Source organism: Enterococcus mundtii (genome assembly GCF_003957375.1).
Taxonomy (GTDB): domain Bacteria; phylum Bacillota; class Bacilli; order Lactobacillales; family Enterococcaceae; genus Enterococcus_B; species Enterococcus_B spodopteracolus.
Genome location: NZ_CP025473.1, coordinates 938187 through 995857, shown reverse-complemented (window position 1 = coordinate 995857; position 57671 = coordinate 938187). Strand labels below are relative to the sequence as shown.

Genomic DNA, 57671 nt, shown 5'->3' with positions numbered 1-57671 from the left:
TGATTTTCCTAATCAGCCAAAAGGAACGAAAGGAACGGACACGATCGCGCGCACTTCTTTTCGTGTTCCATCCGATACAGCATTAGACTATTGGTTGGCTCGCTTTGAAAAATACCAGATCACTCATTCTGAGATCAAAGAACGTTTTGGTAAGAAATATCTTGAATTTGAAGATTTCGATGAACAAGCGTATCAATTGATTTCGGATGAAAAAAATAGCGGCGTTCCTGCGGGTATTCCTTGGAAAAACAGTAGTATACCGACAGATGTGGCAATCACTGGACTTGGTCCGGTCATCGTACGTGTGAGTGATCTTGAGCCGATCCGAACAGTATTGCTTGCTTTACTCGGTTTTAAAGAAATCGAACAAGTGGATGATTTTTATTTATTTGAAGTCGGTGCTGGTGGGAACGGCGCTAGTATCATCGTCGAACATCGTGCCGATCTACCAAAAGCCATTGAAGGGTACGGCAATGTCCATCACCTTGCTTTACGCGTCGCTGATCATGAAGCACTACAGTTTTGGATCAATAAAATTAGTCAAACGTCCCTACCTAGCTCTGGATTTGTTGATCGCTTTTACTTTGAATCTGAGTACTTCTTAGCTTCTACTCATGTCTTATTTGAATTAGCCACCGATGGCCCTGGATTCTTTGGAGATGAACCCGCTGAAACAGCTGGAGAGATCCTTGCTTTGCCACCATTATTGGAAGCAAAAAGAAAAGAAATCGAAGCATATGTTCGACCTTTTGACACGCGTGATGCGAACCAAAGACGGGTAGATTAATGACAGGAGTGAGTCATTTGAAGTATCTTTATAGACAAGGAAAAGCAACACAAAAAAAATTGATTCTACTTCATGGAACTGGTGGCGATGAGCACTCACTTTTGGAAATTGCAGCGTTTCTTGCACCTGAGAGTACGCTTTTATCCTTTAGAGGAAATATCAACGAGCAAGGGTTGAATCGTTTTTTCAAAAGAAACGGCTTGAACCAATTCGACTATGAGAGTTTAGCTGAAGAATCTACAAATCTGTATAATGAAATCAAGGAAATCAGTCACTTACAGGATATCCCATTAACTGATTGGATCGTTGTCGGTTTTTCAAACGGGGCAAATATTGCCGCTCATATCATGTTGGCTCAACAGACAGAACTAAAAAAAGGGCTCTTCTTTCACCCGATGTCCTTAGATGACTATCAGGAAAATTCAGAACTCCCTGACACTTCTGTCTGGTTATCCTTTGGCGAAGGAGATCCAATCGTTTCTAATACTTCCTTTAGCCAATTGGTTCGCGAATTTGATTCACGAGGCGCTAAAGTAACAACACAAATCACAGATCAAGGACATCAATTGACAATGGATGAGTTGACCCATGCCAAGCAATGGCTTGATACTATAGACTAATGCATAGCGTGTTTTTTGAAACGAAATCCATCATCCAACATCGAAAAAGAAGTTGGGAAAACAAATCGTTTTCTCAAGTTCTTTTTTACATTTTAACTCCACTTATTGGACAAGGTAGCTTGCGGTTCGGATAAATCAATTATAAAAAGAAACACAGAGTGAACAGCCCGCCAAACTAACACTGATTATTCTCATGATAACACTGATTTATTCAAACACTTTCAATTCTTTTTCTTGTTCATCGAATACTTCTATTACCTTTTTGGCAAATCTTCCTTTTAAAGAATTTTCTAACTGATCACGACTACTAGAAAATGAATTTTCCGCTTCCTTTACCGCATCCTTATGGGTTTTATCCGTCGTTTTCTTTTCTGCCACTAAATTTCCCTGCATGGCAATTCCCACAGTTTGGACATTCCATCGCTCTAAAGTTTTTCTTAATTCATTTAACAAATCTTCTAATTCATCCATGACTTCCCGTTGCCAAAAATCTATAATTAGTTCCTCAAGATAAAGTTATCTAACATCTAATTTATAGAGATTATATATTTTGACAAGCTAGTTTCCTCCTTATCTACCTCTTATTTTTGAGAGACTTTACGCTATAACCAACGAAAGCGCTCCTCAATCATTCTTAAATTCCTCTTCTGATTGATACATTTTTATAGACTAATCTATATGAGACAATTGCCAAATATAGAAAATTCGAATTTCAAAATTCCACTTTCATTGAGTAAAGCAGAATTAACTTTTAGTATAATTTCTCCTCAACCACAAGATACACATTATTGAGCCATTTAAAATGACATGTGGGTATGTTTTTATGTAATGATTGCTCTTTTATCACTGATTGAACTTTCGATAAGCCGCTTGATACTCTCGTTCTAAATCATCAAATCGTTGATGTAACTGACGTCGTTCTGAATTTAATGCTGTCTTATATTGCTCTTCTGCAATTTGATATTGTTTCCTTGCTCTCATCAACGGTTCGTTATCAAGGGCTAAACCATTTAGACTTCGCCTTAACAGTTGTTCAGATTGTTCAACTACTTCTTCTCCTTTTCGGTTGAAATATCGCAACAAGTCTTCCTCTTCTTCTAGTTTGATTCGTTTTCTCTGATAGTCTGCTTGCAACTCTTCAATCGTCATTTTCTTCCTTCACTCCTTTAGTTGATTGGCTAATTCATGATCTCGTGCCACTAAATCATCGATTTTATTTGTGATTTCTTTCGCCAATTCGTCATAACGTTCGCCTTTTCGTCTGGCTTTTTGGATTCGTTGTTGACATTTTTCCTTTGGCGTCATTACGTGTGTTTCCCATGTCAAACCAACCGATGCATTGTTTCTTTTACTTCCCAGGCACTTAAAGAAGGTGCAGCATGTTCCGCTTTCGTACTTCTTCAGCCCAATTCATTTCGATTCGTTCAATACTACTCTGATTGATTCGAATGACTTCCTCCATCGCATTTTTAGTCTTTCGCCCCATTGTCTCTACAACTAACTTTGTTTGACTATGATTCAAATAAATTCGGTCATTCGCTGATAAACTTCCTCCACTCGCAGTAAACTTCTCACACCATTTTTTCAACGTACCCAAATGACTTGAGAAATCACTCATTGCTTTATATTTTTCCTGTTGTATACTTGCTTTCGTATTATAGTCGTTCTCTGGAATGATCAGATTTCCGTATTTATCAAACCTCCAAATATCTAAACCATGATAATCAAACGGATTCATCCCCCCATTTCCATGCTTATTTTTATTTCTGCACCTGTTCCATCTCCCATGAGATTGCCAAGCAATTCATCCCCACGATTACGATAATTCGTCAACATCCCCGGATTTTCCTTTATCCATTTTTTTGCTTCTGGAGATAATAGTTCGTAAGGATCTGGTCCATTGAACCCAACATTTTTCCATTGGTTTTCAGCTGCGACATACAAGGCTAGATATTGTCCTAATGAATGTCCCGTTGTAGAAATTTCGGCATCTTTATACTCATTCTTTACCTCTTTCGCAAACTCAGTAGCTGACGTCAATTGCCCTGAAACACGTGTTTGACTAGGTGTCATAGAAAAACCCGGACTAACTGTTTTATCAAAAAAACCACCGATCGTTCGTATATCTGTTTCTATATCCTTAAAATTTGATGTATTTGTTCCTGCATAAGAAATCACTACTTGGGAAGTATCAACATTCCCTTTTTCATCCAGTGGACCGACTGCCATAGCTTGGGTGCCATCTGTTTTAGAGTTTTCTTTGAGTTTTAGTATTTTGAATTCAGCCCCACCGAAATTGCGAAATGATCCTTCTTTTAAATCAGAATTATGTTCAGGGTGGTTAGGATCTATTCGATAAACCTTATTACTTATACTATTATAATTTTTATCCGTAATTGTCATACATAATCCTCCTCACCATTTGAATAAATCACTTTTATTTTATTTTTCGTAATTCCTTTCGTTTGTATACTTCTATCCTCTATTCCGTAATCAAGAATCTCACGGCTATGTTTTCCAAAACCGTATGAAAAATACACTGATTCTTGTTTGGTATTTGTCATAGTAACAAACATGTCATAAGAACCTGTCATGCTGAAGTACCCTGAATGCTCAATTTTCACCTCTAAAATATTCGCAAATGTATTTTTCAAAGCTTGCACCGATTGTTTCTCTACCGCTAACAATTCTTGTGCTCTTCTTTCTTCTCTCTTATCCATATATACTTTCCCTCCAATTACGATTATTACCAAACTGAGCATGACTGTTATACCTATTAACAGTTGTTTATTCATTCGTTTTTTCATAATCCCTCTCGCTTCTTATCGATATCGTTAATACACCAATCTGCCTATTTCACTAGGATCAAACATCTTCCTCCCCGTTGGAATAAGTTACTTTTACTTTGGTATTAGTTACCCCTTCAATTTGTATATGGCTATCTATAATTCCATAATCACCAATTTCTTGACTATGTTTTCCAAATCCATACGAAAAATAAACTGATTGGTCTTTAATATTCTTCATAGTAACAAACATTCTATATAAACCTGTCATATTGTTATAAGCTGTATCCTCAATTTTCACTTCTACAATATCCACAGATATATTCTTCAAAGCTTAGACCGATTCTTTTTCTGCGATTAACAATTCTTGGGCTTTTCTTTCTTCTCTCTTATCCATATATACTTTCCCGCCGATTCCAATCATTACCAAACTGATCAGCACTGCCATGCCTATTACAAGTTGTTTATTTGTTCGGTTTCTCATCTACGCCTCTTTTCCTTTCAAAAACAAAGTTTCGCTTCTCTATTTAATAGATACGTCAAAGACAATCAAAAAACGAAAAACATGAAAACATCCTCTAAATAATTTACCAACTATTCCAATATAAAAATAAATAGTTATTTAATAGTCGTTCACTTTCCAGCAAATCCAAAATTTCAGCTATTGATTACTCTTTATATTCAAGGATTTAATTTCATTACTACAACTTATAATAATGTATTATGTAAATCATCATACCACTTTTATATCGTTATTTATTACATTTCTAATAAAAGATCTTTTTAGATTCATAACCGTTTACATGTTTATCTATAGACTAGTTGCGGATCACATATAAATCGTTTCAAAAAAAATTCTTCCTGTTTGTTCTTTACAAATTTTTTTAGATATGATAAATTCGTGACAGCAATTAGGACACATTCTCCGAAAAACCCTTTTGGGCATATAAATTGTTAAGCACATGATTTATATCAAAAGGGAGAGAATACAAATGTCAAAAACTATTTATGATGAAAAGAATTGGAAAACGAACATAGCATACTTACTAACATCGCAAGCCATCTCAATGATCGGAACGATGTTGGTACAGTATGCTATTATTTGGCATGTCACATTATCAACCCAATCAGGAACGATGGTTGGGTTGATGAACGTTATTGGCATCTTACCAATGGTGCTGGTCATGCCTTTTGCAGGAGCACTTTCTGATCATTACGACCGAAAAAAAATCGCTATTTTATCTGATAGCTGCGTTGCACTTGCTTCTTTGGTCATGGCCATCCTATTGATTATGGATAAAGAAATGGCGCATAATCTTTTCTTATTATTAGGTCTGATATTCATTCGCTCTGTAGGCCAAGGATTTCAAACGCCTGCTGTCTCTTCGCTCATTCCGCAAATTACCACAGAAAAGCACTTAGTACGAGTCAACGGTATTGATCAAGCGATCCAAGCTGTAATAATGCTTGCAAGTCCTGCATTAGCAGCGACATTACTGACAGTTTTACCTTTAGAGATGATATTGATGATCGACTTTGTGACAGCGGTTATCGGTGTGACTATGCTGTTTTTCCGAGTAACAGTTCCCCAAATGAAATCTCAAGAAACAAATAAAATAAACGTGTTATCCGAAATAAACTCAGGTGTCAAATACCTACGTATTCATAAAATCCTGCTCGCACTGATCCTTGTTGGTTTTATGGGCAGCATATTTTCTACACCCGCTGCAAACTTAGCGCCTTTACAAATCACTCGTAATTTTCATGAGGGACTATGGCAGCTATCGGCCACTGAGATTGGGTTTGCTTCTGGGATGTTAGTTGGAGGATCTGTGATGAGTACTTGGGGAGGGTTCAAAAATAAAATCAAAACGATTGCTTTAGGTTATTCATTATTGATCCTTCCTTTTATTATGTTAGGTATCACATCAAGTTTTTGGTTGTATTTTGCCATGATGGTAGCAATTGGTTTTGTTGTGCCCATCTCACGAACTGCTATGGTTTCATTCTTTCAGGCAAAAACAGATCAAAGCCATATGGGGCGTGTCATGAGTTTAGTAACAATGGCAATCAGTATTGCTTCACCGGCTACGATGTTGATTTTAGGTCCATTGACAGATGTCATTTCAATTGATTGGATCATGATTGCAAGCGGACTGATCCTGATACCCCTTGTCCTATGGCTATTGGTCGGAAAAAGCTTTCGTTTCTAGTCTCTATTGACCTTCTCCCGATGTCTTCGAGTCAATGACCATTGTTCAAAATGATTAGCCCCAAAAGATAGATTTTTGTTCTAACCTTTGGGGGCCTATTCGTTTTTCATTTTTTTGTTAACAGCTACTGATTTTTATTTAGATAGCGATACGTCTGCTTGCAATTCAAATAAATCAAACCTAAAAATAAGCAGGGTGTAACCAAGAAACCAAATTGGGGCTTAACGACCATCACGATCAACAAAAGAAACACCAAAATAGTATTCAATAAACTAATGTACCACTTTTTCAATACATAATAGAAAGAGACATGGTAGATTTCTCGTATGGAGATTTCTGGATTTTTCACTTGGAAATAAAAATTATTGATCATCAGATTAATGGCTAAGATAATAAATATAAAAAATAAAGGAATGAGCCATATTCCGATTGGCTGGTCCTTGAAAAACAGGATATCGACAAAAGAGATCGCGATTACAAGATATCCTGAACCACCTAAGTACATACTTTTTTTCCATACCCAGCGATACAGTTGAAAAAAAGTTTTGACTGGGGCTTCGTTTTCTTGGATTCCCTCGACAAACCAGACAAAAGTTGTCATGATGGCAGGTAAGAAAAAAAACAGACTTCCTAAGAAAAAGAGGCTATTCCTTATATCGATCGCAGTAGTTACTACGACTAAAAAAAATGGGAGATTCACAAGTAATAAGCATAGATTCCCCGCCAGAAAACTATATGCTAAACGAAACAGCTTCATGTAAACATTCGTTTCAAATGTTTGCTTTTTAAACATAGCCTTTCCTTTCTATCCTTTGACCCCAGAAGAAGCAATACCTTCAACAAAATATTTTTGCATGGCTAAAAAGACAATCGCAACTGGTAAAACAGACAACACAGATGCTGCCATAATCAAGGCATATTCCGTATCATACAACCCAACGAACATTTTTAATCCTAATTGGATCGTTTTATTTTCTGTAGATGACAGATAAATAAAAGGTCCCATGTAGTCATTCCATGTATTGACAAAAGTGATGATCGTCAAACTAGCCAAAGCTGGTTTAGTCAATGGTAAGATGATCCTGCGATAAATGCCCCATTCGGATAATCCATCAATTCTTGCACTTTCGCAAAGTGAATCGGGAATACTACTATAGTATTGTTTCAATAAAAATACGCCAAATGCACTAAATGCTTGTAACAAAATCAAAGAAAGTAACGTATCAGATAATCCTAATTGCCGCATCATGATAAATTGTGGGATCATATAGGATTGCCATGGAACAGCGATCGTACCAATATATGCAAGAAAAAGAAGATTTCTTCCTTTAAAATGCATTTTAGAGAAACCATAAGCAGCAAAACTGGATGTAAATAACTGGATCAACGTGATCACGATACTTAAAATGGCTGTATTTTTGAAAAAGGTCAATAATGGAATGCGTGTCCAAATGACCGAATAGTTTTCTGGATGCCAGGTTTTTGGTATCCACTGGATCGGAACCGAAAAGACATCATTGTTCGCTTTGAATGATGCAGAGATCATCCAGATAAAAGGGATCAAGGTGAGCAGTGAAAAAATTAGAAGTAACGTAAATACTAAAATTTTATGAAATGATTTTTTTTCTGATCGATTAATCATCCGTTCTCCTCCCTTACACTTTCTCTCGGATCTGATTCCATTTAAACTGGATGACTGTAATCACAAGGACGATAACAAACAAGACCATAGCAATCGCTGAAGCATAGCCGAAATTGAATTTTACGAACGCTTCACTATAAACTTGATAAACTAACACATTGGTTGCACGCCCCGGTCCTCCATCAGTCATCACTTGAACAAGGTCAAAAATCTTGAAGCAGTTGATAACCAACATGATTGTCACAAAAAAGGTTGTTGGGCGCAATTCAGGCACGGTGATGTGGCTGAATTGTTTCCATTTATTCGCACCATCCATTGCAGCTGCTTCGTACAATTCTTTCGAGATCCCTTGTAAGCCAGCTAAGTATAAGATCATGTAATACCCCATTCCTCGCCAGACACTAACGATAATGATCGCTGTCAATGCCCAATCTGAACTAGACAACCAACCAGGGGGATTTTCGATAACCACACGTAAAAATTGGTTGATCGGTCCCATGGTTGGATGGAACAACATACTCCACACCACTGCGATTGCTACTAATGATGTGACATATGGAAAGAAAAAAGCTGTCCGAAAAAATTTGACTCCTTTGATTTTCTGATTCAATAAAATGGCCAAGCCCAATGAACATATCAATGTCAACGGAACCACACTGATCGTATACAAAAAGGTATTTTTAAGAGAGATCCAAAATGTATCATCCGATAACATGCGAGTGAAATTTTGCAGACCAACAAATTCAGGTGTACTAAAGGAATCCCATTTCATAAAGGCTAAAATCAATGAAAAAACAACAGGTACTAAAGTAAAAATCAAAAATCCAATAAAATTTGGCGCAATAAATGACCAAGCAATCAACGTATTTTTACGTTTTAGTTTAAGTGAAGCTGACTTCGTTACTTCCATAGCTTGATGTCAAAAAAACCAATTGGTTCTTTTAACGCTCCCCCTTTCATTAAAGGCAATAACAGGTATTCGTGTTAGCTATACACTGAAGGCGCAGAAACAGCCCCTTCAGCATATAGTTGACAAGATAGCGGAGGAAAATCATTTATCCCCCTTATTTATTTGATATGAAAATGAAAGAAATCTTACACCTTCAAGACAAAATCGCCACACACCTTTTTATTCACTTTCTTGTTTTACTCGTTTTTCCATATTACCAATTGCTTCTTTTGGTGTTTCGTCTCCTACTAAAATCAGTTCATGTTCTTCTTGTAAACTCTTATCGATAGCTGGTCCGTTTTCATCCACTGGAAACTCAATAGCGATCTTCTCCGGCTTGAAAGCTGTTTGTGAGACTTCGTCATTTGGCATTCCGTTGCGGCTAAAGTACAACTCATTGATCGCATCTGTTCGATAAGAAGGTACTACACCTACTTCTGCTAACACTTTAGCTCCCGCTTCACCCGAACAAAAATCAAGGAATTTTTGCGCTAGTTCTTGTTCTTTCGAGTTCTTATTGATTGCAAAGGCTGTTGGTGACCCAAATGTTTGGATTTCCTTTCCTTTTTCATTTTGTGGCATTTGAGAAATCCCCCACTCCACATCAGTTGTTCCAGCATCGATATTAGTCAACAAAGCGCCCATGTACCAAGAGCCCATATACATCATGGCTGCTTTGGAGTTTTCAAATTGAGATTGATAGGTCACATTCGTCGACTTGACCGTACCAAAATCCATCTGCGCTTGGTCTTCTTGCATCCGCAATACACGGTCATAGTACTCACCTAAAAAGCCATAATCTGGTTCAACCAGATTTTTATTATTTTGCGCAGCAGCAATCGCTTGGACGGTCGAGCGCCAAGTATGCTGGTAAGCACCGTATACTTGCTCTTCTGGTTTTGAAAGTTCTTTCGCCAACTCTTCGTATTCTTCCCAAGTCAGATTATCTGGATAAGGCAATCCTGCCTCATCAAATAACTTTTTATTATAATAAAGCACCCAAAAGTCTGTACGATACGGTTGCGCATAGGTTTTCCCATCAATATCATACATCTCGTAGCTTTCCATGGCAGGGTCTGTGTCTAAATCTTTGATGTGCGAAGATCGATCGACTAATTGATCTCTTAATGCATAGTTTGAATACGACAATAGATTTTTCATCGTCAACACGTCTGTCGAATCTCCGCTTGCTAACATCGTGGTCAATTTCGTATCATAATCATCAGAAGCAATATCTACTGGGTTCACTGTTACCCCAGGATTTTCCTTTTCAAATGCCCGAAAAAGTTTGTCAAATTCTGGCGTAGTATCATAATTCCATGTACTGACTGTCAACACCGTTCCGTCCGTTTGATCTTGTGCTTGGTTTTCATTTCCGCATGCCCCCAACCATAGCCCTCCACTAACAAGTAATCCAGCAACTAAACTTTTTTTCCAAAACTTCATATTCCAATTCCCTCCATTTCTTTCATCTTAGTTTTTTACCAGTAACTGTACCAAACTTTTTTCAGTCTTATCAGGGCTTCTACATAGTAATAATCTCCCCAGATCATACACTCCTTCACTCCTTTATTTGATTTTTTGTCATAGACTCCTTCAAGTAACAAGCTGTTCGATTGTGGTGAATCCACACTTGTATAATCAGTTGATAACGTTTTCATAATTGTGATAGCAACAGTTTGATAATATTCTTTTTTCGGATCGCTTAATGGCAGTTGCTTCGCCAGTTCCAATAAACCACACACCGCGATTGCCGCAGCGGAAGTGTCTCTTTCTTCACCACTGCCATCATGAAATACTAAATCCCAATAACAGATAGTGTCTTCTGGTAAGCAGTCAATAAAATAGTCAGCTAGTCCTTTGGCTGTTTCTAAAAACGTGTAATCACCTGTATGATTATAACTCAGTGTAAAACCATAGATTCCCCATGCTTGCCCACGCGCCCAACAAGAATCATCTGAAAACCCTTGTTGTGTGTTACCACCGATTGCTTTGCCAGTTTTCGGATCAAAATAATACGTATGGTATGTCGTAAAATTATCACGAACGATGTAACGTTGTGTTTGTTTGGCATGGGCATAGGCAGCTTCTTTATAACTGCTCTCTCCCGTCATATTAGATGCAAAATACAGAAGCGGTAAGTTCATCAGACAATCGATGATCATACGACCACGTTGGTGCTCATCCTTTAAATCTCCCCAAGCTTGAATAATCTGTGTATTAACGTCATAACGCTTCATCAGCCGATCCGCTGCTTGAATAGCTAATTCTTTTGAAGATTCCCGCCGGTTCACTTGATAATCAGCTACTGCTGAGAGTGTGTACAAAAAACCGATATCATGCGTTTCAAGCGCAATGTCATTTTCAAGGCGTTGGCGAAAAGATGCCAATTGTTTTTCGATCGTTGCATCAACCGCTTGGTCATTCGTCAGTTCTTTTACTAGGAAGAGCATCCCTATCCAAAAACTAGCTGTCCAATCCGTGTTTTCCTCTGGAACGTAGACAAGGTCTACGCTCGCAGCAGGTGGTACGGTATCTTGAAAAAGTGGCAGATTTTTTTTGACTTTATTAGTTACAAAATCAATTTCATGTGTCAACCAATCAAATTGTGTCATTCCTACCTCCATTATCTAATCGTTAGTTCGATTGTTTGATTCTTTTGTTGGATCAGTAATTTTTGTCCTCTTTGCTCAATAACTGGCTGAATCACTGTTTCATCAGGTAAAGTCCCAGAAACAAGAGACACAAGCAAATGTTTGCCTGAGGAGATCTCAGCTGAGACAAAAGGTAACATCGTACGTGGGTAAAAGAGATTCGTATTTGGTTCTGTTCGCACAACATCCGCTTTTTCGTACCCGATGATACCCTCAATCTTTGAGGTTCCGATACTTGTTTTTGCTTCGATACTTAACGCGTCTGCTTTTGGCAAAGTCTGTTCGAGAGGGACACTAAAACCTCCGTCATACGCATGTATAGAATCTGTTGTTTCAATTTCATGGACTCTGACGTGACAGTTTTCCAGTGGAACGATCGTGGAATGGATTTTGACGTCTTCCCACGGAGACCATTCATGGATGATACGATCAGGTAGAACAGAAAAATCTAGATCTAACCCTTTCGGACGGAAATAATGACCATCTTTTTCCAAAGCTAACGTACTGTCGTAGGCACCTTCGTAATACCAATAATCAGATTTTGGGACACTGAAACCGAAGCGTGTCGAATAGACGAACTTACTATATTTGGCATGTGGGAAGCTTTGCTGATTGACAAACTGCCCAGCTGGAAAAGCTTGAAGATGAGTTAATGACTGATTGTATTGGTAAAAATTTTTACTTTCCGGCAGTGCTCGTGTCTTTTCTTCAATTTGTAGTGGACATATTTCTGCTTGCCAATACGGATGATCATCAGGTACAGCCAATAAGAGAAAACTCTTCATTGCCCAATAGGGAGAACCCGGTCCGTTATACCCTTCTCCAAACACTAGATTTTGATAATGATATCCAATAGTTAAAAGCCCATCTGTCGAGAAAATCTCTTTATCCATCCAGTTTTCTAAATGACGACTAAGCAACCCTTTGATTTCACCCCAAGGGAGTGCTTCTACATCCGCGAACACCAAGGCACTGAAAAAGCTCGCTTGGGCAAAGCGGTATGTCAAGCTACGACCAAAAGGTAATGCTTCGCCATTGGCATCAAACCAATATTTAAATGTTTGAGCAAAAAGAACGGCCCGCTCTTTGATTCGCTTTGTGCGGACTGGATCTTCCTCTGCCATAAAATGGGCATATACTAAGCTGTAATAATGGATCGCAAATGAGACGTAGTAATCATATTGCGTATCTGACCCATCAAAATACCAACCATTGTCATTGTAAAAATGCTCGATCGCTTCAAAATCTTGATCGATTTGTTGCTGTGAGTAGGATTTGCCACATTTTTTCAATGCGATATTCACCAATATACGGAAAAAATACCAATTATTTTTAGGTATCTTACGCAAATTCACTGTGAATAACCATTCTGCCAGGTTCGTCTGTTCTATCGAAGTTAAACGTCCCCAGATTTTTTCAGGATTCAAAAGTAACGTCGTACTTATTGAAGCCATCTCGACAATCAACTGGTCATAGTCTGTTACCGTGCCCCAATACTCATCACTCTTTGGATCAGTCCCTGCAATGATTCCTTTCAGATAATCAGATGCTAATTCAGCGTCCTCTTCGTCGACCAGATAAGGACCAAATCCCCAGAGTGGCCGTAAAAATGCTTCAACTTCTCTTGTTGCCTCTGAATAGACGGTCCCATGTGTTCCTAGTTTTAATTTACCCGGTTGATTTTTGTAATAAGGACGTAACGGTGCCATTAGCTGGCGAAAATTTTCTTGCCATTGTTTTTTTGTACGAAATTGTTGCATGTATATTCTCCCTTTCAATAAAAAATCCTTTGATAAACCCATAATATTCTCCGTAAACGAGCACTTCATCGCCCACATTGATTGTTGTTGCTTGTTCATTGAATACTTGGTAATCACTTGAACCACTTCTCAGAATAAAGCGATCGCCTTTTGCTATTTGTTCTTGACCATCTGATCGTATAATTTTTCCTTCGATTTTTACCCACTGATGCAATGGAACCTCTGCTGACTGATATTCTTTTTCAGTAAAAACATGCGCCTTTTGCTGGATTTCTTCTTTGATTTGATTTTCAAAAGCCTTCTCTTGTTGTCGGCTATTTGTTTGACATCCTGTACAAAAAATAACGATAGTAATAAATTGTAATCCGAAGAGAAATCGTTTAATTTGGCTCCCCTCCCGATGAAATCGTTTTCTTTTACTAAATTTTACCTAAAATCAGTAAAAAGTCAACGCTTTTTTGGTAAAAAAATAAATATTTTTACTTTCTTTTTTTACTGAAATTACCTATACTATAATTAATAAAGTCTATTATCCGGAGGTAGCTTATGGCGACGATCACCGACATCGCAAAGGAAGCAGGCGTATCGATCTCTACTGTTTCACGCGTATTAAATTATGATGATACACTCTCAGCAACAGAAGAAACCAAACGTAAAGTTTTCGAAATTGCAGAAAAGCTGAACTACACTAAATATAAAAAGAAGACAAAAAAAAATGGCAATTCCCACTCAGCAAATGAACTGTTGAAAAAAAAAGGTGTCCTTGGTTTGATTACTTGGCGCACGAGTGACGAAGAACTAGAAGATATTTATTACATGTCCATTCGTTTAGCTGCCGAGAAACGTGCGGTGGAACTTGGCTATCACGTCATTAACTTTTCCCAACACGAACAACATCAAATCCAAGCAGTCGATGGCATCTTAGCAATCGGTAAATTCACGCAAGAAAAAATCGACGAATTAAATACTACTGCGCCAAATCTATGCGTCGTCGGATCAAATTTTCCTTTTCATGATTATGACTGTGTCAATACTGATTTTGGTCAAGCCACTGAAGTCGCACTTACTCATCTCTTAGATTTAGGACATAAAAAGATTGCCTATATCGGTGCAGAAGAAAGTGCTAATCTCTATGGATATCGAACCTACAAAACACCAACGACAAATACGTATATCGATATGATGAAACATCATCAGCTATTTGACGAAAACTATTTTTTCGTCAAAGAAAATAGTTCTCTCGACGTCAAAACGAGTGAATCACTGACAGAAAAAGCCTTGGCACAATGGCAAGACGATCTACCAACTGCCATTTTAGCCGCAAATGATGCTTTCGCTATCGGTATCATCCATACATTGAATGCTCATCATATCCAAGTACCAAAACACATCAGCGTGATGGGCATCAATGATTTATCGATTTCTCGCTACATCACGCCACCCCTTTCAACGGTTAGAGCTTATACGAAAGAAATGGGCGAAACAGGTATCAATCTTTTACACGAACGTATCCACTCCCCTGGTATTGCGAAACGAATCCTATTAGATACAGAATTAATCGTCCGTGGCTCAACTACCTCACCAAATAAAAAGAACTCATGATAGATAGATGAACTTCCGATAAATAAGCTAGAAAACCCTAATTTTTCAAAATTTTGGGTTTTCTAGCTTATCTATGAAGGAATTGCTTCTGAAACACCATTTATTCGGTTTCGAGGATATGTGTGTCACATTCAATAAAAAAGTCGCACGCTTACCGCTGATAATCACGTGCCCTCACTTACTTTTGACCGCAATCTTGATCTGGATTGTTTCTTCTTTCAGCAACTGATAAGACGCTTGGATCAGCGTAGCTTCATTTTTTTGGCCATAGTGATCGTAATAACTTTCTCTGATCAACTGCACAGGTTTTGAAAAATACATCTCACACTTTTCTTTTTCTCCTGTGATACATACCGTTTTCCCTATAACTTCCACTGGATTCGTCGTTATAAAATTTTCAATAACTAACTGATTTTCTTTTTCGAATGTAAAAGCATCACTCAAAACAAGCTGTCGTTTCGAACGATCCACTTCTATTGTCCGATCCATCTGGCGTAGTCCTATCTGCGAAGGATACGTGGAAGCCAATTCTGTCTTGAAGACTCCACCAGTTCTCGTTGATGGAAAACTCGTATGTTCTGCCGCAACAGCTCCAGGTAATTGGTAACTGTTCGCAACGATAGGAATACTATGCCCAAGTGCGCTGTTCACTAAGAAAAGATAACGTGTTTTTTCATCAAAGTAATCTTTTGTATATTCTCCTGCTCCAAGATCGGTAAGAAATAAGTCTTCTCTCGTACCAAATACGAAATGACCAATATCTATATGATTATGGCTTTCATCATTTCGTCCTCCTTTTGCTGCAAACACCAAATTTTCTTTCGAAGATTGAAGAACGCCCCATGCTACATCCTCAAAATAATGAAGGACTTCTTTTTGATCATTCACAATATGTCTTTTTGACCAGAGTAAATTACGTAATAAATGGGCAAAACGATAACAATGATCAAAATCTAAGTCATTGATTCTCACAACTTCGGGAATTGCGACATGAAACCTTTCCTGACAGAAACTCAATAATCCACTTGGTAACTCCGCTGGGTGGTAGTCGGAAAACAGTATAGCCTCTGTTTCAGCGAGCATCACATCATTAGGGAAAGCCGCGATTTTTTTCACTTTATCACCCAACAGATAGCGGTCATCATCATAAACTTGTTGGTACTTTTCTGCAAAATAAATATAATAACCAAATCCATATGCCCAATAACTGACGCCTTCCTCACATGCGCCATCCATCCCAAAACTTCGTAAATAAGAGGCCATACAACGATCTACCTTCCTCACTATCTCCGCTTGTGATTCACCGTCTTTTTCTTGTATATCCAAGGCAGCCATACCAATCGAACCACCTACAACCGCACTCCAATTGTTTTCAAATGATTCAAACGGCCATGTGTTTGTTACAAAAGGAACAAAGAGTCGTCGATCGACTTCCGACCGGATTCGAAACGTCAATAGTTCAGATAATTCTTTCTCAAACCACTTGACTATCTCTGCTAACATTTGTCCTGTCTCAGCTGCAAATAAATCGATCCATATCGGTGCATCCACACGAAAGTGATTCGCTTCAATTGGTAAATGAGCTGGTAAACTCCAACTATACTCATTGCAGATCGCCCACAAAACTTGTTCTAACCCTTCAACTACTTCGGCTTCTTTTTTTTGCAATAAGGACAACGCCAAGACAGTAGCATGTTTACGTCTTGCAAAGTAAGCCTTCTCAAAAACCAATCGCTCTCCAGTCATCAAAAACTCTCTATACCCCGAGACTGGCAACTCAGGAACTACTTTATTCGTAAGATACTCTTTTTTGGCTTCTGACAGTTGCTTCAAAAAGTATTTTTTCATTGCTCATCCTTTCATCGGCTGATTATTCATCCCCCACAGTTCAATTTGCGTCAATGCAGGAAACGGCGATGGGTCATTCGCTTGAATAAGATCACAAAAGCGAATAGCTTTGGTCTTTCTTGCACTAAATGAAAAATATTGTGGTTGAGCTGTTTTTTCGGTCGCAAACGTTTCACTAGTTCCATCGTCAAACTGAATCGTCACATTCGTCCAGTAACTATCATGGGGAAAGTCTGCTCGCCATGTAAAGCCAACTTTATCCAATTGGACCTCTCGGCCAAAATCAATCGTCAAAACTGCATCAGCCTGCTGATTGATGCCCCAAGATTGAAAGGGGTATGAACCATGAGAATGATTCGCGTATACGCCATCGATCGCATTACACGCAAAGAAAGTGGCATCATTCCGCGTTTCCACATTTGCACTCGCATGTGGATACGCACCAGTCTCTTCTTTTTGATCATGCGGATTCAACGCTAAATTACGATACATTTTCACTTCCTCTTCAGAAGCACAACGAACACTTATATAATGACGTCCCCCAGAAAAACGAGTCTCCGGTCTAGCTTTGATACGACTGGAATGAAATGAAACTTCATAGGTCCATTTATTTCCCGGTAGATAGATCAGTGAACTTTCTAAAGTTTCATCTAGTTTGACCCATAGGTACCTCCCAGACTCGTCCATTTCAACAACGATTTGATCTCCTTCTTGGTACTCAAATTTTCTCATAGACAAATGTACAAAATTTTCTGCTGTCACCACCAAATCTTTTTCTATTTCTTCTTCTCCTTGAAAACTTTTTCTTGGAACTCTTTCTTTATCATAAATCGCTAATGTTAACTTCGTCATTTCACTACCCCCTAGTGATCATTTTTATCTATTATAACGTGACTGGCAAGAAAAGAAAACGATTTATTTTACTAAATATTTAGTAATTAAATTTTCGTTATTTAGTTAGAAATACTGTTTCCATTTCTAATAAATTCAGATTCAAACTTGCTACTACTGCTAAAACTCAGTTTTACCAACTGAACATCTCACTACATATTTATATCCATAAAATAAGTTTTTTATTTAGAATTAGTATAGATTAAGAAAATAAATCACTTTATATCACTAACTAAAATTACATAAAATCAATTATATTCATTATTAAATTTAATTCCAATAATATTCAACATAACGTTTTGTCTATTTAAAATAGTATTTCTTCTAATTTTACAAATGAGTTTTACCGTTTAAAAATAAGTAGTATCAAAAAAAAACACTAAAAAGAGCTAACTAAATCATCGCTCATCGACAATAGTTGAATAACCATGTGGAAGTAATGAAGAAAATGATTAAATTTTAAATAACTAATACACTATTAGTAATAACTATATTTTCATCTTCTAAAGTGTACTTATTTTCAAATTCTATATTTGTCTTAAAGAAAGGTTTCTCTTATGAATAATTTACCTATGACATTACAATTAAATAATCAATTCAAACGACAGTATAACTTACTACAATTTATACGTACGCACCAGAGTAAAAACTTAATCCTTAGAAAAGTTAGGACCATCAAAACCAACTTTACGAAAAGATATCGATATTATCAATCATTCCTTATCTACGATTGATTTTCAGATTATTAAAAATGAACAAGGATTCTTACAAATAGATCCACAAAAAAATCTCTGTCGATTCAGTCATTACTATACTAGCTAAAGATACAATCATTTATCGTATGATGGCCCTATTGCTTCACAACAAAACGTATAGTACAGAACAATTATCGGACCACTTGATAATCTCTCGTAGTTCAATTTTCAATATCATTCGTTATATGAATGAAGTACTGAAAGAGTATCGCATATCGAAAGCAACCAATCCGCTCACTTTGATTGGCAATGAAGAAGATAGTCGTTTTTTTACTCTTTTCTTTTTATTCAACCTTTGGTGATAGTCAAATCATCGATTCTGATAGAAATCATCATATGCAATCAATTATCGCTCATGGTCGAAAAAGTAGGATAACTTTTCTACATTTTAGCCATTTTCGTTTTTCACTTTGGTTATCGATTGGTAAAGTTAGAGGACAGTCTAAAAATGTTTGTTACTTTAACAATAGCACCTTTGCTTTAGTCAAAAAAAATCGAGCCGATCAGCTGATTGAACAGCTGATTGCCTCCTATTATTCTTCACTCTTCAAGCTAACGATGCCTGAATCAGAATCACTATGGCTGTATCTTTTTTCTTACATTGTGTCTCTATTCGAATTGGCAAGGATTTGATGAAGAACGAACCTACGCCTTCCGTTGTCTAGAAGGTATAGGGGTGATCGAAGCCGTCCAACGTTTTTTATTACAGGTTTTTCAAAAAAAGATGCTGGATAGTGGTGCTTTAAATAAAATCGAAGCCTTCTTGATTAATACGAGATTGATCTCAAAGATGAGTCCACCATATGAAATGACTTCTGTTGCTTTGATTGATTTAATGAAAGAAAAAATACCCAGGGCTTTTTCACTTTTGGCTTCAGCATTTAGAGCGATTAAAAGTACATCCGATATTTGAGTTCCACATCTTGATCATTTAGCAGCTAGTCTAATCACGTTCCATGCAACGATTTTAAAGATCAAATCACAAAAACCTCTGTGGGTAAAAAGTTGCCTCTCGATGGACGATTATATTATTCAAGAAGCAGAATTACCCTTCTTGCGACAAAGCTCAGTCAAATTTTTGATTGAACAACCAGTGACAAAAAAAAGAAATCGATGATCATCAAGCCATCTGATCATTTACGACTATGATCCACATGTAAACGAGGAACTCCCTTGTCCGATTCACCATTTGCCTAATATTCCTACACAAGAGGATTGGACGCTTCTAATGGATAGAATCACTCATTTAAATTCAGCTACTTCCACAACAAATTATACAGGCTATTTCAATCACTTGATATTTATTTATAAAAAATACCCATTGAATTATTTTAAATCTCAAAATAATTCAATGGGTATTTTCCTGGCGTATATGATCCGTTCGTATATGTGTCTCAGTGTCGACAACGTCTAACAAAGAAAAAAGCACCAACGTATAGACTACGTTAGTGCCAAAATACCGGCGGCCGGGGTCGAACCGGCACGATCGTGAGATCACTGGATTTTGAGTCCAGCGCGTCTGCCAATTCCGCCACGCCGGCAAATAAATAGCTAAAAACTGGGGTAGCTGGATTCGAACCAACGCATGAGGGAGTCAAAGTCCCTTGCCTTACCGCTTGGCTATACCCCAATAATAAAGGGCGAATGATGGGAATCGAACCCACGAGTGTCGGAGCCACAATCCGATGCGTTAACCACTTCGCCACATCCGCCATATTAAAATAATTTGTTATTTAATTTCCGAATAAAAAACTAAGATGTGGTCATCTTAGTTAATACCGGCGGCCGGGGTCGAACCGGCACGCCCTCAACGGGCACTGGATTTTGAGTCCAGCGCGTCTGCCAATTCCGCCACGCCGGCAATGTAATTAGTACTAAGGCGGTAACCGGATTTGAACCGGTGATGAAGGTTTTGCAGACCTCTGCCTTACCACTTGGCTATACCGCCATTATACTATTTTAAGCTATAAATTAATATTTATAGGACTGGGGTAGCTGGATTCGAACCAACGCATGAGGGAGTCAAAGTCCCTTGCCTTACCGCTTGGCTATACCCCAATAAAAAAAGGCGAATGATGGGAATCGAACCCACGAATGTCGGAGCCACAATCCGATGCGTTAACCACTTCGCCACATCCGCCATGGCAGGGGCAGCAGGAATTGAACCCACACTAACGGTTTTGGAGACCGCTGTTCTACCTTTAAACTATGCCCCTATAAAATGGAGGAGAGTGGATTCGAACCACTGAACCCTAAGGAACGGATTTACAGTCCGTCGCGTTTAGCCACTTCGCTACTCCTCCATGGTGGCGCGGGACAGAATCGAACTGCCGACACACGGAGCTTCAATCCGTTGCTCTACCAACTGAGCTACCGCGCCATAAAGAATAAATTATTTATTTTTGTTAATTGAATAGAAATGACGGTCCCGACGGGAATCGAACCCGCGATCTCCTGCGTGACAGGCAGGCATGTTAACCCCTACACCACGGAACCAAATCATTATGGAGGTTAACGGGATCGAACCGCTGACCCTCTGCTTGTAAGGCAGATGCTCTCCCAGCTGAGCTAAACCTCCAATGTATCCAATTAAATGACCCGTACGGGATTCGAACCCGTGTTACCGCCGTGAAAGGGCGGTGTCTTAACCGCTTGACCAACGGGCCAGTAAAACATCAATTACGGAGAGTAAGGGATTCGAACCCTTGAGACAGCTTGCACCATCTACATGATTTCCAATCATGCTCCTTCGGCCTCTCGGACAACTCTCCAGAGTGAAAGAAGCTCATTACTCTTCTCATAAATGAGAACTCCGGCAGTAGGACTCGAACCTACGACATCATGATTAACAGTCATGCGCTACTACCAACTGAGCTATGCCGGAATAATAATACCAGCGTGGCGGCGTCCTACTCTCACAAGGGGCAACCCCTCACTACAATCGGCGCTAAGAAGCTTAACTTCTGTGTTCGGCATGGTTACAGGTGTATCCTTCTCGCCATCGCCACCACACTTGGTGTTATCTATCTTTGAGTAAATCTTGTTCACTCAAAACTGGATTTGAAGTATCAGTAAGAAACTCTCCGAGTTTTTCATTTTATTTTGGTTAAGTCCTCGATCGATTAGTATCAGTCCGCTCCATACATCACTGTACTTCCACTCCTGACCTATCTACCTGATCATCTCTCAGGGATCTTACTTTCTTAAAGAAATGGGAAATCTCATCTTGAGGTGGGCTTCACACTTAGATGCTTTCAGCGTTTATCCCTTCCCTACATAGCTACCCAGCAATGCCCTTGGCAGAACAACTGGTACACCAGCGGTAAGTCCATCCCGGTCCTCTCGTACTAAGGACAGCTCCTCTCAAATTTCCAACGCCCGCGACGGATAGGGACCGAACTGTCTCACGACGTTCTGAACCCAGCTCGCGTGCCGCTTTAATGGGCGAACAGCCCAACCCTTGGGACCGACTACAGCCCCAGGATGCGACGAGCCGACATCGAGGTGCCAAACCTCCCCGTCGATGTGGACTCTTGGGGAGATAAGCCTGTTATCCCCAGGGTAGCTTTTATCCGTTGAGCGATGGCCCTTCCATGCGGAACCACCGGATCACTAAGCCCGACTTTCGTCCCTGCTCGACTTGTAGGTCTCGCAGTCAAGCTCCCTTCTGCCTTTACACTCTTCGAATGATTTCCAACCATTCTGAGGGAACCTTTGGGCGCCTCCGTTACTCTTTAGGAGGCGACCGCCCCAGTCAAACTGCCCATCTGACACTGTCTCCCACCACGATTAGTGGTGCGGGTTAGAGTGGCCATAACGCAGGGGTAGTATCCCACCAGCGCCTCCATCGAAACTAGCGTTCCGACTTCTACGGCTCCTACCTATCCTGTACATGCGGTACAGACACTCAATATCAAACTACAGTAAAGCTCCATGGGGTCTTTCCGTCCTGTCGCGGGTAACCTGCATCTTCACAGGTACTAAAATTTCACCGAGTCTCTCGTTGAGACAGTGCCCAAATCGTTACGCCTTTCGTGCGGGTCGGAACTTACCCGACAAGGAATTTCGCTACCTTAGGACCGTTATAGTTACGGCCGCCGTTTACTGGGGCTTCAATTCGTACCTTCGCTTACGCTAAGCACTCCTCTTAACCTTCCAGCACCGGGCAGGCGTCAGCCCCTATACTTCATCTTACGATTTTGCAGAGACCTGTGTTTTTGATAAACAGTCGCTTGGGCCTATTCACTGCGGCTGATCTGACGATCAGCACCCCTTCTCCCGAAGTTACGGGGTCATTTTGCCGAGTTCCTTAACGAGAGTTCTCTCGCTCACCTTAGGATTCTCTCCTCGACTACCTGTGTCGGTTTGCGGTACGGGTCGTTGTTTTCTCACTAGAAGCTTTTCTCGGCAGTGTGACGTCAGGAACTTCGGTACTATTATTTCCCTCCCCATCACAGCTTGTCCTTAAAGTTAGAAGCATTTGACTCCTATCAAGACTTACTGCTTGGACAGACATTTCCGATCGTCTGCATTCCTTAGCCTCCTGCGTCCCTCCATTGCTCAAACAAAAACAACGAGTACAGGAATATCAACCTGTTGTCCATCGCCTACGCCTGTCGGCCTCGGCTTAGGTCCCGACTAACCCTGGGCGGACGAGCCTTCCCCAGGAAACCTTAGTCATTCGGTGGACAGGATTCTCACCTGTCTTTCGCTACTCATACCGGCATTCTCACTTCTAAGCGCTCCAGCAGTCCTCACGATCTACCTTCAACGCCCTTAGAACGCTCTCCTACCAATACACCTAAAGGTGTACTCCACAGCTTCGGTAATATGTTTAGCCCCGGTACATTTTCGGCGCAGGGTCACTCGACTAGTGAGCTATTACGCACTCTTTAAATGGTGGCTGCTTCTAAGCCAACATCCTAGTTGTCTGTGCAACCCCACATCCTTTTCCACTTAACATATATTTTGGGACCTTAGCTGGTGGTCTGGGCTGTTTCCCTTTCGACTATGGATCTTATCACTCACAGTCTGACTCCCGGATATGAATGAATGGCATTCGGAGTTTATCTGAATTCGGTAACCCGAGATGGGCCCCTAGTCCAAACAGTGCTCTACCTCCATCATTCTCAATTCCGAGGCTAGCCCTAAAGCTATTTCGGAGAGAACCAGCTATCTCCAAGTTCGTTTGGAATTTCTCCGCTACCCACACCTCATCCCCGCACTTTTCAACGTACGTGGGTTCGGTCCTCCAGTGCGTTTTACCGCACCTTCAACCTGGACATGGGTAGATCACATGGTTTCGGGTCTACGACTACATACTCAAACGCCCTATTCAGACTCGCTTTCGCTGCGGCTCCGTCTCTTCAACTTAACCTCGCATGCAATCGTAACTCGCCGGTTCATTCTACAAAAGGCACGCCATCACCCATTAACGGGCTTTGACTTGTTGTAGGCACACGGTTTCAGGTTCTATTTCACTCCCCTTCCGGGGTGCTTTTCACCTTTCCCTCACGGTACTGGTTCACTATCGGTCACTAGGGAGTATTTAGCCTTGGGAGATGGTCCTCCCGGATTCCGACGGAATTCCTCGTGTTCCGCCGTACTCAGGATCCTCCTAGGTGCCTTCCAAATTTCATCTACGGGGCTTTCACCCTCTCTGACTGACTTTTCCAAGTCATTCGACTATCTGAAAGAACTACCATATCGGAGTCCTACAACCCCAATGAGCAAGCTCATTGGTTTGGGCTTTTCCCGTTTCGCTCGCCGCTACTCAGGGAATCGAATTTTCTTTCTCTTCCTGCAGGTACTTAGATGTTTCAGTTCTCTGCGTCTACCTCATATACGCTATGTATTCACGTATACGTAACATCCTATAAAAGATGCTGGGTTCCCCCATTCGGAAATCTCTGGATCATAGCTTACGTACAGCTCCCCAAAGCATATCGGTGTTAGTCCCGTCCTTCATCGGCTCCTAGTGCCAAGGCATCCACCGTGCGCCCTTATTCACTTAACCTTATCAACCTTACGGTTGGGTTTTGATCTTTCTTCTAGCGATAGAAGTCCAATCAAGAAAAATAAGCAATTGAACTTATTAAAAAACTCATTCAACGCGGTGTTCTCGGTTTGTATTACTTACATTTTTACTTCAATATCCAGTTTTCAATGAACAAAATTTTGAGAGTAGACCTCTCAAAACTGAACAAAGTATCGACAAACGTGTGTAGTCTCCGTAATATTCCTTAGAAAGGAGGTGATCCAGCCGCACCTTCCGATACGGCTACCTTGTTACGACTTCACCCCAATCATCTATCCCACCTTAGGCGGCTGGCTCCAAAAAGGTTACCTCACCGACTTCGGGTGTTACAAACTCTCGTGGTGTGACGGGCGGTGTGTACAAGGCCCGGGAACGTATTCACCGCGGCGTGCTGATCCGCGATTACTAGCGATTCCGGCTTCATGTAGGCGAGTTGCAGCCTACAATCCGAACTGAGAGAAGCTTTAAGAGATTAGCTTAGCCTCGCGACTTCGCGACTCGTTGTACTTCCCATTGTAGCACGTGTGTAGCCCAGGTCATAAGGGGCATGATGATTTGACGTCATCCCCACCTTCCTCCGGTTTGTCACCGGCAGTCTTGCTAGAGTGCCCAACTAAATGATGGCAACTAACAATAAGGGTTGCGCTCGTTGCGGGACTTAACCCAACATCTCACGACACGAGCTGACGACAACCATGCACCACCTGTCACTTTGCCCCCGAAGGGGAAGCTCTATCTCTAGAGTGGTCAAAGGATGTCAAGACCTGGTAAGGTTCTTCGCGTTGCTTCGAATTAAACCACATGCTCCACCGCTTGTGCGGGCCCCCGTCAATTCCTTTGAGTTTCAACCTTGCGGTCGTACTCCCCAGGCGGAGTGCTTAATGCGTTAGCTGCAGCACTGAAGGGCGGAAACCCTCCAACACTTAGCACTCATCGTTTACGGCGTGGACTACCAGGGTATCTAATCCTGTTTGCTCCCCACGCTTTCGAGCCTCAGCGTCAGTTACAGACCAGAGAGCCGCCTTCGCCACTGGTGTTCCTCCATATATCTACGCATTTCACCGCTACACATGGAATTCCACTCTCCTCTTCTGCACTCAAGTCTCCCAGTTTCCAATGACCCTCCCCGGTTGAGCCGGGGGCTTTCACATCAGACTTAAGAAACCGCCTGCGCTCGCTTTACGCCCAATAAATCCGGACAACGCTTGCCACCTACGTATTACCGCGGCTGCTGGCACGTAGTTAGCCGTGGCTTTCTGGTTAGATACCGTCAAGGGGTGAACAGTTACTCTCACCCTTGTTCTTCTCTAACAACAGAGTTTTACGATCCGAAAACCTTCTTCACTCACGCGGCGTTGCTCGGTCAGACTTTCGTCCATTGCCGAAGATTCCCTACTGCTGCCTCCCGTAGGAGTTTGGGCCGTGTCTCAGTCCCAATGTGGCCGATCACCCTCTCAGGTCGGCTATGCATCGTGGCCTTGGTGAGCCGTTACCTCACCAACTAGCTAATGCACCGCGGGTCCATCCATCAGCGGCACCGTAAAGCGCCTTTCAAAACGAAACCATGCGGTTTCGATTGTTATACGGTATTAGCACCTGTTTCCAAGTGTTATCCCCTTCTGATGGGCAGGTTACCCACGTGTTACTCACCCGTTCGCCACTCCTCTTTTCCCGGTGGAGCAAGCTCCGGTGGGAAAAGAAGCGTTCGACTTGCATGTATTAGGCACGCCGCCAGCGTTCGTCCTGAGCCAGGATCAAACTCTCATAATAAAAGTTAGAACAATCTTGCGATTGTTAAGCTCAATTTGTTTGCTAGCATATTGCTTGCTTGTTAAAAATGTTTGTTGTCTTGAATTGAATCAAGACGCCCTACACATTTGGTTTGTCTTACTTTGTTCAGTTTTCAAAGGTCTATTCTTTCTTATTTAACAACTTTTATATCCTAACATTTATTTAAGAAGTTGTCAATAAGTTTTTCTTTCTTAACTTAGAAAGTTGATTGTCGTTGTTTCTTAGCGACTTCATTAATATATCACCTCAGTCGTTATTTGTCAACAACCTTTTTCGTTGGTATATTAAGGTTTTTTGTCACCTTGTTTTTAACGACTTTGTTATTATAACATAGCATTAAAACCTCGTCAACATTTAATTTCAATAATTTATCATGACGTTTCTTACTGCTTTGTCAGAACAAATAATAATATATCAAGGACTTAAAAAAATTGCAATAGAAAAAATGCTTTTTTCAACGATTATTTTCAAAGCCGAATATTCGTATAAGATGTTTAAATATCAACAGTTTTTTGATGTTATTTAATTGTATTATTCTAGTATTTCACAATTAAAGTTCGTATCTTTCCAGGGGAAAGGCTATGGAAAAACTCCTTAGAAATCAATAGCCTAGTGAAGTTTGTCGATAAATTCATAAAAAAAACAAGCAAAGTCATCACTTTACTTGTCTTCTGTTCGTACAATTGGTACAAAAATTCTAAAAATCGTCCCTTGCCCTACTACACTCTCTGCTATTATTCTTCCTTTATAGCTTTCTACAAGTTGTTTGGCAATCGACAATCCTAAGCCATTTCCACCTTTTGTTCGTGCTCTTGCTTTATCTACACGATAAAAACGATTAAATATTTTCTTCAAGTCCTCTTCAGGTATTCCCTCACCAAAATCTTGGATCGCGATCTCAAATTCGCTAAGCGTCGATGAAATAGAGATATGGACTTCTTTTCTTGTCGTTGAATACTTTACCGCATTATCTAAAATGATGATAATCAATTGTTCAAAATGATTTCTAAAAATTTGTAGTGTTACTTCTTTAGGTAAGTCATCATCCAGTGTAATAACATAATCAGGATAAAGTAATTTAAAATTATTGAATACTTGGTAAGTCACTTCTTTTGCATTCGTCGTTTCGTTGGCATAATAAACATCTACTTGCTCTGCACGTGATAGATCTAGCATTTCTTGTACTAAGCTTTTCATCCGACTGATTTCTTGCATACTTGCAGTTAGGGATTCTTCTAAAATTTCGGGATCATCTTTCCCCCAGCGATTCAATAAGTTGAGATGCCCTTCAATAATCGCTACAGGTGTTCTTAATTCATGTGATACATCTTCCACAAATTGTTCTTGTTGTTCGATATACAGACGCATACGATCTAGCATTTCATTGAAGATCTCAGCAAGGTCTGCTAACTCATCATCTGTATCAATCTCTGGCATATGGATATCTGATTGTGGATCTTTACGGATCGTATCCATCGTATCTCGTAATACTTTTAACGGTTTTAAGAAGTAGGAAGATAGGAAGAAACCTAAGATACTACTTAGTATCAAGGAGACAATCTCTAGCACGATCAAAGTCAATAAAAGGTTATTTCTTATATCATAGAAAGATGAAAGTTCATAAAATGTTTGAGTATAGCCAATTTTTTCTCTTGTTTGTTTAGAATAAATAGGTTGGATCGATAAAAAGCCAGTTTTCCCGTCTAAAGTAACGATCGTTGGGATCTTCCTGGTCGTTTGGATCAATGAACGACTTTTTTCGTGTGTTTTAAAAATCAATTTTTCATCCAGATCGTAAACATATAGATCCATCGATGCTTGACCAAGTTCGGAAATAAAGGAGTCGATTTTCATCAAGTTCCCTTCAATGACAGCAGTATCATCTCCAGTGCCACCGGCTTGGTCAGCGTTCGTTAAGTTTCGATAGGCATTGATCAACGTCAACTCCTCATCTGAATTTGATAAACGAGAAGCCGCTTCAGAAATGGTATGTTCGACATTTGCTCTTTCCTTAGCTACTATTAGATTGATCGATGATTTATAGGTGATCACTGCAAAAATCGTAAAGACGACAAATATGAAGAAAGAACTTGCAAAGGCCCACTTGATCGTCAAGGATGGACCTTTAAGTTCTCTTTTTTCGGTTTGATTGTAATGGCTCACGAGCGCATCACGTAACCAGTCCCACGTACTGTTTGAATATAGCTTTCCTCACCAGGAACGTCGATCTTATTACGGAGATAACGAATATACACATCCACTACGTTTGTTTCCACTTCGGTTTCGTAGCCCCAAACCTTGTTTAATAAAACATCGCGTGCAAGTACCACGTTGACATTTTCCATCAAAGTAAGTAATAGTTCATATTCACGCTTTGTTAATTCAATGACTTCATTACCACGACGTACGACTCTATTTTCTTTTTCGATCGTTAAGTCACGATAAGTGATCGTTGTTTGTTTTGCCACATTTTTGTCTCCTTCGATGTCGATGCGGCGTAATAAAGCACGTAGACGCGCTAACAATTCTTCGATTGCAAATGGTTTGACGATGTAATCATCTGCACCATGATCTAAACCAGAAACTCTATCAATGACAGAATCTCTCGCAGTCATCATGATAATTGGTGTATTTTTCGCTTGGCGTACACGACGACAAACTTCAAGTCCGTTCAATTCAGGTAACATCAAATCTAATAAAATTGCATCCCACTCATTATTCAAAGCAGCATCTAGACCTGTTCGTCCGTTGTAATGTACTTCAGCATTATACCCTTCATGTTTTAATTCTAACTCGACAAATCGGGCTAAGTTTTTCTCATCTTCAATGATTAGAATATTACTCATTCAATTTTGTCCTTTCTCTCCTAGGCTTCTAAACTCTATTATTATACCAATAGTTAATTTAAAATCTATAATCATTTTATCATGGAATACTATTTTAAAAAAGAACTGAAGTCGCCCTCTATAAATGACCTCAGCTCTTTCATTTATTACTTATTTGTTTACCATGTTGAAGAATAAAGAAGCTGATTAATCTTCGTTATACCATGAGTAATGGAAGATTCCTTCTTTGTCAACACGTTCATACGTGTGCGCGCCAAAATAATCACGTTGTGCTTGGATGATATTTGCAGGCAAACGTTCGGCTCTGTATGAATCAAAGTAAGCAATCGCTGAAGAGAATGTTGGTACCGGTACGCCTGCTTGGACAGCTAACGCAACAACTTCTCGCACGGCTTGTTGGTATTTCTTAGTGATCTCAACAAAGTAGTCATCCAATAATAAATTTTCAATGTCAGGATTGTTTTCGTAGGCATCAGTGATTTTTTGTAAAAAACGAGCACGGATGATACAGCCGGCACGCCAGATTTTTGCAATTTCACCGAATGGTAAATCCCAGCCATAGTCTTTCGATGCGACACGTAGCTGTGCAAACCCTTGTGCATAGCTCATGATTTTGCTGAAGTATAACGCTTCACGAATTTTTTCGATAAATTCTTTTTTATCACCGTTGAATTCAAAATCATTCGTATGTGTCAAGATTTTGCTTGCTTGTACACGTTCATCTTTGTATGCAGAGATATAACGGGCAAATACAGACTCTGTGATCAACGGAAGTGGCACACCAAGGTCTAAAGCACTTTGACTTGTCCATTTCCCTGTTCCTTTATTTCCTGCAGCATCAAGGATCACGTCTACGATCGGTTGTCCTGTACCTTCATCGTCTTTACGTGTCAAAATGTCCGCAGTGATTTCGATCAAGTAGCTATCTAATTCACCTTCGTTCCATTCTTTGAAGATATCAGCCATCTCATCGACAGATAAACCTAAAATATTTTTCATCAGGTCATAAGATTCGGCAATCAGTTGCATATCACCATATTCGATCCCATTGTGGACCATTTTAACATAATGGCCTGCACCATTTGGACCAATGTAAGTTACACAAGGCGTGCCGTCTTCTGCTTTTGCAGAAATTTGTTCAAGGATCGGTGCAACTAATTCATACGCTTCTTTTTGTCCACCAGGCATGATCGAAGGTCCCTTCAACGCACCTTCTTCTCCACCTGAAACCCCAGTCCCGATAAAATTGATACCCGAGTTGGCTAATTCTTCATTTCGACGAATCGTATCTTGGAAGAAGGTATTCCCGCCATCGATCAAAATATCACCTTTGTCTAAATGTGGTAATAATTCTTGGATCGTTGCATCTGTTGCTGGTCCTGCTTTGACCATCAAAAGGATACGGCGTGGTTTTTCGATTGAATCAACAAATTCCTCGATCGTGTATGTTGCTTTGAAGTTTTTGTCTGGATGTTCTTCTACCACATCTGTTGTTTTTGCTCCTGTACGATTGAATAGTGCAACAGAGTAACCGCGGCTCTCAATGTTAAGGGCTAGATTTTTACCCATGACGGCCATTCCGACAACGCCGATTTGTTGTTTTGACATATAAACTCCTCCTACATATGGGATATTCTCCCTAATCTCTCTCATTATAGCTTAACATAGCTTACTTGCAAACCAAATAAGTATGAATCGATGATGATTCTTACTTATTATCATTCCGAATACAATCGTTATTTCAGAAACCAAAAAAATAAACCTCAAGGCTCCATGGTTAGCCTTGAGGTTTTACATTTTCTAAATAAAATGTATTAAGCTTCTTTAGACATTACGTCCTTACCATCGTAGTAACCACAACTTGCACATACGTGATGGCTTTTTTTCATTTCACCACAGTTTGGACATTCGTTCAATCCTTTGATTGTCAATTTGTAATGAGTACGACGTTTTGCTTTTTTAGCTTTCGATGTTCTTCTAGCTGGTACTGCCATTTTGCTACACCTCCTTGTAAAGTCTTGTATCAATATTTGATACAATATATTCCAATCTTACGCGTTATCATCTTCTTCTGATGCTGAATCAAAAAATTCTGATAGTTTTGTAAGACGAGGATCTACTTTTGTCTCAGCTTCTTCCGTTTTGCGTTTTTCGTACTCTTCTTCAGATAGCACTTCCCAATCGTTCCCTTTCGGTAATTCAGTGGCATGCTCTTCTTCTTCTGTGAGTACACGCATCGGAATCGCCAATAAAATGTTGTCTTCGATCGACTCTGTCACATCTAGATGCGTTCCTTCGATTAAGAGGATTTCTTCTGAAGGTAACTGAGCATCTCTACGTTGGTATTGTTCCATCGTCATAAACAATTCATCCACAGACAGCTTGATTGGTAATTCAACTGGTGTCAATGAACGAGTGGACGGAACAGTCAGTGTCGTCTGCGCAGTGTAATGAACGAGATAGCCTTTGTTATCTACTGAGACTAGACCTTCGACTTCCACAGGCGCAACATCTAAAATTGAATCGTCTCGCTTCATAAGAGCCTTTTTTACGTCAAGGGTCTCATGAAAAGTTAACGGTGTCTCTTGGTATTTTCTCAATTCCAATAAAGACCATTTCATAGTTTCATCACTCCTAAGCAACAAAAGCTATTATACAGGGCAAAAAGTCGGTTGTCAATGAAATTTTCTTGACACCTTACACTTCATAAAAAAACACAGAGCGTTTTTCTCATCTATGTGAGATTTATTCGCTCTGCGTTTACTTTGTCGCTAACTACCACCGTTTGATCAGATATCAAATGTATTGGATCAATTGCATTAAAATAGGTACAACGAACACAAATAGTAGGGTACTCGTCGTGACAAGATTCGTTGCATACTTCACATCACCGTGGGCTTCATTTGCAAGGATTGGTAAGACAGCTAGCATAGGTGTAGCTGACTGTACGATCAACGTTTGTTTCAGTAGAGGAGCTAATTCCGCACCAAAGGCATATTTACCAATTACCATCAGTCCAATCAATATAGCTGGTGCTAAGATAAATCGACAGATCAAAGCCACGATCGTATCCCGATCAAATCGAATACTTTTCAACCCTGCATCGTATAATACAATTCCGATATAGATCAATGATAATGGCGTCACGATTCCGCCTACATAGTTTAGTGTAGAATTTACAAAATCAGGTACAGGAATCTCTAACACTAAGAAGAAAAGCGCAAGGATAAAACCTAATAAAGGCGCTGGCAAAAGCTTTTTCCAATTCAGCTTCGTTTTCTTTTCTGTTTGATCTTTTGTCGGGTCATCATTAGCGATCAAAAAAACACCAAACGCCCAGGTCGATACGGTATTTGTCACATAATAAATTAAAAAGTAAGGTAAAGAGGCTTCGCCAAAAAGAGCAATATTGAGTGGCAAGCCAATAAATATCGTATTGGCATTCACTACTGCATTCATAAAAACCCCCCGTCTACCTGGTTGTATCTTAAGTAATTTTGTTAGCACATAAGCAATCAGGTAAGAAATGATTACTGCAGCGATCGGATATATCAAACTTCCAGATAATTCGATCAAACTGCTTTTAGTTAAATTCTTCATAACTGAAACAAAAATCGAGGCGGGTAAAGCTACTTTAGTGATCAAGGAAGAGATACTTCCCCCAAACTGTTCATCAAACCACCCCAAGCTTTTTAGTACGTAGCCTAATCCAATCATCAAGATTATACTGATCACACTTTCAATTGATTGAAAAAATACCATTTCTTCCATCTCCTCAGTAACCATTTATTGAAGCAATCTCTTTGTAGATATGAGCCAACACTGCTCAATCATGTTGCTTCTTCTATTTTCTGTTTTAATCTAAAAGACGATTCGTGTGCCACTAGCCTAGTAGATTACTTATTTCTTTTTTAAGTGTAGTCTTTTAGGTTTGTTATAGTCAAAATTATCGATTACAATAAACATTATTTATATGTCAAGGGGGAGAATCGATTCATGAATACGAGAGATCTTGAATACTATGTTCAAATCGTCAAACAAAAAAACTTTACTAAGGTGGCTAAGTTTTTTGACGTCAGTCAACCGACGATCACTTATGCCTTACAACGTCTGGAAAAAGAAATTGGTGCCACACTGATTACAAGAGATCGTTCCCATCATGAATTGATCATCACTCCTGCTGGTAAGCAATTGTTGATCCATGCACAATCCGTCTTACAAGAAATTACACTTGCTAAGGCAGAGATTGCTCAGCTACAAAAGAAAAAATTGCGCTTTGGTATGCCACCTATCATCGGCAATGAATATTTTCCAAAATTATCGAGCTATTTTATCAAGCATCAATTAATGAATCAAATCGATATCATCGACGGAGGTTCTCGTGATCTATATGGTATGATTCATCAAGGGCGGATTGATCTTGCGATTCTTGGATCAACACAACCGATCGTCGATCAAAAACTAGCAATCGAGCCTTTGTTGGATAAACGCTTCATGATCGTTGTGTCCCCTTCACACCCTCTAGCAGATCGTACAAGCGTTTCTTTTAAAGAGCTAGTCAACGATCAGTTTGTTTTGTTAAATGAACACTACGTCCATCCTGCTGCGTTTACAAAGCTTTCTAAGCAAACGCATATCGTACCTAAGATCGTTTATCAGAGTAATGACTTAACTATTTTGAAAAGCATGATCCGAGAAAATATCGGGATTGGCTTTCTCACCGAGATCGCAATTCATCCTGAAGATAATCTCGTAGCTATTCCGTTAGAAGATACTGCTCAACCACGGTTTTTGATTTCATTAGCCACTCGCGCACAGCAGTTACCAACGGTTTTACATGAAAACGTGATCGAAGTCATCCATGAATTTATGAAAACCCAAAAATGACTTGCTCAACTCATACACAGAATAAAAAAAAGAGTGCTGAGATTTCTCTCAACACTCTTTTTGATTTTGATTTCGATTAGATAGCTGTTGTTTCTCCGCGATAAACGATACCACGACGAGCGTCAACAGTGATCAATTCACCATCTTTGATTGTTGAAGTTGCATCTTTCGCACCAACGATGACAGGAATATCTTGTGCAATTCCCACAACTGCTGCGTGAGAAGTCAAACCGCCTTCTTCAACAACTACTGCTGCTGCTTTTTCGATTGCAGGCATGAATTCTTTATCAGTTGAAGGAACAACTAATACCATACCATCTTTTGCTTTTTTGATTGCTTCTGCTGCTGATGAAGCAACTACAGCATTGGCTACAACAGATTGTTGACCAATTCCTTGTGCTTCAAGCAATTTTGAACCAATCATTTGAATCTTCATTACGTTTGTTGTTCCACGTTCACCTACTGGTACACCAGCAGTGATCAAAATCAAGTCACCTTCTGAAGCGAAACCTAATTCGACTGCTTTTTTCGCAGCTAATTCAAACATTTCGTCTGTTGTTGTTGGTTTTTCAGCAACTGTTGGATACACACCCCAGTTAAGCATCAAACCGCGTTTTGTGCGTTCGTCAAATGTGACAGCTAAGATATCAGCATCTGGACGGTATTTAGAGATCATTTTTGCTGTATAACCAGATTCAGTTGCAGCAACGATTGTTTTTACGCCTAAGTTTTTCGCAGCACGTGCCACTGATAGACCGATTGTTTCTGTTACATCAGTTTTGTCAAATTCATTTAATTGGAATGAACCTAATTCTGCTAATGCTAGTTCAGCTTGTTGGTCGATACGAGCCATTGTTGCAACAGCTTCAACAGGATAGTCACCATTTGCTGATTCACCTGATAACATTGTTGCGTCTGTTCCGTCAAATACTGCATTGGCAACGTCAGATGCTTCCGCACGTGTTGGACGTGGGTTTTCTTGCATTGATTCTAACATTTGTGTTGCAGTGATTACTGGGATACCCGCAGCGTTACATTTTTTGATGATACGTTTTTGAACCATTGGTACTAATTCAGCAGGGATCTCAACACCCATGTCTCCACGAGCAATCATGATACCATCAGAAACTTTGATGATTTCATCAATGTTGTCGATACCTTCTTGAGATTCGATTTTAGGGAAGATTTGAACATGTGTCATGTCTTTTTCTTCTAAAATTTCACGAATATCTAACACGTCTTGTGCCTTACGAACAAAACTTGCAGCGATAAAGTCGATGTCGTTATCTAGTCCGAAGCGGATATCGTCTGCATCTTTTGGTGTAATACCTGGTAAGCTGATTGAAACGCCTGGTGCGTTAACACCTTTACGTGACCCTAGCATACCTGCATTTTTCACTTCTACTACTAATTCACGCGTTGCTTCATCTTTTTCAATGATTTCCATGTCGATCAAACCATCATCGAATAAGATATGTCCACCTACATGAACGTCTTCAAAAAGACCTGGATAAGTCACTGCGATTTTTTCTTTTGAACCTACATGTTCAGGGTCCATTGAGATGCGTGTTTTGTCGCCAACTTCAAATTTGATGTAGCCTGCACGGCCAAAATCTTCTTCAGTTGTGCCTTGAACTGTTGTACGGATTTCTGCACCTTTTGTATCTAAAAGGATGCCGACATCTTTACCAGTTTTCTTCACTGCTTCGCGAACCATTACCATACGTGATAATTGTTCTTCATGGTCACCATGTGAAAAGTTGAAGCGGAAGACATTTGCTCCAGATTCAATCAATTTAGAAATTGTTTCTACTGAATTACTGGCTGGTCCTAATGTACTAACGATTTTCGTTTTTTTCATTTTACAAAACTCTCCCATTCAAATTGTTTATTTAAAGCCATTCAAAGCTTAAATATCTGTTAGATATTGGGAAGACCTGCTTCCCACTCCCATATATATCTATTGATTTACCTGACTACTTTTCTTTAGTTAGAAAGAAAGTGAATTATTCAAGTCATATAATGATAAATCTGGTTGGTGTTTGCTATTTTCTAGTGTGTCGATGATATCAGCCTCAACGATATCGTTGTCGCGAATACCGATACACAAACCACCTTTTCCTTGTTGCAATAATTCAACAGCATGTGCGCCAAATTTACTTGCTAATACACGGTCGCGTGCAGTTGGTGAACCACCACGTACAACGTGTCCTAAGATCGATACACGTGTATGGTAATCGCCATATTCTGACAATTTTTCTGCAAATTCGTTTCCGCCCATTACGCCTTCTGCCAAAATGATCAAGCAATGTTTTTTGCCACGATCGCGGCCATCTTGGATTTTTTTGGCAACAACTGCCATATCAAAATCATGCTCAGGGATGATGATCTCATCTGCTCCACCAGCAACACCTGACCATAAAGCGATATCTCCAGCATTACGTCCCATTACTTCGATCACGAACGTACGAACGTGTGAAGTTGCTGTATCACGGATACGGTCGATTGATTCTAATACTGTGTTGATTGCTGTATCAAAACCGATCGTAAAATCAGTCCCTGGAATATCGTTATCGATCGTACCTGGTACACCGACTGCTGGGAAACCACGTTTAGTCAAAGCCATCGCGCCATGGTAAGAACCATCGCCACCGATCACGACAAGACCTTCGATACCGAATTTTTTCAATTGTTCGATTCCTTTTAATTGTCCTTCTTCTGTTGCAAATTCAGGATAACGTGCAGAGTATAAGAATGTACCCCCGCGTTGGATCTTATCACCGACATCTGCAACATCTAATCGACGGATATCTCCGGCAACTAATCCAGCAAAACCATAATTGATCCCGTAAACTTCCAATCCTTCATATATACCTTTACGAACGACTGCACGAACTGCTGCATTCATCCCAGGAGCATCTCCACCACTAGTCAAAATTCCGATGCGTTTCATATTCATCTTCACCTCATTAAATTACTTTATCCTAAGCAAGACCTAGGTTTATAACCTTCTTTGTATTAACCACGACTAACATTCTAACATTATTTTGCTCACTTGTCTTGATTTCCTGATAAAAAAATGAAAAAAAATGAAAGCAAATAGTATCTTTTACCGTAAGTTATTTGAAAACAACATTTTCTTCTTTTAAAAGGTAAGCTAATTGCTTCTTAAGACTGTCTGAACCATCGAGCCAAAAGGCTTCAGATAACACAACTTTTCGTTGGTCTTTTTCATAATACATCACAACAGGAATATATCCTGGGAATTTTTTGAACAATTCTTGCAGCTGCTTCATCGTATCTGACTGATCTGCCTCTTCCCTGATTCTCAAATAACACGTTTGTTCTGGATACTGCTGTTGCAATTCTTCAGGATCAGCGACTACTTCTGCAATCAGCTGCAATTCTTGATTGTATTTACTGATTTCTGAACGTCCTTGCACGAAAATCACTTGATTTTCTTTGAATAATGGACGCGCTTGGCGGTACAGCTCTGGAAAAACGGTAATAGCTATTTCTCCACTACTATCTGTCCCGCTGACAAAAGCCATCAACGCGCCTTTTTTCGTACGGATCTCTCTTACCTCTTTGACCATCACTAAAACATTTGCGGCTTGTTTAGGTACGATTTCTGTGACTAAATGTACTTTTTTTGCTAATTTAAGTCGCTCATACCCTTCTGTCGGATGACCAGATAAATAGACACCTAAATGCTCTTCTTCCAATTGAAGCTTCTCTTCAAGGCTATAATCTACGACCTCTTCCTCTTTTAAAGCCATGATATCTAAAAGGTCTAAACTACCACCACTATATAAGATGTTTTGGATCTTACCTTCCAGATCCAACATCAACTGTCTGCGATTTCTTACTAATTCATCAAAAACACCTGATGCAACTAATGTTTGTAGCAACTCTAATTTGAGCCAACGTTTATTGATACGAATCAGAAACTGATCAACAGAACGGAATGGACCATCCTCTTTTCGTTCACGAATGATCTCTTCAACAAAATCTCGACGAACACCTTTGATCGCTGTCAATCCAAAACGGATCGTTCTTTCATCCGTCAACTCGAAGCCGTAAAAGCTTTGATTGATGGATGGAGGGATCAGCTTTATTTTATACTTTTTTGCCTCAGCAATATACTCTTTTAACTTTGCCGTGTTGTGACGGACGGAATTCATCAAACTCATAAAAAATGCACCAGGGTGATGAACTTTGAGATAGGCCATTTGAAAGCCAACAAAGGAGTAAGCAAACGCGTGGGAACGATTGAACCCATAGTTAGCAAAGCGTTCGATATATTCGTACACTTCATTAGCCTTTTCCTTACTGTACCCTTGTTGGTTGGCACCTTGAACAAAATGATCTCTTTCTTGATCAATCACTTCTTTTTTCTTTTTACTAATTGCTCGCCTTAAAATATCCGCTTGGCCAAGAGAAAATCCAGCCATGGTTGAAGCGATCTGCATGATCTGTTCCTGATAGACAATGACACCATACGTATTGTTTAAAATCGGCTCCAATGAATCATCGAGATAATAGATTCTTTCCTTCCCTTTTTTACGAGCGATAAATGTATCGATATTTTGCATTGGTCCAGGACGATATAAGGCGTTGACTGCGGCAATATCTTCGATGTTTTCTGGCCCTAATCTCCGTAAGACGTTCCGAATCCCCGCAGATTCAAATTGAAAAACCCCCGTTGTTTCGCCTTGTTGAAAAAGCTGTAGCGTTTTAGAATCATCTAATGGGATTTCTTTGAGTTGGATAACTTTGTTTTCGACACGTTTGATTGCTTTCACTGTGTAATCGATAATGGACAGATTTCTTAATCCAAGAAAATCCATTTTTAACAGCCCGATAGCTTCGACATCGTTCATTGTATACTGAGTCAAATATGCTTCATCGGATCCTTTTTGTAAAGGAACTAACTCTAGTAGATTCTTATCACTTAAAACGACTCCGGCTGCATGGGTGGAAACGTGTCGTGGCAAACCTTCAAGTATTTTTGCTGTTTGGAATAATAATTGATTTTTCTCACTCGCCTGGACTAGCTCAACCAGCTTGTTCGAAGTCCGATACGCCTCATTCAATGTCATTTTCAATTGGTTGGGAATCGCTTTGGACCAACGATTAGCTTCGCTTTGCGATAATCCAAAGACTCGAGCCACATCTCTAAGTACCATTTTAGCTGCCATAGTTCCGAATGTTGCGATTTGGGCCATATGATATTGCCCGTATTTCTCACGGACATAGATCAGTACTTCTTCTCTTCGGTTATCGGGTATGTCTAGATCGATATCTGGCATCGTATATCGTTCTGGATTCAAAAAACGTTCAAATAACAAGTCATACTCCAATGGATCGACATCCGTGATCTCCAACACGTAGGCGACTAATGACCCCGCTGCTGAGCCACGACCAGCACCAGTAACGATGTTGTTTTCATGGGCAAAAGCCATGACATCCCAAACGATCAAGAAGTAATCATCAAACCCCATCTGGTGGATCACCGACAGTTCATAATCTAATCGTTCTTGATAAGCTGGGGTGATTTTTTTAACTCGCTTCCCTAATTGCTTCTGGCAGAGTTCCTGTAAATACTCTCCAGCAGCACGATTATCTGGCACAGGATAATGTGGTAGTAATTTCTGATGAAACTGAAATTCAAATGTGACTGACTTAGCTAACTGGTGCGCATTGTTTAACGCTTCCTCCAATCCTGCGGTCATGAATCTTTGTCTTAACTCTGCTTCAGGAAGCAAAAACCCTGCACCTGAATCGCGAGTCGTTTGTCGCACTTCATCAAAAGAAAGTTGCGTACCTTCACGAAGATGTTTCATTGTCTCTAAAGAAAAAAGTTCCTCTTGGTGCAAACTAGCAATCGGATGTAATGCACAAAGTTGAAATTGATTTGCTCGTAAATAAGCTAGCCATTCTGGAGCTTCTAGGTGCGTTTCTTCTGTGACTCCTACATAAAGATGAGAAGATGCTATTTTCCCTTGCAAACTTTGCCAATGACTATCAAATGATGCTGACACACCGTAGTCATCAGCAATCGATTTTTTGGCTGGTAAAACGACAAGCAAATGATCGAGTTCATCGATCTCGTGAAGCTCTATTTTTTCTCGGATCATTTTCTTGCTTGAGAGCTTGATCAATTGTTGGTAGCCGATTCTATCTTTTGCGTAGAGTAATAACTCATAATAACGTTCTTGAAACTGGTAGGTCAAGTTCAGTCCAATAATTGGTTGTATTTTTTCATTCATACAGATGCGGTAAAATTCCGCTGCCCCAGATAGCACATCCTTATCTGTGATCGCTAATGTTTGATAGCCTAGTTTCTTTGCTTCTTGAACGTATTCGTTTATGCGAATCGTACTTTGCAACAAAGAATACGAGGTGATCGTACAAAGTTGTGGAAGAAACATTTTTACATACCACCTTTTCCATTCACTTTCTTTTTAGGGGAATATTCGTAACATCAACTCGTTATCTTGTAGGACTGGTTACGTGTATTCGTCTTTCTTCATGCTTTTCCTATCTGACGAACGATCTACACTTTTATACTATCCACTGACGTTGCATGCCTGTTTCTCCCTTTACATTCAAAAAAAATCTGGTAAACTGAACTTAGAAAAGAGGTGTTTGATATGCGATATATCGTCACATTATTTTGGGCAGTCATTTTAGGTCAAGTGGTTGGCTATATCGGTGGTGCATTGTCTAGTAGCCCATATGATTTTACCATGACGACTATTATTTCATTGGTTGCAGGATTGATCGTCATTTTGATCAGCGCTGTTGCAACACCTAAAAAAGAAACTTCGTCCGCTTCACATTCATAAAAGCCGAACAGATTGGAGAAATACTCCAATCTGTTTTTTCTTGATCATAGTTTTTGATGAAGTACTTTTCTAAAATTAAATAGTGATAAAAGAATATTCGTCAGAACAAAGAGACTAGTCACAATAAACACTGTACTGTAATTGTACGCATGAGCGACTGTCGAACCTAACATCGGTCCTAGTACTTGACCAAAGTTTGTAAACATTTGGTTATAGCTATATACTCGACTGACACCTTCTTCTGGTGTGATCTTGCTGATCAATGTATTGATCGATGGCATCAACGCCCCTGTCGAAAAACCTAATATAAACCGTAAGATCCCTAATTGTAAAGGTGTAGTCACAAATGCCATTGGTAAGTAACAACAAAACGAAAGTACCAAACCTGCTAACAGCACTTTCTGATTTCCGATCTTATCGCCTAATTTCCCCAGTCTTGGAGAAGAAAATACTGCTGAAACACCTGATACTGAAACAATCAGACCACTAACAAATAAGATATTTGATGTGTCACCACTCAATTCCCGAATGTACAATGTTAAGATTGGGCTGATCGTAGTGATCCCTAACTGTAAGATCAGAGTAGTGACAAATAAACCGACTAACACAAAAAAGTGATCCATTTTAGCAAAAACTTCTTTGGTACTGATCATATCTTTTTTCTCTACCGGCTGGAAATCTTCTTTTACCATGAAAATTGTTAAGATCGTGGTGATCAGTAATAACCCTCCAGTAATCAAAAAAACATTTTCCATTCCGAACCATTGCGCCAAAGCGCCTCCCATTGAGGGACCAATCAGCGTCCCTGCCACTGCCCCAGTAGAAAGCGTGCCTAACGCCCAACCACTTTTCTCTTTAGGCGCTTGTGAAGCAATCATCGCTGTCGCATTAGGTATGTATCCAGATAAAATCCCATTAAAGAAACGCATGACCAAAAGCCAATAAGCATTTGGGACAAAAGCTAGTGATCCCATAGTGATCGTCATACCGGCTGCTGCCCGGATCATCATCATCTTCCGTCCTTTTCGATCGGCTAGATTTCCCCAAATAGGCGCAACGATCGCTGCAGCAAAGGCTGTTACTGAAATCGCTAATCCTGAAAATAATTCAATTTGATCCTTAGGTGTACCTAGTTGTTCGACGTAAACTGGAATGAACGGCATAACTAAACTGATACTTGAACCAGTAAAAAAGCAGCCTATCCAAGCTACGAATAAATTTTTTCTCCATTGAACCTTCATCTATCACCCTTCTTTCGTCTCTATTATCATACCTATTTTTGTACGTGTGTGCAACGTATGTGCCAGTACCATTCATTTTTGTCAAAGAGGACATAGACCAAATAAAATAGGAGCAAAGAGTTAGCCTACTCTTCACTCCTATTAAAAATGTCTTTTAAATGATTGCTAAAATAACGAAGTTGAGAATGAATAAAATATCAACAACCCATAAAGCAATTGAAATCTCGTTTGTTTTGCCTTTGATCACTTTCATGATCGTATAGAAGATAAATCCAGCAGCGATTCCGTAAGAGATGCTGTAAGCTAATCCCATGAAGATCGACGCAAAAAATGCAGGTAATGCTTCTTCCATATCTAACCAATTGATATCAGCAAACGAAGCCATCATCATCACACCAACTAAGATCAAAGCTGGGGCAGTTGCTTGTGCCGGTACAATAGCAATCAGTGGAGAGAATAAACTACTCAAAGCAAATAATACAGCTACGACGACTGAGGTCAACCCTGTACGTCCACCAGCACCGATTCCAGCTGCCGATTCAACATAAGTCGTGGTATTTGATGTTCCAAAAATCGCACCGATCGATGTAGCGATTGCATCAGCAAACAATGCTTTATCCATTTTTGTTTTTAATCCTCGCCCGTCTTCTAAAGCTTCTTCATCTTCTTTAGAGAAGATTCCTGTGCGTCTACCGGTACCGATGAATGTTCCGATCGTATCAAATATATCGGATAAACTAAATGCGATGATCGTCATCAGTACTTGTGGAATCTTAGAGCTATCACTAAATAATGATTGCATCCCTTCCGCACCGAATGCTGCGCCAAAAGTTGTTCCCAGTTCATTGATCGAATTCCCCAAAGAATTTTGTTCCCAATCGATCGTTCCTAGATCAACGACCCCCATCAAGATCCCGATGATCGTTGTAACGACAATTCCGATCAAGATCGCGCCGCGAACATTTTTAACGACTAAAATCGATGTCAACACTAGCCCAATAATTGCTAATAAGATTGGCGCATTATTGAAGTTTGCAAGTTCTGGGACAATCCCACCGTTGATCGTCACATTCGTCACTTGACCATTATCAACCACAGAACTAGTTATCGCTGATTGATCTGCAGAAAAAGACAAAAATCCAGCATTTTTGATCCCAACATATGCAACAAAAATCCCTATACCACCGCCGATTGCATGTTGTAAACTCTCAGGAATGGCATGGATGATCATTTTCCGAATATTTGTTACTGTAATAAATACATTAATCAACCCACAAATAAAGACCATAGCTAATGCTTCTTGCCAAGAATAACCTAACCCAAAAACAACTGTGAATGTGAAGAAAGCATTCAAACCCATTCCTGGGGCTTGTGCATAAGGCACATTAGCAAATAATCCCATAACTAAAGTACCGATGATCGAAGCAATGATCGTCGCTAAAAAGACCGCCTGAAATGGCATGCCAGCAGCTGACAAGATCGTCGGATTAACAAATAATATATAACTCATGGCAAAAAACGTTGTTACACCAGCCATTATTTCTGTTGGTACATTTGTATTATTTTTCTTTAGTTGGAAAAACTTTTCCATAAAAATTTCCACTCCCTGATTTTTTCTAACGGACTATATAATATGTAAAAATAAATCCAAATATAATTTTCCGTCGAACATTTATAGATTATATAGACATTTCATTCGTTTTTCAACAAAAATCTTTATGAAATGTCATTTTTGCCTTTTAACGTTCGTGTTTAGTTCGATTTGGTTTAATTGTTTTCTATTTTTGCTTTAAAGCATTTATTTTTCAGAAAGATCTGTACCTTGTTTATTCATTGAAATATGCTAGACTAAAACAAATCGTTGTTTGAAAGGAATGACAGCATTGAACAAAAAATTGATTGCGATCGACTTGGATGGAACAACGTTGAATCCTGAGTCGATCATTACTTCTAAAACCCAAGAGACATTGAGAAAAGCCATTGATGCTGGACATCATGTCAGTATTGCAACCGGACGTCCTTATCGAATGAGTTATCAATATTATCAACAGTTAGAATTGACAACACCGATGGTCAACTTTAACGGTGCGCTTGTGCATATCCCAAAGCAACAATGGGCTGGGGAACAAGAAACATTGATCAACAAAGAGATTGTTTTTGAGATCTTAGCGCAAAAAAATCAATTGAATCTAGATTTTATTGCTGCGGAGAATCGCGACACTTTCTTTATCGATACTTTTGATTTTTTTGACGCAAAATTCTTTGCTTCATCAAATCCTAAACCAGAAAACCTACTGTCTCCACGAAATCTAACAACTAACCCTACGTCCTTATTGATACGTACAGAAAAACAATATGCTGAACAAGTTTCTGCCGAACTAACACGTCAATTTGGGAAGCATATCGATGTAAGGACTTGGGGTGGCCCAATGGCGATACTAGAGATTGTTTCAAAAGGGATCGAAAAAGCGAAAGGAATCCATCAAGTAGCGAATTACCTATCGATCGAACAAAAAGATGTGATTGCTTTTGGTGATGAACATAATGACCTAGAACTTCTTGAATATGCGGGCTGGGGTGTGGCAATGGCTAACGGGACTGAGCAACTAAAAGGCGTAGCCAACGATGTCACTGAGCAAACGAATGAAGAAGACGGTTTGGCGAATTACCTTGAAAAATTACTTTCATTATAAAAAATCTGTCTGGGGCAGTCGTCCTCTCGCACCACTTAAAACCAAATAAACAGCGGGAGCAGAAGTAAGCTCTTCGAAAATAAGGCGCCATCCACAAAATCTTTGTGGATGGCGCCTTATTTTTTGAGGCTAAATACTTCTGCTCTGACCTCTGTTATCTGTTTGCCATGAACATATCGTAATAAGTATTCATAATCTCTTTGGCTATGACCGAATTCATATGGTCTTTTTCATCTAGCAGGTTTGGTAAGACAACACTTACCGCAATCTCAGGATTTTCTGTTGGTCCGTAGGCCACAATATTACTATTGACTGTTACAATATCGGGATGACCTTCAGCGACTGTTTCAGCTGTTCCTGTTTTAGCAGAAAGATCCATTTTTGCATCTGCTAATGATCGAGCAGTCGTGTAGGCATTTGTTCCATGGACTACTTGATGGAATCCTTCGCGTAAAAGGGCCATCTCTTCAGGAGACACGTCTACTGTATTTTCGACAACTGGTTCCATCTCTTTTTTCACTTCACCTAAGTTCCCATTCTCGTCGTTCCCGTAAATGCCTTTGACAATGCGTGGTTGGATTCTTTTTCCACCGTTTGCTACCGTTGCTGCATATTGCGCTAACTGGATCGGGGTATACGTATCGAACTGGCCAAATGCCAAGTCAGTAAAGTTTCCTGGTGTGAACCAGTCTTTTCCGTTGTCTGCATTGAATTTCTTCATGTATTCAACAGAGTGTGAGATCCCCGCAGACTCATTTGGTAAATCGATCCCTGTGACTGTTCCAAGTCCAAATTGTTTAAAGCTGTCACGCAATTGTTCATACGCTTGTGCCTCTTCACTTAGACTAGGTAAGCCCATATTTGGTACATACTCTAACCCAAGCATCTTCAACGCTACTTTGATCATATAGGTATTTGATGAAAGCTCTAACGCTTGGACCACATCCAACGGTACAGATCCAGTACGATTGAAGACGGAACTTTTTTCTGAAGAGCCTTGTAATCGAATCGGTTCATCTACTAATACTTGATTACCGCTGATCACGCCACTTTGCCAACCGGCGGCTAACGTCCCCGCCTTTACAACAGATCCTGGAACAAAGGCATTCGTGATCGTACCAAGGGCATTTTCAGTCAACTCTTTTGAGCCTTGCTCATGGCTGAAACCCGTCATCGCTAATACTTCACCTGTTTGAGGATTCATCGCGACTACATACGCACCTGGTGAATATTGGGCTTTTCCATTATCGACTAATTTTTGATAATTGTTTCTAAGGATCTCTTCGACCTTCGCTTGGAACTCTGCATTGATCGATAACATCAAATTCGATCCTTTTTCTCCTGCATACAATTCTTTTTGTTGGATGACATTTCCATTATTATCTAAAGTGATTTCATATTGTGTCTTTGTTCCTTGCAAGACATCTTCATATTGTTTTTCTAAATAGCTTTGGCCTACGCGGTCATTACGTGAGTAGCCTTTTGCCAAGAATTCTTCTACTTGATCGGCAGGTAAGCCTTGTTTTTCTGATGTTACGCTTCCTAAAATACTCTTTATGGAATCCGCCGCATTATACTGGCGTACCCAGTCAGTTCCTGTTGAAACACCTGGCAGGTCTGATGCATGTTCTGCCACGATCGCCAATTCTTGATCGGTAACACCAGAATTTTTGATGAAAACTGTATTCAATTCGTAAGCATTATTCATTCGTTTAAAAATCGTTGCTGCTTTCAATTGTTCCTCATTGAAATTGATTTCCTCATCTGTCACTTTATCTACAGTTGCTTGGTATTGCTCACTCGTACTCAAGCTTTTTTCTTTTGCCGATAGGCGTTCAGTCGCAACTTTCAAATGATCGGGATCTGCTAACCAAAAATCCTTTTTATCACGTGTAGTCAAATTTTCATCTACTGGCATATCGATCAACTGTGTCAAAGTATTTGCTGTTTTCAGCAAATCCTCCGCTGTCATATTTCTGCCTCTCGTGAATGTGATTGCTTGGTTGGCTTGATTTGTCACCAAAGCTTTCCCAGTGGCATCGTAGATCATGCCTCGGGGTGAACTTACTTGTACCGTTAGAGACGAAGATGATTTGACTTTTGCTTCGAGTTCCTCACTGTTTACGATCTGCAAATAACCTAATCGAGCAATCAATGACACGAACAACGTAAATATAATGAAAAAAAGGAAATTTAAACGAAAGGGAACATGCGAACGTCGAAACGTTTTATTTTTTGGTTCTTGTGTTCCTTTTTTTATTCGATCTAACCAAGAATTATTTGTATTTTTTTTCATAAAACTTTTCATCATTCCTTCTTTTTCGCCTACTTATAGGCTCCATTGTACCTAAAAAAAACAAAATTAAAAAGTAAAATCCTGATCCGCAAGAAATTCTTTAATTCTCGACCAAAAAAAGACTAGTTTGTTTCACAAACAAGTAATGTGTCACAAAAATGGATTCTAAAAAACTTTAAAAAATATGGTTATTTTTGAAAATAAAGTTTTCTTTTACTGTGAAACAATGGGAACAAATATGACATTGTGGAAAACTATCATCTGTTATTTCATTTTTGTTTGACATAATTTTTGATTACTTCTTTGGTTTGAGTGACTTTCTCAGTTAATTTTTCATTCTTTGCCATATAAAGATAAAAAATGATATCGATCGTTGCAAATTGAGCCAATAATGAGTTAGTTGCTGCACTTCGGTTCGTGATTTCTTTTGGTCTTGATGTCTGGACAACGACATCGGCCAATTTACTTAATCGGTTATTTCCAAATTGAGTCAATGCGATAACATCGATTCCCATTTCTTTGGCTAACTGTCCGATCATCACCACTTCTTTACTGTTTCCTGAGTTAGAGACAAGCCATAGGACTTTTTTTGTTTCATTACTCACTAATTGTGGCAATAAGACGTGGATGTCTTTTTCAAAAATGATTGGTTTTCCTACACGAGACCATTTTTGGAGGATATCCTCAACGACTAAAGAAGAAGCGCCCACACCATATAGGTAAACTGTTTGTGCTTCTTCCAGACGCTCAACGACACGTTGGATCATCTCTTCTTCTAAAATATCCACGGTTTCTTTGATCGCTACTTGCGCATTATTCCCTAATTTATGTTTGATCGAATAAAATGATTCATTTGGTTCAATATCGCTGAATCCTTCCACGATACCTGCTTGTAATTCGGTGGAAATAGTGATTTTAAAATCCGTTAAACTTTGAAAGCCAAGTTTTTTGGAGAAACGAACAACTGTGGGAGCGCTCAGGCCCGCCGCTTCTGCTAACTCATTGGCTGTCATCGTTGGTATTTTTTCTACATGTGTGACGATATAATCTGCTAGTTTTCTTTCAGCAGAAGAATAGTCATTCATCATACTTTCAATGCGACTCACTACGCTCATCTCATACACATCCCTTTTTCTAAATGTCTATGTCATTATATCATACTCAAAGGCAAACAATTCTCATACTAAACAAGAAAATAGAGAATATCCTTTGTTCTCTACCTGCTCAACCGATTACTGTTATTCCTAAAAATCAATCGCTAAAAAAGCCAAGATATAAGTGGCAACATGTCACACTCTAATCTTGGTTTCATTTGACTTATCATTTATGGAATTTCACAGAATCAGACAGTTTGCCCATCTTAAAGAAAAAAATAAAAGAAGCAATATACAACATCAACTAATACTGTCATCCAGTTCAAACAAATTGCCTTCTGGGTCCCTAAAGTAGGCACTGATAAATCCTCTCCAAGCCTCTATTTTCTGTGGTTCACCTAAAAAAGTGACCCCATTTGCGGTTAACTTCTTATATTCTTTTTGGATACCCTTCGTAGGTAATGTGATCACCACTGTATCAGAGACTCCATTTTCAGCATACTGTATATACCCTTTAACCAAAGACATTTCTTTTGCTAACGTTATATCAAAACAGTTAGGTTCTCCTGTTGCCATAGCAAATGACGTATACGGACTTTTTATATCTCCCCATGTAGGAACCTATCCTGATTTTTTTGTGTAAAAATCATAGCATTCCCCATAATTTTTTGAATCAACAACCCAATTTTGCCTAATTAAAGTTCATCTATTGACCACTTCTTTTTTAAGTTAGTTTCATTGTAGCAACTTAGGTTAGTAACGTATTGGATAGAAGCGACATTTTTCGCTGCTCATTCAACTTAACAAACTCAATGGGTGTGAGGCCAATTTTTTTTGAACTCATTGATAAAATGGGAGTGGTCATAATCATTTCCAACAAGCTCCCTTCAATCAGTAGGTTGTTTTAATAAAATGGTCAAACTATGGGTCGATAGAGCCAATTTTGGGATGAGACCGTACTGCTTTTTGAATAGCCGTTGGACATGCCTTGGACTAAGTCTCATATATTCGTATAATGCTTGTGGGGAAGCTAATTTTTTTATATATAGTTTTTCAAATAACTGAATGTATTCCGTCGAAGAGATACATCTAGCTAATCCGGACAAATAGCTGATCAGTGATTCTTTCATTTCTTCAATCGTGAGCGTAAAAAAAGGGATGTATCAAACCTAACATCTACTTCTTCAATGAACAACACTTGATCCATCGCTGCTGTTGCTTCTCGACCAGTTAAGACAAAAAAAAACGGCTTGCTTTAAGCGAAAACCAATATAGTGTTCGGGCAACCTTGAGAGAAAGTTGAAGTCCGTTTTACTTAAACCAGTATCGAAAACAGATTGCGCCAAAACATTGACAAGCAAATCAATGCAACCGTCGGCGATGTTCACATCGTTGACCGTACCACTGAAATCAATTGCAATAGATTCCCACATATACAACAAGACATCTGCTAAGTCCGGGAGAAACGTTTCTCTATAATCTATCTTTTCTTTATACGACTGCTAAAACAGATGGTGAGGTTGGATTGGTTGATACATGCTCTTCCATTCCCCTTTATTTTTCTGATGCATTTATTTTAGCTTGATTTAGCGTTTTCACGTGTGTAAGAATGGCCCACATAAAAAAGGAAGGAACAATCTTTTGTCCTTCCTTTTTTTATTAGGTTTTAGTTTGCTTACACACCCAGTTTAACGGCTGTAATTATGAACCTCTTCTGTCATCGCATCGACAAAGATATTCAAGTCCTCTACGGCAGTCTCTTTACTACCATATCGGCGGATATTGACTGTTGCATCTGCCACTTCTTTATCCCCAACCACGATTTGGTATGGGATTTTTTGCGTTTGTGAAGCCCGGATCTTATAGCCCATTTTTTCATTGCGATCGTCGACTTCTATACGCAAGCCTTTCATTTGTAGACGTTCTTTGATTTCATAAGCGTAATCTGAATGAGCATCAACTGAAACTGGGATGATCGTTGCTTGGATCGGTGCCAACCAAGTTGGGAATGCACCTTTGTATACTTCTGTCAAGTATGCCACAAAGCGTTCCATTGTTGAAACGATGCCTCGGTGGATAACAACTGGACGATGATTATTTTCACCATCTTCTCCTACATAAGTCAAATCAAAGCGTTCTGGTAATAAGAAGTCTAATTGGATCGTTGATAATGTTTCTTCTGTTCCCAATGCTGTTTTAACTTGAACATCTAATTTTGGTCCATAGAAGGCTGCTTCTCCTTCCGCTTCAAAATAGTCAAGTTCCATTTCATCCATCGCAGCTTTTAACATGATCTGTGCTTTTTCCCACATTGCATCATCGTCAAAATATTTGTCTGTGTTGTTTGGATCACGGTAGCTTAAACGGAAGCGATAGTCTGTAATATTGAAATCAGCGTAAACTGCGACCATCAACTCCAACGTACGTTTGAATTCATCTTTGATCTGGTCTGGACGAACAAATGTATGTCCGTCATTCAATGTCATTTCACGTACGCGTTGTAAACCAGACAATGCACCTGATTTTTCATAACGGTGCATCATACCTAGTTCTGCGATACGGATCGGTAACTCACGGTAAGAATGGATTGTATTTTTGTAGACCATCATATGATGTGGGCAGTTCATTGGGCGTAGTACGAGCATCTCGCCATCTCCCATATCCATTGGTGGAAACATATCTTCTTGGTAATGATCCCAGTGGCCAGAAGTTTTGTATAACTCTACGTCCCCCATGATCGGTGTATACACATGTTGATAGCCTAAGCTGATTTCTTTGTCTACGATGTAACGTTCGATCGTACGACGGATCGTTGCACCTTTTGGTAACCAGAAAGGTAAACCAGAGCCAACTTCAGGTGCTACCATGAATAAATCTAGCTCTTTTCCTAGTTTGCGATGGTCTCTTTCTTTTGCTTCTTCGCGCATTTGGATAAACTCTTTTAACGCTTTTTTATCAAAAAATGCTGTTCCATAAACACGTTGCATCATTTGGTTATTTGAATTTCCACGCCAGTAAGCCCCTGCCACAGATAGTAATTTGAAGACTTGGATACGACCAGTTGATGGAACATGTGGGCCACGACATAAATCGATGAATTCTCCTTGTTGGTAGGCAGTGATCACTTCGTCTTCTGGTAATTCGCTGATCAGTTCGATTTTGTAAGGGTCACTTGCAAAGATTTCTAATGCTTCTTGTTTTGATAACACACGACGTTCGATCGGCAAATTTTCTTTGACGATCGCCATCATTTCCGCTTCGATCGCTGGTAGGTCTTCTGCACTGACTTGGCTCTCACCGTTATCAGTATCGTAGTAAAATCCTGAATCGATTGCTGGTCCTACACCAAAGTGGATATTTGGATACAAACGGCGCATGGCTTGTGCCATCAAATGAGCACTTGAATGACGAATCAAAGCAAGTGCGTCTTCATGATCAGGTGTCACAATCTCGATTGAGCCATCCTCTTCGATCCCGCGGTTCAAGTCGATCAGTTCGCCATTCACTTTTCCAGCTAAGGCTTTTTTAGCTAAACTTTTAGAAATACTTTCTGCAATTTCTGCAGTGGTGATCCCTGGCGCATACTCTTTGACTGCACCATCAGGAAATGTCATTTTTATCATAGAGGTTCCTCCTTTAAATTTCCATTTTTAGCTTCGCCACCAATAAAAAAAGTCCTAGTATCTGTACAGATACTAGGACGAAAAATTCGTGGTTCCACCTAATTTTGAATACGACATGCGTGTTCCTCAAGCGTGATAACGGTACGACCGCCTCTGTTTCAACAAAGGTTTCGAAAGTGGTCATCCTTTGGTTTTCTCCTGGAAAAGTTTCAGCCTAGCTTTTCCTCTCTTGTCGAAGACTCTCAAATTCAGTTGTCTTTCTCATCAATCATCTATGTGTTTATTTAACCATTATTATTTCAAAAAATCAAGTCTCGAATTCACTTATTTTTTCCATTCACCATTGACACCATACGTGCCTCTTTTCATTTCGTTGATAATTACATGAATGTGTTCTTTTGGTGCTTGCGTATTTTTATGGACAGCCTCGGTGATATCTTTCATCATATTTTCTAATTGTTCTGGGCTACGTCCTTCGACTAATTCAACATGTACGAATGGCATGTTCTCAACTTCCTTTCATCGTTCATTTTTTTATTGATCAACTATTGCTTCTCTCCTTGCATCATACCGCAAAAAGATTTTGCTGAAAAGTCTCTTTTATCATTTTGCCTTTAATTTTGTGTGATCATGGTATGTTGTTGTTTCACTGGTTTTTTGGCACGTAACGCACTTAAAATGGAAACTGTATCCACAACTTCTTGAAGCATCGCGCCAAACAATGCTGGAATAACTCCTGTACTGGCAACGATCATCAAAAAGACACAGACAAAAATACCAATCAAAACAGATTGTTTCGCTACTTTCATCGTTTCTCTAGAAATCATCACTGCTTCTGCCACTCGTTCTAAATCATCTTTCAAAATGACGACATCTGCGCTTTCACTTGCAGCAGTTGAGCCATGTGCGCCCATGGCGATGCCTACATCTGCGACAGTCAAGGCAGGAGCATCATTGACACCATCTCCTACCATCGTGACAGGCCGCTTTTCTTTGGGGATACTAGTTAAAATCGTTAATTTATCTTGTGGTAAACAACGAGCATGAACTTCGGTCAAGCCAACTTCCTCGGCAATTGCTTCTGCAACCGTACGACCGTCCCCAGTCACCATCAGTAAGTCGGTGATGCCTTGAGCTTTCAAGCGAGCGATTGTTTTATTTGCTTCTGGACGGATTGTGTCTGAAAAGTAGATCGTACCGGCATATTTTTCATCAATCGCCACATAGATCGCAGTCCTGTCTGTTTCAGCTTCCGGAACATCAATAAAGCGTGCATTCCCTACTTTAACCTGCAAGCCATCAACCGTAGCGCTAATCCCTTGCCCTGAGATTTCTTTTAAATCAGTGACTGGTAACAATTGGGGAACTGCTCGAACTAAGGAACGGGCCAAGATATGGGCTGAGCCTTGTTCCGCACTCGCCGCCACACGTAATAATTCCGCTTCTGAAAACCCTTGAACGGGAGCGACACCAGTTACTTCAAGTATTCCTTTGGTGATCGTTCCTGTCTTATCAAAGGCAATCGTTTTAGTCTCTGCTAATTTTTCCACAGCGGTACCAGTCTTGACAACGATGCCACTTTTACTTGAACGACTCATTCCCGCTACTAGAGCAACAGGTGCAGCCAAAATCAATGGACATGGCGATGCTACAACTAAAACTTGCGCAAAGCGTACAGGATCACCACTGACCCACCAAGCGATTCCGCCGATCAAGTAAGCGATCAAAGTAAAAGGAACAGCATAACGATCTGCTAGACGGACAAAACGTGCGGGTTTTTCTTTCGATTCCTCTACTAGTTTGATAATTAATTGATACTGGCTATCTTCTGCCCGTTTCTCAACCACCATTTTGACAGATGAGTCTCCATTAATCGAACCGGACATCAATTCATCACCGACTTTCTTGCTCATCGGTTTTGCTTCTCCAGTCAGTGATGCTTCGTCAAAAGTAGATTCCCCCATGATCACTCGTCCGTCAGCTGGAACGATTTCTCCTGGTTTGATCACCAGATAATCGCCGATCTCAAGTGTGTCTACCGCAACATCAAGTTGTTGATCTCCTTGCAGTTTATGGGCAGTTCTTGGCGTATTATCTAATAGGGACTGCAATTCCTGACCTGCTTTTTTTTGCGCATAGTCTTCCAAACTTTCGCCACCTGTCAACATGATCAAAATCATCAAACTCGCCCAATATTCATTGACGAGCAATGTCGCAACAATAGCTGTAATCGCTAAAATATCGACCCCATATTTCCCTGAACGCAGCGTTTTGATCATTTCGACAAACATCAAGAAGGCGAGTGTACCACCAGTGATAGCAATAATCATAAACGCAAGGCGAGGACGATCGAACATAAACTCACTGATGAGGGCCACCGCTCCAATCAGTAATGTCATCGCAAATTTTTTAAAATGTGTCATTTTGTTCAGCTCCTTTCTCCACATTTAGAATACCTGTTCTCTAAAGCCATTAAAACTAAAAACCCCTAAATGAAAACAACTATCACTCTCATGTAGTTTTACGTTTATTTTTAGTTAACTCACTTGTGTACCTTTTTTAGTCAAACTGTGCTATACTTTTAATTCGTTATTTACGGCGGAAGGAGTAAACGATGCAATGAATGAAAGACAATTAGAACAACAGCATGTGGAAGAAACCACACAAATGATCCAGCTTGAACAACGCCTATTGAATCGCAAATTAAGCGACTTGACTGAAAAAATGAATGACTCCACAAAAGAAACAGCTAATCACAAAATACGTAGCGGCTCCAACGAGTCTTTTTATGAGTCAGTGGTCGAATACCGCCAACATGAACAAGAATTGCTTTTAAAATACCACACATTAGAATCTCAACAAAAACGTCTGCAAACATTGGAAGTAATGAAAGAAAGTCCTTACTTTGCTCGTATCGATTTCAAAGAAGAAACGGAAAAAGAAACTCTCTATCTTGGCATCGCCTCATTGAGAGATACAGAAGAAGAAACCATCGTGATCGACTGGCGTGCACCGATCGCTAACCTGTATTACGAAGGAGAAATCGGTCCTGCTTTTTATGAAACAGATGTCGAAAAAATCGGCGTCGAACTTCTCTTGAAACGACAGTTTAAAATCGTTGAAGGAAAAATCGTCTCCATGGTCGATACATCTGAAGTCATCAATGATGATTTTCTATTAGAAATCTTGGATGACGCATCAAGTGCTCACATGAAAAACATCGTATCGACGATCCAAAAAGCACAAAATGCCATCATCCGTGACACCAACAGTAAAGTGATGCTGATCGAAGGAATTGCTGGAAGCGGTAAGACTTCGGCATTACTTCAACGTATCGCATTCATCCTTTATCATAATCGGAAATGGCTAGATGCTGAGAACGTCTTATTGTTCTCACCAAACCATCTGTTTTCTGATTACATCTCCACTGTTTTACCGTCTCTTGGTGAAAGTGGTGTTCCAACACAAACATTCAAAAATTATTTACAGCAATTGGTTCCTGAATTTGAGTTGACTGAAGAAGAACAACAAGAAATCGGTTTCCTTTCTGGTGCCGATGACCCGATAAAAACGTTGAAGGCCGGATTGACTTTCGTTGATCACCTTGAGACTTACATCCAGACGATCACTGATTTTGGGCCATTGTTCCGTGAGATGAAAATCAACGGTCGAACGATCCTATCCAAAGAAGCGATCCGAAGATGGTACCAAGAAACCAATGAACTACTTCCATTGCATCAACGTCTATCTTTATTACAGACAAAGTTATTGAAAAAATTAGGCGGTCTGCAAAAGGATGAAACCCGTCAGAAATGGGTTAAAGAACTTGCGGAAGAACAACTTCAAGAACTATACGCAACCGATCCAAATTTAGAATACACGGAACAAAAAGAAAAATCATTGCGTAAAAAACTCACGAATCAAATCGTGAAAAAAAGATTCCGTAAAGTTCATCGAGGAATTTTACATTATCAATTCGTCAACTTACCGAAACAGTTTCTTCACTTTTTACAAACGATTCCTAAAACTATGTTAACCGCCCATGGAATCAGCGAAACTTCTTGGAACGAACATCTAAAAGAAGTCAAAATGAACTTGCGGAAAAGAGAATTGCCACAGGAAGATGCCGTCTTGTACTTCCTATTGATGCGTCGAATCCATCCTGTATCAGTCGCACAAAAGGCAAGGTATATTTTCATTGATGAAATGCAAGATTTTGCTCCTTCGCAGGTCGCATTGCTACAATCAATCTACCCAACTGCAAATCTAACATTTTGTGGGGATCTGAACCAAAATGTTTTTGGGAATGAGACGATCACTGGTTCGTTAGAATCGCTTTTCCCAGAGAAAGAAGTGACCCAATTCCAATTGACGACGAGCTACCGCTCCACGAAGCAAATCACTGATTTTGCCAATCATTTCTTAGCTCACGACAATCTTGTGGAAACAACGGCTCGTGAAGGTCGCCTACCGTTGATCGTCCAAAGTGATTCATCTACAAGCAAAATCAACTGGTTGGAACAAACGATCATTGACACGAAAGAGCAAGCAAAATATTGGCGTACCGCGATCATTGGTAAAACGATTGCTGAATGTGAAGCACTCTATGAACATTTGCCTGTATCACTGAAAGATCAAGTCCAATTGATTGCTGATGAGTCTGATTTTATGAAACGTTCGATTATCCTTCTTCCTGCTTATCTAGCAAAAGGATTAGAATTTGACCGAGTCTTTTTATGGAATGTCGATGATGCACATTTTAATTCCAGTCATGACAAACAAATCTTATATACAATGTGTACGCGTGCCATGCATGAATTGATCCTATTTACATCAGCGAAAGGCGCTTCTTTTCTACAAACATTGGTTACTGAAACTCATGAGTCTCTCGCTTTAGATTGATTCGTTATTAAAAATAAAAAGCATCAGGGGAATCAGTCCTCTCGCACCACCTTAAACTGAATATACGGCGAGAGCAGAAGTAACCTCTTAAAAAAATAAGGCGTCATCCACAAAAAATTGAAAAAACAATTTTCGGGGATGGCGCCTTATTTCTCGAGGCTAAACACTTCTGTCTCTGCCTCTTTTTATTCATCTATCGATCACAACATCAATTCTGTGTTTGGGTATTTCAAACGAACAAGTGAGACGATCATTCGCAATTCTTCGATATTTTCGGGATATTCTGGGTCAAATACTTTACTATGGCGACCAATCCCTCCATTATCGATCAGACGATAAATACGATTCCAATCCATAAATTGTTCGACTGTTTGGAAATTACTGATCGGGTAACCCCCACTATCCAATATTTCTGATACACGAAAAGCCAAATAAGCTGTATCAATGACTTTTTCTTTTTTCGTATCTACTTTTTGACTTGTTTCAATCAATATCTTTTCTGGTTGATGCTTCAGACTCCAGTCCAATAATAAAAAGAAAGCTTCCATCCGATAATCTTCCTCAAACAACTGAAATGCTGAGTCAGAACGTCGAAAAAGCAATGGAATCAAATATTTTTTTTTATAGATCAGCATGGGCGCGCGATCAACCATACATTCTAGATAACGATTCAAATAGCCTGTGCCTATATAGTTTCCTAAACGATAGCCTTCTACCCCATAAGGTGCATATTTTTGTGCAAGCTTCGAGCAATCGGTGATATTGACTGCCAACTCTTCTACTTTTTGGTAACCGCTTAGAATACGTTCGAATGGCTCTAGATTAATTTTTGCTTCCATTATTCTTTCCCCGCCTACATCAAATTACTATTCGTTTACTCACGATACTTTAATAATAACACAG

42 protein-coding genes, 15 tRNA genes, 3 rRNA genes and 1 pseudogene (1 of these 61 only partly in view) are annotated in these 57671 nt (G+C 39.7%); 10 read left to right on the top strand and 51 right to left on the bottom strand.

From position 1 onward, the window contains the following. Both CYK55_RS05105 and CYK55_RS05100 read left to right on the top strand, forming a co-directional pair. Positions 1 to 787, top strand: the 3' portion of a protein-coding gene (locus CYK55_RS05105; RefSeq protein WP_034690139.1) for a ring-cleaving dioxygenase. It extends 191 nt beyond the left edge of the window; 787 of the gene's 978 nt are visible here — the last part of the coding sequence; its start codon lies off the left edge, out of view; the stop codon is at positions 785 to 787. Between the two features lie 17 nt (positions 788 to 804). Then, a complete protein-coding gene (locus CYK55_RS05100; RefSeq protein ID WP_034690140.1) occupies positions 805 to 1407 on the top strand; it encodes an alpha/beta hydrolase in 603 nt (200 codons plus the stop codon). A 207-nt stretch (positions 1408 to 1614) separates the two neighbouring features. On the opposite strand, the gene CYK55_RS05095 is transcribed toward CYK55_RS05100, so the two are convergent. The 6 genes and pseudogenes from CYK55_RS05095 to CYK55_RS14000 all read right to left on the bottom strand — a co-directional run bounded on the left by CYK55_RS05095 (position 1615) and on the right by CYK55_RS14000 (position 4677). Next, a complete protein-coding gene (locus CYK55_RS05095; protein ID WP_034690141.1) occupies positions 1615 to 1878 on the bottom strand; it encodes a hypothetical protein in 264 nt (87 codons plus the stop codon). A gap of 372 nt (positions 1879 to 2250) precedes the next feature. Further along, positions 2251 to 2556 carry a hypothetical protein gene (locus CYK55_RS05090; RefSeq protein WP_034690142.1) on the bottom strand — a complete coding sequence of 102 codons (306 nt, stop codon included), beginning with the start codon at positions 2554 to 2556 and terminating at the stop codon, positions 2251 to 2253. A gap of 9 nt (positions 2557 to 2565) precedes the next feature. Further along, a pseudogene (locus CYK55_RS14060) lies at positions 2566 to 3810 on the bottom strand (lipase). Next, positions 3807 to 4214 carry a hypothetical protein gene (locus CYK55_RS05080; RefSeq protein WP_034690145.1) on the bottom strand — a complete coding sequence of 136 codons (408 nt, stop codon included), beginning with the start codon at positions 4212 to 4214 and terminating at the stop codon, positions 3807 to 3809. The pseudogene CYK55_RS14060 and the gene CYK55_RS05080 overlap by 4 nt, the downstream one beginning before the upstream one ends. Before the next feature lie 58 nt (positions 4215 to 4272). Then, a complete protein-coding gene (locus CYK55_RS14005; protein ID WP_318036147.1) occupies positions 4273 to 4509 on the bottom strand; it encodes a hypothetical protein in 237 nt (78 codons plus the stop codon). An 18-nt stretch (positions 4510 to 4527) separates the two neighbouring features. Next, a complete protein-coding gene (locus CYK55_RS14000) occupies positions 4528 to 4677 on the bottom strand; it encodes a hypothetical protein (protein WP_318036071.1) in 150 nt (49 codons plus the stop codon). A 508-nt stretch (positions 4678 to 5185) separates the two neighbouring features. Here CYK55_RS14000 and CYK55_RS05070 point away from each other — a divergent pair. Continuing rightward, complete coding sequence (locus tag CYK55_RS05070) at positions 5186 to 6406, top strand: MFS transporter (RefSeq protein ID WP_034690146.1); 1221 nt, start codon at positions 5186 to 5188, stop codon at positions 6404 to 6406. A 124-nt stretch (positions 6407 to 6530) separates the two neighbouring features. On the opposite strand, the gene CYK55_RS05065 is transcribed toward CYK55_RS05070, so the two are convergent. From CYK55_RS05065 to CYK55_RS13565, 7 genes are all read right to left on the bottom strand, one after another. Continuing rightward, a complete protein-coding gene (locus tag CYK55_RS05065) occupies positions 6531 to 7199 on the bottom strand; it encodes a hypothetical protein (RefSeq protein ID WP_034690147.1) in 669 nt (222 codons plus the stop codon). Positions 7200 to 7211: 12 nt separating this feature from the next. Then, entirely contained in the window at positions 7212 to 8048 is an 837-nt protein-coding gene (locus CYK55_RS05060; RefSeq protein ID WP_034690148.1) for a carbohydrate ABC transporter permease, read from the bottom strand. Positions 8049 to 8061: 13 nt separating this feature from the next. Continuing rightward, on the bottom strand, positions 8062 to 8958 hold the full coding sequence (locus CYK55_RS05055; RefSeq protein ID WP_126134019.1) for a carbohydrate ABC transporter permease: 897 nt from the start codon (positions 8956 to 8958) through the stop codon (positions 8062 to 8064). Positions 8959 to 9177: 219 nt separating this feature from the next. Then, positions 9178 to 10443: an ABC transporter substrate-binding protein gene (locus CYK55_RS05050; RefSeq protein WP_034690151.1), complete on the bottom strand. Its 1266-nt coding sequence runs from the start codon at positions 10441 to 10443 to the stop codon at positions 9178 to 9180. A gap of 35 nt (positions 10444 to 10478) precedes the next feature. Continuing rightward, entirely contained in the window at positions 10479 to 11612 is a 1134-nt protein-coding gene (locus CYK55_RS05045) for a glycoside hydrolase family 88 protein (protein ID WP_126134018.1), read from the bottom strand. An 11-nt stretch (positions 11613 to 11623) separates the two neighbouring features. Next, positions 11624 to 13411, bottom strand: a complete 1788-nt coding sequence (locus CYK55_RS05040; RefSeq protein ID WP_126134017.1) for a DUF2264 domain-containing protein — start codon at positions 13409 to 13411, stop codon at positions 11624 to 11626. Next, positions 13320 to 13625 (bottom strand): hypothetical protein, encoded by a 306-nt coding sequence (locus CYK55_RS13565; protein WP_200868975.1) that lies wholly within the window; start codon positions 13623 to 13625, stop codon positions 13320 to 13322. Before CYK55_RS13565 ends, CYK55_RS05040 begins: the two co-directional genes overlap by 92 nt. 332 nt (positions 13626 to 13957) lie before the next feature. On the opposite strand from CYK55_RS13565, the gene CYK55_RS05030 reads away from it, so the two are divergent. Further along, complete coding sequence (locus tag CYK55_RS05030) at positions 13958 to 15013, top strand: LacI family DNA-binding transcriptional regulator (RefSeq protein ID WP_034690155.1); 1056 nt, start codon at positions 13958 to 13960, stop codon at positions 15011 to 15013. A 174-nt stretch (positions 15014 to 15187) separates the two neighbouring features. Here CYK55_RS05030 and CYK55_RS05025 read toward each other — a convergent pair whose 3' ends face one another. Then, positions 15188 to 16861, bottom strand: a complete 1674-nt coding sequence (locus tag CYK55_RS05025) for a hypothetical protein (RefSeq protein WP_034690156.1) — start codon at positions 16859 to 16861, stop codon at positions 15188 to 15190. 3 nt (positions 16862 to 16864) lie between these two features. Continuing rightward, the gene (locus CYK55_RS05020) at positions 16865 to 17713 is read right to left on the bottom strand and encodes a discoidin domain-containing protein (RefSeq protein ID WP_126134016.1); all 849 of its coding nucleotides are present in this window, start codon (positions 17711 to 17713) and stop codon (positions 16865 to 16867) included. A gap of 814 nt (positions 17714 to 18527) precedes the next feature. Here CYK55_RS05020 and CYK55_RS14055 point away from each other — a divergent pair. After that, positions 18528 to 18809, top strand: coding sequence for a helix-turn-helix domain-containing protein (locus tag CYK55_RS14055; protein ID WP_080693181.1), 282 nt, complete (start codon positions 18528 to 18530; stop codon positions 18807 to 18809). 374 nt (positions 18810 to 19183) lie between these two features. Continuing rightward, positions 19184 to 19420 carry a hypothetical protein gene (locus CYK55_RS05010; protein ID WP_034690159.1) on the top strand — a complete coding sequence of 79 codons (237 nt, stop codon included), beginning with the start codon at positions 19184 to 19186 and terminating at the stop codon, positions 19418 to 19420. A gap of 544 nt (positions 19421 to 19964) precedes the next feature. Here CYK55_RS05010 and CYK55_RS05005 read toward each other — a convergent pair. The 24 genes from CYK55_RS05005 to CYK55_RS04890 form a co-directional block, all read right to left on the bottom strand. Next, a tRNA-Leu gene (locus CYK55_RS05005) sits at positions 19965 to 20048 on the bottom strand. A gap of 17 nt (positions 20049 to 20065) precedes the next feature. Continuing rightward, positions 20066 to 20137, bottom strand: a tRNA-Gln gene (locus tag CYK55_RS05000). Between the two features lie 9 nt (positions 20138 to 20146). Next, positions 20147 to 20219, bottom strand: a tRNA-His gene (locus tag CYK55_RS04995). Positions 20220 to 20283: 64 nt separating this feature from the next. After that, a tRNA-Leu gene (locus CYK55_RS04990) sits at positions 20284 to 20368 on the bottom strand. Between the two features lie 16 nt (positions 20369 to 20384). Continuing rightward, positions 20385 to 20455: transfer RNA gene (locus CYK55_RS04985), tRNA-Cys, on the bottom strand. Positions 20456 to 20493: 38 nt separating this feature from the next. Beyond that, positions 20494 to 20565: transfer RNA gene (locus tag CYK55_RS04980), tRNA-Gln, on the bottom strand. Positions 20566 to 20574: 9 nt separating this feature from the next. After that, a tRNA-His gene (locus CYK55_RS04975) sits at positions 20575 to 20647 on the bottom strand. Positions 20648 to 20649: 2 nt separating this feature from the next. Continuing rightward, positions 20650 to 20723 (bottom strand) — tRNA-Trp (locus CYK55_RS04970). A 6-nt stretch (positions 20724 to 20729) separates the two neighbouring features. Continuing rightward, positions 20730 to 20810, bottom strand: a tRNA-Tyr gene (locus tag CYK55_RS04965). Position 20811: 1 nt separating this feature from the next. Then, a tRNA-Phe gene (locus tag CYK55_RS04960) sits at positions 20812 to 20887 on the bottom strand. A 43-nt stretch (positions 20888 to 20930) separates the two neighbouring features. After that, positions 20931 to 21003 (bottom strand) — tRNA-Asp (locus CYK55_RS04955). A gap of 9 nt (positions 21004 to 21012) precedes the next feature. Further along, a tRNA-Val gene (locus tag CYK55_RS04950) sits at positions 21013 to 21085 on the bottom strand. A 16-nt stretch (positions 21086 to 21101) separates the two neighbouring features. Beyond that, positions 21102 to 21173: transfer RNA gene (locus CYK55_RS04945), tRNA-Glu, on the bottom strand. Between the two features lie 16 nt (positions 21174 to 21189). Next, positions 21190 to 21278: transfer RNA gene (locus CYK55_RS04940), tRNA-Ser, on the bottom strand. 39 nt (positions 21279 to 21317) lie between these two features. Then, positions 21318 to 21391 (bottom strand) — tRNA-Asn (locus tag CYK55_RS04935). Positions 21392 to 21403: 12 nt separating this feature from the next. Beyond that, a 5S ribosomal RNA gene (gene rrf / locus CYK55_RS04930) occupies positions 21404 to 21519 on the bottom strand. A 90-nt stretch (positions 21520 to 21609) separates the two neighbouring features. Then, a 23S ribosomal RNA gene (locus tag CYK55_RS04925) occupies positions 21610 to 24523 on the bottom strand. A 230-nt stretch (positions 24524 to 24753) separates the two neighbouring features. Then, positions 24754 to 26314 (bottom strand): 16S ribosomal RNA (locus tag CYK55_RS04920). Together the 16S, 23S and 5S rRNA genes with 15 tRNA genes alongside form the textbook arrangement of a ribosomal RNA operon. Positions 26315 to 26995: 681 nt before the next feature. Further along, positions 26996 to 28498 carry a HAMP domain-containing sensor histidine kinase gene (locus CYK55_RS04915; RefSeq protein WP_034688383.1) on the bottom strand — a complete coding sequence of 501 codons (1503 nt, stop codon included), beginning with the start codon at positions 28496 to 28498 and terminating at the stop codon, positions 26996 to 26998. Next, positions 28495 to 29181, bottom strand: coding sequence for a response regulator transcription factor (locus tag CYK55_RS04910; RefSeq protein ID WP_010735834.1), 687 nt, complete (start codon positions 29179 to 29181; stop codon positions 28495 to 28497). The genes CYK55_RS04915 and CYK55_RS04910 overlap by 4 nt, the downstream gene beginning before the upstream one ends. A 186-nt stretch (positions 29182 to 29367) precedes the next feature. Next, on the bottom strand, positions 29368 to 30789 hold the full coding sequence (gndA, locus tag CYK55_RS04905) for an NADP-dependent phosphogluconate dehydrogenase (RefSeq protein ID WP_034688385.1): 1422 nt from the start codon (positions 30787 to 30789) through the stop codon (positions 29368 to 29370). Positions 30790 to 30995: 206 nt separating this feature from the next. Further along, positions 30996 to 31175, bottom strand: a complete 180-nt coding sequence (gene rpmF, locus CYK55_RS04900; RefSeq protein WP_010735836.1) for a 50S ribosomal protein L32 — start codon at positions 31173 to 31175, stop codon at positions 30996 to 30998. Positions 31176 to 31232: 57 nt separating this feature from the next. Beyond that, entirely contained in the window at positions 31233 to 31802 is a 570-nt protein-coding gene (locus tag CYK55_RS04895) for a YceD family protein (RefSeq protein ID WP_034688387.1), read from the bottom strand. A gap of 175 nt (positions 31803 to 31977) precedes the next feature. Beyond that, positions 31978 to 32943 (bottom strand): AEC family transporter, encoded by a 966-nt coding sequence (locus tag CYK55_RS04890; protein ID WP_126134015.1) that lies wholly within the window; start codon positions 32941 to 32943, stop codon positions 31978 to 31980. A 234-nt stretch (positions 32944 to 33177) separates the two neighbouring features. Here CYK55_RS04890 and CYK55_RS04885 point away from each other — a divergent pair, with 234 nt between their 5' ends. Then, positions 33178 to 34068: a LysR substrate-binding domain-containing protein gene (locus tag CYK55_RS04885; protein WP_034688390.1), complete on the top strand. Its 891-nt coding sequence runs from the start codon at positions 33178 to 33180 to the stop codon at positions 34066 to 34068. Positions 34069 to 34144: 76 nt separating this feature from the next. On the opposite strand, the gene pyk is transcribed toward CYK55_RS04885, so the two are convergent. The 3 genes from pyk to dnaE all read right to left on the bottom strand — a co-directional run bounded on the left by pyk (position 34145) and on the right by dnaE (position 40502). Continuing rightward, entirely contained in the window at positions 34145 to 35929 is a 1785-nt protein-coding gene (gene pyk / locus CYK55_RS04880; RefSeq protein WP_010735840.1) for a pyruvate kinase, read from the bottom strand. A 129-nt stretch (positions 35930 to 36058) separates the two neighbouring features. Next, positions 36059 to 37021 (bottom strand): 6-phosphofructokinase, encoded by a 963-nt coding sequence (gene pfkA / locus CYK55_RS04875; protein WP_034688391.1) that lies wholly within the window; start codon positions 37019 to 37021, stop codon positions 36059 to 36061. A 166-nt stretch (positions 37022 to 37187) separates the two neighbouring features. Further along, positions 37188 to 40502 (bottom strand): DNA polymerase III subunit alpha, encoded by a 3315-nt coding sequence (gene dnaE, locus CYK55_RS04870; RefSeq protein ID WP_126134014.1) that lies wholly within the window; start codon positions 40500 to 40502, stop codon positions 37188 to 37190. A gap of 222 nt (positions 40503 to 40724) precedes the next feature. Between dnaE and CYK55_RS04865 the strand changes: the two genes are divergently transcribed. After that, complete coding sequence (locus CYK55_RS04865; RefSeq protein ID WP_010735843.1) at positions 40725 to 40919, top strand: YjzD family protein; 195 nt, start codon at positions 40725 to 40727, stop codon at positions 40917 to 40919. A 44-nt stretch (positions 40920 to 40963) separates the two neighbouring features. Here CYK55_RS04865 and CYK55_RS04860 read toward each other — a convergent pair whose 3' ends face one another. Further along, positions 40964 to 42160 carry a multidrug efflux MFS transporter gene (locus CYK55_RS04860; protein ID WP_034688396.1) on the bottom strand — a complete coding sequence of 399 codons (1197 nt, stop codon included), beginning with the start codon at positions 42158 to 42160 and terminating at the stop codon, positions 40964 to 40966. Positions 42161 to 42314: 154 nt separating this feature from the next. Beyond that, a complete protein-coding gene (locus CYK55_RS04855; protein WP_034688397.1) occupies positions 42315 to 43751 on the bottom strand; it encodes an NCS2 family permease in 1437 nt (478 codons plus the stop codon). 292 nt (positions 43752 to 44043) lie between these two features. On the opposite strand from CYK55_RS04855, the gene CYK55_RS04850 reads away from it, so the two are divergent. Beyond that, complete coding sequence (locus CYK55_RS04850; RefSeq protein ID WP_200868960.1) at positions 44044 to 44853, top strand: Cof-type HAD-IIB family hydrolase; 810 nt, start codon at positions 44044 to 44046, stop codon at positions 44851 to 44853. 154 nt (positions 44854 to 45007) lie between these two features. On the opposite strand, the gene CYK55_RS04845 is transcribed toward CYK55_RS04850, so the two are convergent. The 6 genes from CYK55_RS04845 to CYK55_RS04815 all read right to left on the bottom strand — a co-directional run bounded on the left by CYK55_RS04845 (position 45008) and on the right by CYK55_RS04815 (position 54289). After that, on the bottom strand, positions 45008 to 47164 hold the full coding sequence (locus CYK55_RS04845; protein WP_034688400.1) for a peptidoglycan D,D-transpeptidase FtsI family protein: 2157 nt from the start codon (positions 47162 to 47164) through the stop codon (positions 45008 to 45010). Positions 47165 to 47418: 254 nt separating this feature from the next. Next, the gene (locus CYK55_RS04840; RefSeq protein ID WP_034688402.1) at positions 47419 to 48264 is read right to left on the bottom strand and encodes a MurR/RpiR family transcriptional regulator; all 846 of its coding nucleotides are present in this window, start codon (positions 48262 to 48264) and stop codon (positions 47419 to 47421) included. A 279-nt stretch (positions 48265 to 48543) separates the two neighbouring features. After that, positions 48544 to 48819, bottom strand: a complete 276-nt coding sequence (locus tag CYK55_RS04835) for a VOC family protein (RefSeq protein ID WP_235186315.1) — start codon at positions 48817 to 48819, stop codon at positions 48544 to 48546. Between the two features lie 1112 nt (positions 48820 to 49931). After that, a complete protein-coding gene (gene thrS / locus CYK55_RS04825; protein WP_126134013.1) occupies positions 49932 to 51866 on the bottom strand; it encodes a threonine--tRNA ligase in 1935 nt (644 codons plus the stop codon). A gap of 324 nt (positions 51867 to 52190) precedes the next feature. Beyond that, entirely contained in the window at positions 52191 to 52370 is a 180-nt protein-coding gene (locus tag CYK55_RS04820; protein WP_034688406.1) for a 2-hydroxymuconate tautomerase, read from the bottom strand. A gap of 110 nt (positions 52371 to 52480) precedes the next feature. Next, a complete protein-coding gene (locus CYK55_RS04815; protein WP_034688408.1) occupies positions 52481 to 54289 on the bottom strand; it encodes a heavy metal translocating P-type ATPase in 1809 nt (602 codons plus the stop codon). A gap of 196 nt (positions 54290 to 54485) precedes the next feature. Here CYK55_RS04815 and helD point away from each other — a divergent pair, with 196 nt between their 5' ends. Then, complete coding sequence (helD, locus tag CYK55_RS04810) at positions 54486 to 56768, top strand: RNA polymerase recycling motor HelD (protein ID WP_034688410.1); 2283 nt, start codon at positions 54486 to 54488, stop codon at positions 56766 to 56768. Positions 56769 to 56968: 200 nt separating this feature from the next. Here the strand turns inward: helD and CYK55_RS04805 are convergent, their stop codons facing one another. Next, positions 56969 to 57607, bottom strand: coding sequence for a hypothetical protein (locus CYK55_RS04805; protein ID WP_019724515.1), 639 nt, complete (start codon positions 57605 to 57607; stop codon positions 56969 to 56971). Positions 57608 to 57671 lie beyond the last annotated feature (64 nt).

What these genes read in the sequence shown, in the direction of transcription:
- CYK55_RS05095 (WP_034690141.1), bottom strand. Translation starts at nt 1,878, where the DNA reads ATGGATGAATTAGAAGATTTGTTAAATGAATTAAGAAAAACTTTAGAG.
- CYK55_RS05090 (WP_034690142.1), bottom strand. Translation starts at nt 2,556, where the DNA reads ATGACGATTGAAGAGTTGCAAGCAGACTATCAGAGAAAACGAATCAAA.
- CYK55_RS05080 (WP_034690145.1), bottom strand. Translation starts at nt 4,214, where the DNA reads ATGAAAAAACGAATGAATAAACAACTGTTAATAGGTATAACAGTCATG.
- CYK55_RS14000 (WP_318036071.1), bottom strand. Translation starts at nt 4,677, where the DNA reads ATGAGAAACCGAACAAATAAACAACTTGTAATAGGCATGGCAGTGCTG.
- CYK55_RS05070 (WP_034690146.1), top strand. Translation starts at nt 5,186, where the DNA reads ATGTCAAAAACTATTTATGATGAAAAGAATTGGAAAACGAACATAGCA.
- CYK55_RS05065 (WP_034690147.1), bottom strand. Translation starts at nt 7,199, where the DNA reads ATGTTTAAAAAGCAAACATTTGAAACGAATGTTTACATGAAGCTGTTT.
- CYK55_RS05060 (WP_034690148.1), bottom strand. Translation starts at nt 8,048, where the DNA reads ATGATTAATCGATCAGAAAAAAAATCATTTCATAAAATTTTAGTATTT.
- CYK55_RS05055 (WP_126134019.1), bottom strand. Translation starts at nt 8,958, where the DNA reads ATGGAAGTAACGAAGTCAGCTTCACTTAAACTAAAACGTAAAAATACG.
- CYK55_RS05050 (WP_034690151.1), bottom strand. Translation starts at nt 10,443, where the DNA reads ATGAAGTTTTGGAAAAAAAGTTTAGTTGCTGGATTACTTGTTAGTGGA.
- CYK55_RS05045 (WP_126134018.1), bottom strand. Translation starts at nt 11,612, where the DNA reads ATGACACAATTTGATTGGTTGACACATGAAATTGATTTTGTAACTAAT.
- CYK55_RS05040 (WP_126134017.1), bottom strand. Translation starts at nt 13,411, where the DNA reads ATGCAACAATTTCGTACAAAAAAACAATGGCAAGAAAATTTTCGCCAG.
- CYK55_RS05030 (WP_034690155.1), top strand. Translation starts at nt 13,958, where the DNA reads ATGGCGACGATCACCGACATCGCAAAGGAAGCAGGCGTATCGATCTCT.
- CYK55_RS05025 (WP_034690156.1), bottom strand. Translation starts at nt 16,861, where the DNA reads ATGAAAAAATACTTTTTGAAGCAACTGTCAGAAGCCAAAAAAGAGTAT.
- CYK55_RS05020 (WP_126134016.1), bottom strand. Translation starts at nt 17,713, where the DNA reads ATGACGAAGTTAACATTAGCGATTTATGATAAAGAAAGAGTTCCAAGA.
- CYK55_RS04910 (WP_010735834.1), bottom strand. Translation starts at nt 29,181, where the DNA reads ATGAGTAATATTCTAATCATTGAAGATGAGAAAAACTTAGCCCGATTT.
- gndA (WP_034688385.1), bottom strand. Translation starts at nt 30,789, where the DNA reads ATGTCAAAACAACAAATCGGCGTTGTCGGAATGGCCGTCATGGGTAAA.
- rpmF (WP_010735836.1), bottom strand. Translation starts at nt 31,175, where the DNA reads ATGGCAGTACCAGCTAGAAGAACATCGAAAGCTAAAAAAGCAAAACGT.
- CYK55_RS04895 (WP_034688387.1), bottom strand. Translation starts at nt 31,802, where the DNA reads ATGAAATGGTCTTTATTGGAATTGAGAAAATACCAAGAGACACCGTTA.
- CYK55_RS04890 (WP_126134015.1), bottom strand. Translation starts at nt 32,943, where the DNA reads ATGGTATTTTTTCAATCAATTGAAAGTGTGATCAGTATAATCTTGATG.
- CYK55_RS04885 (WP_034688390.1), top strand. Translation starts at nt 33,178, where the DNA reads ATGAATACGAGAGATCTTGAATACTATGTTCAAATCGTCAAACAAAAA.
- pyk (WP_010735840.1), bottom strand. Translation starts at nt 35,929, where the DNA reads ATGAAAAAAACGAAAATCGTTAGTACATTAGGACCAGCCAGTAATTCA.
- pfkA (WP_034688391.1), bottom strand. Translation starts at nt 37,021, where the DNA reads ATGAAACGCATCGGAATTTTGACTAGTGGTGGAGATGCTCCTGGGATG.
- dnaE (WP_126134014.1), bottom strand. Translation starts at nt 40,502, where the DNA reads ATGTTTCTTCCACAACTTTGTACGATCACCTCGTATTCTTTGTTGCAA.
- CYK55_RS04865 (WP_010735843.1), top strand. Translation starts at nt 40,725, where the DNA reads ATGCGATATATCGTCACATTATTTTGGGCAGTCATTTTAGGTCAAGTG.
- CYK55_RS04860 (WP_034688396.1), bottom strand. Translation starts at nt 42,160, where the DNA reads ATGAAGGTTCAATGGAGAAAAAATTTATTCGTAGCTTGGATAGGCTGC.
- CYK55_RS04855 (WP_034688397.1), bottom strand. Translation starts at nt 43,751, where the DNA reads ATGGAAAAGTTTTTCCAACTAAAGAAAAATAATACAAATGTACCAACA.
- CYK55_RS04845 (WP_034688400.1), bottom strand. Translation starts at nt 47,164, where the DNA reads ATGATGAAAAGTTTTATGAAAAAAAATACAAATAATTCTTGGTTAGAT.
- CYK55_RS04840 (WP_034688402.1), bottom strand. Translation starts at nt 48,264, where the DNA reads ATGAGCGTAGTGAGTCGCATTGAAAGTATGATGAATGACTATTCTTCT.
- CYK55_RS04835 (WP_235186315.1), bottom strand. Translation starts at nt 48,819, where the DNA reads ATGGCAACAGGAGAACCTAACTGTTTTGATATAACGTTAGCAAAAGAA.
- thrS (WP_126134013.1), bottom strand. Translation starts at nt 51,866, where the DNA reads ATGATAAAAATGACATTTCCTGATGGTGCAGTCAAAGAGTATGCGCCA.
- CYK55_RS04820 (WP_034688406.1), bottom strand. Translation starts at nt 52,370, where the DNA reads ATGCCATTCGTACATGTTGAATTAGTCGAAGGACGTAGCCCAGAACAA.
- CYK55_RS04815 (WP_034688408.1), bottom strand. Translation starts at nt 54,289, where the DNA reads ATGACACATTTTAAAAAATTTGCGATGACATTACTGATTGGAGCGGTG.
- helD (WP_034688410.1), top strand. Translation starts at nt 54,486, where the DNA reads ATGAATGAAAGACAATTAGAACAACAGCATGTGGAAGAAACCACACAA.
- CYK55_RS04805 (WP_019724515.1), bottom strand. Translation starts at nt 57,607, where the DNA reads ATGGAAGCAAAAATTAATCTAGAGCCATTCGAACGTATTCTAAGCGGT.